We start from the raw sequence: 57671 nt of genomic DNA, 5'->3' as shown, positions 1-57671 counted from the left end.
GCTATGCGCTCGACCTGCGTCCTCACCTCAAGGACGCCGCCTATTGGGAGAAGAATTTCGGGCCGTTCCTGCCCTGGATGCGTCCGGAGGGTGACAACAGCGCCATCACCGGATTCATGACGCAGCTCACCGTCTCCGGTCCCTTCGTCAACAAGACATTGTTCGAGCAGGCCGGCATCGCCATGCCCGGCGCCAAGGCGACCTGGGAGGAGTGGGGCAAGGCGGTCAAGGATGTCGCCGCCAAGGTCCAGGCGCCGTTCCCGCTGGCGATGGACCGCTCGGGCCACCGCTTCTTCTCGGTCGCGATCTCCGAGGGCGCCAAGGTCTTCGACGCCAAGGGCGAGCCGGCGGTGATCGACGACGGTTTCAAGCGCGGCGCCAAGCTGGTCTATGACTGGCACAACAATGGCGTGATGAAGAAGGAGCTCTGGGGCTCGGTCTCCGGCACCGCCTATCGCGGCGCCAATGACGAGTTCAAGAACGCCCAGGTCGTGATGTACCAGTCGGGCTCCTGGCAGATCGCCCAGTTCGACAAGACCGTCGGCGATGCCTTCGACTGGGTCGCGGTTCCCGCGCCGTGCGGCGCCGCCGCCTGCTCGGGCATGCCGGGCGGAGCCGGCCTCGTCGCGATCAAGACGACGAAGAGCCCGGAAGCCGTAGCCAAGGTGATGGAATACCTCGCCAGCGAGCCGGTGCTGAGCGAATTCTATGCCCGCTCGCTGTTCGTGCCCGGCCATCTCGGCATCGCCGCCAAGGGCCTCGACTATCAGGGCGCCAGCGCCCCGGCCAAGGCCGCGCTCAAGGTCTTCTCCGACCAGGTCGCGCAGCTCTCGCCGGTCGCCTACCAGCTGCAGGGTTATGTCAACAACCGCGTGATCTTCAACGCGGTGATCAGCCGGCTCGGCCAGGCGATCTCGGGCGAGGGCAGCCTCGACGAGGCCTTCAAGCGGATCGAGTCGGACATCGCCCAGCAGATCGCCGAGCGCAAGAAGTAAGCCGGATGGCCTCCGACGCTCCCATCCCGGCGGCGCAGGCGGAACGCGCCGGCGCAGCGAGCCTCTTCGCTGCGCCGCTCGCGGTCCTGATGCGGCTGATCGACTGGCCGATGCAGGCGCTGCAGCGGCTGATCGGCGAGCGCCGGATGGCCTATGTCTTCCTTCTGCCCAATCTCGCCTTCTTCTCGCTCTTCGTCTTCCTGCCGCTCATCATCAACTTCATCTTCTCGGTGACGGGCGGGGCAGGGCTGTTCCCCTCCGAGCGGCCCTTCGTCGGGGCGCAGCAATACGCCTATCTCTTCGATTGCGGCTCCTTCCTCGATCCCTCCTCCTGCCGCGAGGACCATTTCTGGCGCGGCGTTTCCAATACGGCGCGCTTCACCGTCTTCCAGGTCACGGCGATGGTTCTGTTCTCGCTGCTGACCGCGGTGGTGCTGAACATGAAGATCCGGGCGCGCGGCTTCTTCCGCGCCGTCTATTTCTTCCCGGTGCTGCTCTCGCCGGTGGTGGTGGCGCTGACCTGGAAATGGATCCTGCAGCGCGACGGCCTGCTCAACGCGGCGATCACCTCGCTTGGCGGCGAGCGCATCCTTTTCCTGGTCGATCCGAGCTGGGCGATGTTCTGGATCGTCTTCGTCTCGATCTGGGCCCATATGGGCTTCTACACGCTGATCCTGCTCGCCGGCCTGCAGGCGATCCCGGCCGATCTCTATGAAGCCGCCGAGATGGATGCGACGCCGCGCTGGCGCGTGTTCTGGCGCATAACCCTGCCGCTGCTCTGGCCGAACATGATCGTCGTGATCGTGCTGGCGCTGATCCGTGGCGTGCAGACCTTCGACGAGGTCTTCGTGCTGACCGGCGGTGGCCCGGGCACCGCGACGCTGATGGTGGTGCACTACATCTACGAGACCGCCTTCGCCAACCAGGTCCAGAATTTCGGCCTGGCGGCGGCCGCCTCCGTCGTGCTCGGCGTCGTGCTGTTCGCCCTGACGCTCCTCCAGCTCGCGGCGAGCCGCCGCAAGGGGGCGGCATGAACAGGCTCGCCCGCATGGCGGTGGCCCGCCGCAATCCCGGCCGCTGGCACTGGACCGACATCGCGGCCTACGCCTATCTCGCGCTCGGCGTCGTCCTGATGTTCGGGCCGGTGCTCTGGCTCGGCCTCTCCTCGTTCAAGACGCAGGCCGGCTTGCTCGAATTCCCACCCTCGCTCCTGCCGATGTCGCAGAAGGAGGTCCGGGTCGAGGGCCATGCCCAACCGCTGCCGCTGTTCGAAGTGACTATGGAGGACGGCAGCAAGCGTGTGCTGGCGCAGGTGCGCCGCATCGGTATCCAGGCGCAGATGGTCGACCCGGCCAATCCCGGCCAGAGCATCCGCGTGCCGATCGACAAGCGCACCCCGGTGCGCGAATTCAAGCTCGCGACCGAGAACTATACCGAGCCGCTGGAGCGCTTCGCCTTCACGCGCTTCCTGTGGAACTCGGTCTTCGTCACCGCGGTCGCGACGCTGATCACCCTCGTGATCAACTCGATGGCGGCCTATGCGCTCTCGATCTACGAGTTCCGCGGCAAGACGGCGGTGATGCTGATGGTGATCGGCACGCTGATGATCCCGATCACCATCATCCTGGTGCCGGTCTATCTCGTCATCACCGAGCTCGGCCTGGTCAATTCGCTCTGGGCGGTGATCCTGCCGGGCGCGGCGACGCCGACCGGCGTCTTCCTGCTACGCCAGTACATGCTGACCCTGCCGCGCGACCTGATCGAGGCGGCGCGCATGGACAAGGCCTCAGAGTGGCAGATCTACTGGCGCATCGTCATGCCGCTCGCCATGCCGGCGCTGGCCGTGCTCGCGATCTTCTCGATCATGTGGCGCTGGAACGAGTTCCTCTGGCCGCTCGCGGTGCTGACCAAGACCGAGGCCTATACGCTGCAGATCGGCCTCAACGCCTTCCAGGGCGAATTGCAGACGCAGTGGCATTACCTGCTCGCGATGACGGTGGTGACCTTGCTTCCGGTCGCGCTGGTCTTCGTCTTCCTGCAGCGCTTCATCACTACCGGCATCGCCAATACGGGAATGAAATAATGGCGGGACTGAGCCTCTCCGGCGTCCGCAAGAGCTATGGCGCGACCACGGTGCTGCACGGCATCGACCTCGATGTCGCCGATGGCGAGTTCGTCGTCTTCGTCGGCCCGTCCGGCTGCGGGAAGTCGACGCTGCTGCGCTCCATCGCCGGGCTGGAAAGCATCACCGGCGGCACGATCGCGATCGACGGCGCCGATGTCACCGGGCTGCCGGCCTCCGAGCGCGGCCTCGCCATGGTGTTCCAGTCCTATGCGCTCTACCCGCATATGAGCGTCTACGCGAACATGGCCTTCGCGCTGGAGAATATGGGCTTCAAGCGCGACGAGATCGACAAGAGGGTGAAGCGCGCCGCCGGCATGCTGCGCCTGACCGACTATCTCGAGCGCAAGCCCAAGGCGCTCTCCGGCGGCCAGCGCCAGCGTGTCGCCATCGGCCGCGCCATCGTGCGCGACCCCAAAATCTTCCTGTTCGACGAGCCGCTCTCGAACCTCGATGCGGAACTGCGGGTCGCGACCCGCAAGGAGCTCGCCGCGCTCCATGCCGAGATCGGCGGCACGATGATCTACGTCACCCACGACCAGGTCGAGGCGATGACCTTGGCGCATCGCATCGTCGTGCTGCAGGGCGGCAAGATCGAGCAGATCGGCACGCCGCTCGAACTCTATAACCGGCCGGACAACCTGTTCGTTGCCGGCTTCATCGGCTCGCCGCGCATGAACCTGCTGCCGGGCAAGGTGGTGAGGCCAGGCGCGGTTGCGCTGGGGGAGGCCGGCCACGAGGTCGCCTGCCAGACCGGCAGCCTCGCTGCGGGTGCATCCGTCACGCTTGGCATCCGGCCGGAGCATCTGTCGCTCGCCGCGCAGGATGCCGGCGTGCCGCTGACGATCGAGCTGGTCGAGCGCCTCGGCGGCGAGAGCTATCTCTATGGCGCCTCGCCCGGCTTGCCGCAGATCACGCTCCGGCTCGACGGCCAGAGCGAGCACCAGCGCGGCTCAGGCGTCGCGCTCGCCTTCCCACAGCAGCATCTGCACCTGTTCGACGACGCGGGCAAAGCGGTCCGGGTTTGAATTTTCTCGCTGTCATCCCGGACGGAGCGAAGCGCAGATCCAGGATCCATTCCTGAGCCTTTCCGAAAAGGTTCCGGAATGGGTCCCGGGTCTCCCTTTGGTTGCCCGGGACGACAGCGCGGTTGAGATTGAGACGTTCGGAGACCACCTCATGAAAGCCCTGACGCAAGGCCGCTATCTCGGCCGCGACGGTGAAGCCGCCTTGTTCGATGTCGGCCTCGGCGCGACGATCGCCGTCCGCATCCTCGAAGGCGATATCGGCCGGGTCACGCTGAAGCCGCAGGACGGCTACCGGCTCGACCGCGGCTGGTCGATCGCGCCCGGCGGGCTCGAGCCGGCCTATGAAGGGCGTCCGCGCGACGATCTCTCCGGTTTCACCTGCCCGCAGGCGAGCGTCAGCGAGGGACAGGGCAAGGTCACGCTCTCGGCCGGCGGTCTCTCTGCCGAGGTCACGCTTTCTCCCTTTGGCATCGCCTGGCGGCGCGAGGGCGAGGCTGAGCCCTTCCTGCAGGACCGCACGACGCAGGCCTATCTGATCTCGCCGCGCACCGGCGCGGTCTCGCATTTCATGGCGCGCGACTATGCCGAGCGGCATTACGGGCTCGGCGACAAGGCCGGCCCGCTCGACCGGACCGGGCGGCGCTTTGCCATCGACGCGGTCGACCCCTGCGGCTTCGACGCCGAGCTCTCCGACCCGCTCTACAAGATGCTGCCCTTCTTCATCGTCGACGGGAAGGCGGGCGCCCATGGCGTGTTCTACGACAATCTCTCGACCGGCAGCGTCGATCTCGGCTGCACACTCGACAACTATCATGGCCTGTTCCGCTCCTGGACAGGCGATGACGGCGATCTCGACTATTACGTCATGGCCGGCCCGACCGTGCCGGATGTGGTCCGCCGCTTCTCCTGGCTGACCGGCGGGCAGGCTTTCGCGCCGCGCTGGTCGTTCGGCTTCGGCGTGACCTCGATGGCGATCGCCGACGCGCCCGATGCCGACGCAAGGATCAGCGACTTCGTCGCCAAGTGCCGCAAGCACGCCATCCCCTGCGACAGCTTCCATTTCGGTTCGGGCTATACCCAGATCGGCCAGCGCCGCTACGCTTTCAACTGGAACCGCGACAAGTTCCCGGAGCCTCTGGCGACGATGAAGCGGCTGAACGATGCCGGCATGCAGACCGTCGCCAATCTGAAGCCCTGTCTGCTCGACGACCATCCCCGCCTGAACGAGGCGCTGGAGCAGGGCTTCCTGGTCAAGGATGCCAATACCGGCGAGCCGGCCGTGGCGCAGTTCTGGGACGGGCTCGGCTTCCATATCGACTTCACCAATCCGAAGGGCCGGGCCTGGTGGCGCGCCGGCATCGAGAGCGCGCTGCTCGACCATGGCTTCACCACGGTCTGGAACGACAACAACGAATACGAGATCTGGGACGAGGACGCGGTCTGCGACGGTGACGGGCGTCCCTTCCGGCAGGCGCTGGCGCGCCCGGCCCAGCCGCTCTTGATGACCAAGCTGTCCTATGAGGCGCAGGCCGCGCGCGAGCCGGGCAAGCGGCAGTATTCGATCACGCGCGGCGGCTGCGCCGGCATCTCGCGCTATGCCCAGACCTGGTCGGGCGACAACGAGACAGCCTGGAAGACGCTGCGCTACAACCTGACCCAGGGGCTCAATATGAGCCTGTCGGGCATGTTCTCGATTGGCCACGATGTCGGCGGCTTCCATGGGCCGACGCCCGGTCCCGAGCTGTTCGTCCGCTTCAACGAGTTCTGCGCGCTCTGGCCGCGCATGGTGATGAACTCCTGGAACGATGACGGCGTCGTCAACCTGCCCTGGATGTATCCGGAGATGGTGCCGCAGGTGCGCGAGGCGATCTCGCTGCGCTACCGGCTGATGCCCTATCTCTACACGCAGATGTGGCGGGCGAGCCGCGACGGCATCCCGGCCGTGCGCCCGCTGCTCTACGACTTCCCGCAGGACGCCACGGCGGTCGCGGTCGACGACGTCTTCATGCTCGGCCCGGACGTGCTGGTCGCGCCGGTGCTGGAGGAGGGCGCGCGCGAGCGCGCCGTCTACCTGCCCCAGCATGAGGGCGGCTGGTATGACTGGCACGACGGCAAGCATTATCCTGGCGGCGTCACCGTCACGGTTCCGGCGCCGCTCGGCCGTTTGCCGCTGTTCGTGCGGGCTGGCGCGCTGATCCCGCTCGGCGATGCCAAGGGTATCAGCACTGAGCGCGAGGTCCTGGTCTGCGGCGTGGTCGAGGGCGCCTCGGGTGAGCTCTACGAGGATGACGGCGAGACGACCGACTGGCGCGGCGAGGGCGCGGCGCTGGTGCGCTTCAAGGTGCGCGCGGGCGAATTGCTGATCCAGCACGAGGGGCAGGCCCAGCCGGGCCTCACCAGGATCGCCGTTCGGCAGATCGGCGATGGCGGCCTGTCCTGAACCCCCCGATTCTGCGCAGGGCAGGTTCCTCCTAAGGAACCTGCCCCTCAGAACGGCAGGCCGACATAGTTCTCGGCCAGGGCCGTCATGGCGGCCGGCGAGGAGATGAGGTAGGCGCGCTCCGCCTGCTGGATGCGGCCGCCGAAGCCGTCATGGTCGGGGAAATGGTGCATCAGCCCGGTCAGCCACCAGGAAAAGCGCTCGGCCTTCCAGACGCGGGCGAGGGCGCGGGCCGAGTAGGCGTCGATACCGGCGGATGAGCGCTCGGCATAGTGCTCGCGCAGGGCCTCCGACAAATAGTGGACGTCGCTGGCGGCGAGGTTCAGGCCCTTGGCGCCGGTCGGCGGCACGATATGGGCGGCATCCCCGGCAAGGAACAGGCGGCCGAAACGCATCGGCTCGGCGACGAAGGAGCGCAAGGGCGCCAGCGACTTCTCGAGCGAGGGGCCGGTGACCAGCGCCTCGGCGGTTACAGGGTCGAGCCGGCGGCGCAGTTCCGCCCAGAAGCGCTCATCCGACCAGTCGTCGACGCGCTCGTTCAGGGCGCATTGCAGGTAATAGCGGCTGCGGCTGTTGGAGCGCATGGAGCAGAGCGCGAAGCCGCGCTCCTCGCCGGCATAGATCAATTCGTGCGAAACCGGCGGGACATCGGCGAGCAGGCCGAGCCAGCCGAAGGGGTAGACCCGTTCGAAGGTCTTGAGGGCGCGGCTCGGCACGCTGGCGCGCGAGACGCCGTGATAGCCGTCGCAGCCGGCGATGAAATCGCAGTCGAGGCGCTTTTGCTCGCCGCGGTCGAGATAGGTGACATAGGGCGCGTCGCCGTCGAAATCGTGCAGGGCGACCTTCTCCGCCTCGTAGACGGTGAGTGCACCCTGGCCGGCACGTAGTTCCATGAGGTCGCGGGTGACCTCGGTCTGGCCGTAGACGGTCACATGCTTGCCGCTCAGCCCGGCGAGGTCGATCCGGTGACGCGCGCCGTCGAAGAGCAGGTCGAAGCCGTCATGCGGCAGGCCTTCGGCATGCAGGCGGGCGCCGGCGCCGACCGCATCGAGCAGCCGGACCGTGCCGCTTTCGAGGACGCCGGCCCGAATGCGCGACAGCACATAGTCGCCGCTGCGCTGCTCGAGAATGACGTTGTCGATCCCGGCCGCATGCAACAACTGGCCGAGCAGCAAACCGGCCGGCCCGGCGCCGATGATCGCGACTTGCGTGCGCATTCTGGATACGTCCTCGGCCGTCCCGGCTCGGAGCTGGCCGGGTACGCGTTCCCCGCGCGCATCCTGCGCGGAGTTCCGAAGCTGCGTCCAGAGTGCCGCCCGCCGGCCTTTCGTCGTAGTTACCGGCGCGGAAAGGGCTCAGAAGCCGGCGGCGTGGCCATCCTTGCGGAAGTCGGAGCCGCCGACATAGCCGCCCTCTATGCGATGGACGAGCTGCGCGCCACCGAAGCCGAAGCTCGAATCGGGGGATTCGAGCGCAATGCGGTGGCCGAGCGCTCCGAGCTTCTGCACCACGGCAGGGTTCATCGCGCTCTCGATGGCGACATCGAGGCCCTCGATCACACGCCAGCGCGGCGCATCGGCCGCGGTCTGTGGGTCCTGCCCCCAGAGCTGGGTGCGCAGCATCATCTGCAGATGCCCTTGCGCCTGCATCGGTCCGCCCATCAAGCCGAAGGCCATGATCGGCTCGGAAGGGCCCATGACGAAGCCGGGGATGATGGTGTGGAAGGGCCGCTTGCGCGGGCCGACCTCGTTGGGATGCCCGGCCTGCGTGGTGAAGCCGAAGCCGCGGTTCTGCAGGCTGATGCCGGTGCCGGGCACGACAACGCCGGAGCCGAAGCCGGCATAGTTGGACTGGATGTAGGAGACCATCATGCCGTCGGCGTCGCCGGTGGCGAGGCAGACCGTGCCGCCCTGCTTCGGCGCGCCGACGGGGAACTCGGTCGCGCGGCTGCGGTCGATGAGCTTGGCGCGCGAGGCTAGATAGGCCGGGTCGAGCAGATGCGCTGTCGTGATCTCCTGCATGCTGCCTTCGTCGGCGACATAGGTGTCGACGTCGAGGAAGGCGAGCTTCATCGCCTCGATCTGGAGATGCAGCGCCTCGGCGCTGTCGGGTGCGAAATCTGCGATATTGGTCTCCCTGAGCATGCCGAGCGCCATCAGCGCGGCGATGCCCTGGCCGTTGGGCGGAATCTCGTGCAGCGCGGCCGTGCCGAAGCGCTGGCTGATCGTGCCGCACCAGTCGTTGCGATGCGCAGCGAGATCGTCCTCGGTGAGGGCGGCGCCGTGCTCGCGCGCGAAGGCGGCGATCTTGCCGGCGAGCTCGCCGCGATAGAAGGCCTCGCCGCGGCTTTCGGCGATCAGGCGCAGGCTGCGGGCCATGTCGGGCGTGCGGAAGATCTCGCCGGCGAGCGGGGCCCTGCCACCCGGCATGAAATGCTCGGCGAAGCCGGGCTGGGCGTGCAGGAGCTTGGCGCCGCGCTGCCAGAGCTCGCCGATGATCGGGCTGACGTGGAAGCCCTTCGACGCGTATTCGATCGCCGGCTCGAACAGCGTCTCGAAGGGCAGCTTGCCGAAGCGCTGCGACAGCTCGGCCCAGGCCGAGACGGCGCCCGGCACGGTGACGCTCTCCCAGCCCCGCTGCGGCAGGCCCGCCTGGCCGGCGAAGCGCTGCGGTGTCCAGGCGGCGGGCGAGCGGCCCGAGGCGTTCAGCCCATGCAGCTCCTTGCCGTCCCAGAGGATGCAGAAGGCATCGGAGCCGAGACCGTTGCCGGTCGGCTCGACCACAGGCAGCGTGATCGCCGCGGCGAGCGCCGCATCGAGCGCATTGCCGCCCTTGCGCAGCATCGCAAGCCCGGCCTCGGTCGCGAGGGGATGCGAGGTCGCGACGAGGTTGCGGGCGAGGACGGGGGAGCGCCGGGACGGGTAGGGCGCATCGATCGGGAACTTCATGGCAAAGCCTTCAGCGGAGTTTTTGCGCACGTACGCGCGGCAAGACGGAGAGGCGGCGAGGCCGACCGGGTGATTGGTGAAATCCGGGTGCGACCGGAAATGACAAGGGCTCCGAACCTGCCGTGAAGCCGCGCCGTCAGCAAGCCTTCGCGGCTGTGTCCGGGGCTGGCCGGCTATGCCTTGCGCGAAGCCGGGATCATGATCGCGCCCGAAGCGGCGACGACGAGCGCGAGGCCGAGCCAGTCCGTCGGCGTCGGGCGCTCGCCGAGCAGCAGCACCGAGCCGAGCACGCCGACCGCCGGCACCATCAGCGTGCCGAGGCTGGCGATACCGGCCGGCAGGCGCGCAACCACGACGAACCAGAGGAAGTAGGCGAGCGCCTGCGCGCCGAGGATGTGGAAGCTCAGCGCCGCCACGACCTTCGGCGAGAGGAGCTTGGGCACGGGCAAGCCCTCGAATACGAGCATGCCGAGGCCGGCTGCGGCGCCGCCGACCAGCAATTGCCAGGCGGCGATGGTGAGCGCCGGCGCCGCCACCGGCCAGCGCTTGGTGACGATGGTGCCGAGCGCCCAGCTCAGCGCGGCGAGCAAGGCGAGTGCGAGCCCGGGCGAGAGCTGGCCGCTGCGGATCAAGGGCAGGCCGAGGCAGACGAGGCCGGAGATGCCGAGGCCGAGGCCGAGAAGGCGGCGTCGATCGAAGCGCTCGCCGAGGATCGGCAAGGCGAGGAGCGTCGCCCAGATCGGCATGGTGAAGGTCAGGATCGCGGCGCGCGAGGTCGGCGCCATCAACTGGGCGAAGGCGAGCAGAATGTTGAAGGCGGCGATCGAGAGGAAGCCGGCGATGATCAGCCGCGGCCATTGCTCCCTTGGCACGGCGAGCGGGATGCCGCGGGCGAGCGCCACGGCGACCAGCACCAGCCCGGCGAAGGTCATGCCGGCGGCGCGCAGCGTCCAGGGTGCGATCTCAGTGAGCGATATTCGCACCGCCGGCCAGTTGAAGCCCCAGAGCAGGCCGAGCAGCGGGACGAGCAGGAGCGAGCGGGAGGGCGCGGGCGGCATGGCGGGACTATGCGGGATGGCGAGCCGCGGGCGTCATGTCATTTCGATGGAGGCTCGATGCACGAACGATGCGCGCTCGTCGTCACCAACTGCGGCGTCATCCCGGCCGAAGCGAAGCGTAGAGCCGGGATCCATGCCGGAGCCTTTCCGAAAGTGGTTCAGGCATGGGGCCCGGGTCTCCCTCCGGTCGCCCGGGACGACATCGACGTATTAGCCGGCCACTGGCTCGACCCCGCACCATTCGGCGACGAACAGCGCCATGGTGCCGGTGATGCGCTTCAGCGAGGCGAGGCTGACGCGCTCGTCGAAGGCGTGGATGTTCTCCGAGATCGGCCCATAGCAGAGCGCCGGGATCTTGTCGTAGAGCGCGTAGACGCGGGTATCGAGATAGCCGGGGGTCATGAAGCTCTTGAGCGGCTTGCCGGTCGAGGCCTGGTGGGCGCGGCCGAGCACGGCCTCGGCCTCGCTGCCGGGCTCCAGCACATAGCCTTCGGAATAGAAGCCGTTGAAGGTCAGTTTCGGCGGGTTGTTGGCGAGGAACTTGTCGCCGCGCGCATAGGCGAGGACAGCCGCCTCGATCCGACGCGCCAGTTCCTCGGCGCCGACGCCCGGGTAAAGCCCGATGCGGCAATCGATCCGGCACCAGCACGGCACTGAGGAAGCCCAGTCGCCGCCCTCGATCTTGCCGATGTTGAGGTTGATCGGGTGGGCGATCTCCTCGAAATGCTCGCGGCCGGCCTTTTCGCGGTTGAGTTCCTCCTCGAGCCCGCGCAGCGCGCCGATGACGCGGTAGGCGGCGTCGATCGCATTGGCGCCGGCCGCCATCTCGCGGACATGCATCGGCACGCCGCGGACCTCGACCTGGAACCAGAGCACGCCGGTGTTGGCGCGGACCAGCATCTCCTCTTCCGGCTCCGGGATCAGCACCGCATCGGCCTTGTAGCCACGCAGATGGGCCATCAGCGCGCCGTTGCCGGTCGATTCCTCCTCGACCACCGACTGCACATAGACGGTCGCCGCCGGCTGCAGGCCGATACGCCGAAGCGCGTCGAGGCAGAAGAGATTGGCGGTGCCGCCGGCCTTCATGTCGGCGCCGCCGCGGCCATAGAGCCAGTCGCCGTCGATCGCCGGCTCGAAGGGCGGATGCGTCCAGGAATCGGCCGGGCCGGCCGGAACCACGTCGACATGGGATTGCAGGATCAGCGAGCGGCCCTTCTCCTCGCGCGGATGGTGGATGCCGACGACGATCGGGGCTTCGGAGTGCGTATCCGAGAAGGGCGCGCCGCCGGGATGGGCCGCGATCGCCTCACGGTCCATGGCGAAGCGGTCCATGGTGAAACCGCGTCCCTTGAGCGCCCGGAAGACGAAGTCCTGCACGGTGTGCTCTTCGCCGCGCACCGAGCCGAAGCGGATCATCTCCTGGGTGAAGGCGACCTGCTCGGCAAAGCCCGCCTCGACGGAGGTGAGGATGCGGTCACGAAGGGCGGGGTCGAGCGGCATGGGCATCTCCGGCAGATCGTAGGGCTATGCCGTCATGCTCGCCCTTGTGGCGAGCATCCACGTCTTGAACACCGCCTGTGAGCAGCGAAGACGTGGATGGTCGGGACAAGCCCGACCATGACGAGTTTGATCACCGCCCGAACCATTTACCGCCGGGGACGGCGGCGAGGAGCTGGCGGGTATAGTCGTGCTGGGGCGCGGCGAAGAGCGCGGCCGTCGGGCCGCTCTCGACGATCTTGCCGCTCTGCATCACCGCGATCTTGTCGCAGATCTGCGCGGCGACGCGCAGGTCATGGGTGACGAACAGGATGGCGAGGCCGAGCCGCTGCTGGATGTCCTTGATCAGGGTCAGGATCTGCGCCTGAACGGAGACGTCGAGCGCCGACACCGCCTCGTCGGCGACCAGCACGTCGGGTTCCAGTGCGAGCGCCCGGGCAATGCCGATGCGCTGGCGCTGGCCGCCGGAGAACTCGTGCGGATAGCGGTCGATCGCATTGGCCGACAGACCGACCAGCTCGAGCAGCTCCTTCGCCCGCACCAGCGCCTGGGAGCGCGGCGTGCCATGCGCGACAGGCCCGTCCGAAATGATGCGGCCGACCGTCTGGCGCGGATTGAGCGAGGCGAACGGGTCCTGGAAGACCATCTGGATGCGCTTGCGGTGCTGGCGCAGAGCGGCGGCGCCGAGATCGCTGAGCACGAGATCGCCGAGCGTGATCCTGCCGCCATCGGGCTCGATCAGGCGCAGGCAGCAGCGCCCGACCGTCGACTTGCCCGAGCCGGATTCGCCGACGAGCCCGAGCGTCTCGCCGCGGGCGAGGGTGAAGCTGACATCGTCGGCCGCTTTCACCTCTCGTCCGGGACGGAAGAGGGAGCGCTTGCGATAGACCTTGCCAAGCTTCTCGACGGTCAGCACCGGCTTCGTGTCGGGCAGCGCCGGCCGTTCCGGCGGCGTCAGCGAGGGCACGGCCGCGAGCAGCTTCCGGGTATAGGGATGGCGGGCTGCGCCGAGCACCTCGTCGACCGTGCCTTCCTCGACCAGCACGCCCTTTTCGAGCACGGCGATGCGGTCGGCGATCTCGGCGACCACGCCCATGTCGTGGGTGATGAACAGCACCGCCGTGCCGTGCTTGTGGCGGAGATTGTCGATCAGCTTGAGGATCTGGGCCTGGGTCGTCACGTCGAGCGCCGTGGTCGGCTCGTCGGCGATCAGCAGCTTGGGTTCGAGCGCCAGCGCCATCGCGATCATCACGCGCTGGCGCTGGCCGCCGGACAACTCGTGCGGGTAGGCGCGCGCCAGCCGCTCGGGCTCGGGCAGGCCGACCTCGGTCAGCAGTGCGACGGCTCTGGCGTAACGCTCGGGTTTGGCGAGGAGGCGATGCGCCTCGAAGGTCTCGACGATCTGGTCGGCAACCCGCATCACCGGGTTGAGCGAGGTCATCGGCTCCTGGAAGATCATGCCGACCTCGCGGCCGCGCACGCCTTCCATCGCCGCCTCGTCGAGCGAGAGCAGGTCGCGCCCGGCGAGCCGGATCGCGCCGCCGGCCGGCTTCACCGCCTTCGGCAGAAGCCCCATCACGGCATGGGCGAGCATCGACTTGCCGGAGCCGGATTCTCCGACGACGCAGAGAGTCTCGCCCGGTGCGATCGAAAGCGTGACGTCCTCGACCGCATAGGGGCGGTCGGCGAGGGCGGGGAGGGCGAGCCGCAGCCCTTCAACGGCGAGAGCCGGAGCCACCATCATTCCCTCTCCCGGGCAAGACGCGGGTTGAGGGCATCGTTCAGCCCTTCGCCGGCGAGGTTGAGCGCGAGCACGGTGAGGAAGATCGCCAGGCCCGGGAAGAAGCTGATCCACCAGGCGTCGAGCAGCCGGGTCCGCCCCGCGCCGACCATGTAGCCCCAGCTCATCAGATTGGGGTCGCCAAGCCCAAGGAAGGAGAGCGAGGATTCGAGCAGGATCGCGGAGCCGATCATCAGCGAGCCCATGACGATGATCGGCGCCAGCGTGTTGGGCAGGACCTGGCTGAAGATGATGCGCGGCGTCGACTGGCCGATGGTGACGGCGGCCTGGACATATTCCCGCGTCCGCAGCGAAAGCACCTCGCCGCGCACCAGCCTAGCCACCGGCGGCCAGGAGACGACGCCGATGGCGAGCACGATCGAGCCGAGCTGCGGCTGCAGGATCGCGACCAGCACGATGGCGAGCGCGAAGGAGGGGATGGTCTGGAAGAACTCGGTGAAGCGCATCAGCGCATCGTCGACGAAGCCGCCGGCATAGCCGGCGACGGCGCCGAGCGGGACGCCGATCAGCAGCGCGACGAGCGTCGAGACCACGCCGATCATCAGCGAGACGCGGGCGCCGTGGACGAGGCCTGAGGCGAGGTTGCGCCCGAGCGTGTCGGTGCCGAGCGGGAATCGCTCCATGACGAACGGCGCAAGGAAGGGGCGGCCGACGGTGCGCCAGGGCGATTGCGGGTAAAGCCAGGTCGCGAGCAGCGCGAACGCGATCACGACGAGCAGGATCAGGACGCCGATCAGGGCGCCGCGATTGCGGGCGAAGCGCTTGAGGAAGCTCATGAGGTCGCCTCGATGCGCGGGTCGACCAGGCGGTAGACGAGGTCGGTCAGGATATTGAAGCCGACGACCATGGCCGAGGAGATGAAGAAGACGCCGAGCAGCACCGAATAATCACGCTGCACCAGCGCATCGAACATCAGCCGGCCGATGCCCGGCCAGGCGAAGACGGTCTCGGTCAGAACGGCGCCGCCGACAAGCTGTCCCGCTTGGAGGCCGGCCAGCGTCACCACCGGCAGGATCGCGTTGCGCGCGACATGGCGGCGCGAGACGACCGCTGGCGAAAGCCCCTTGGCGCGCGCGGTCTTGACGAAGTCGGCGCCCGCCACTTCCAGCATCGAGGCGCGCATCATGCGGGCGTAGAGCGCGGTGAAGAACAGGCCGAGCGTCAGAGCCGGCAGGATAAGGTGGCGGCCGATGTCGAGCGCGCGGGCAAGGCCGGTATAGTTCGCGCCGATGGTCTCGTAGCCGACATTGGGGACGAGGCCGAGCTTCAGCGCGAAGGCGATCTGGCTCAGAAGCGCGACCCAGAACAGCGGCGTCGCGTAGAAGACGAGCGCCAGCGTCGTGATCAGGCTGTCCTGCCAGCGCCCGGCTCGGCGGGCGGCGAGGGCGCCCATCAGGGTGCCCAGTGCCAGCGAGACGATGAAGGCGGCGCCGGTCAGGAGCAGCGTCGCGGGCAGGCGCTCGAGGATCAGGTCGAGGACTGGGCGCTGCTGGCGATAGCTGAAGCCGAGATCGAGCGAGGCATAGCCCTTGAGATAGATCCAGAGCTGCTGGAGCAGCGGCTGGTCGAGGCCGAAGCGTTCGCGCAGCTGCTGCAGCAGCACCTCGTCGGCGGCGCCGGCCTCACCCGCCAGCACCTGCGCCGGGTCGCCCGGCGCGGCCCGGATCAGGAAGAAATTGAGCACCGCGATGGCGAAGAGGACAATGATCCCCTTCGCGAGGCGGCCGGCGAGGAACTGGGGCAGGTTCATTCAGACGATCCGAAGAGACTGGCGATCTGCCGATCGATCGCAGGCCGCCGGGGCCTCACCCGTCATGGTCGGGCTTGTCCCGACCATCCACGTCTTCATTGGTCCAGGGCGGAGTTCAAGACGTGGATGCTCGGCACAAGGCCGAGCATGACGGTACGGTGCGACGGTCGAAGCCATCACTCCTTCCAGGCATCCCGGAAGCCGTCGTTGACGCCGACGCCCGTGGTGACGAGGTTCTTGACGTTGCAGCGATAGATGGTCGGGAAATCCATCTCGAGCAGCCAGAGAACCGGCAGTTCGTCGGCGAGCAGCTTCTGCACCTTGGTGTACAGCTCCTGGCGCTGCGCGTCGGTCGGCGCGATCGCGGCCTCGGCAAAGAGCTTGTCGACCTCCGGATTGGAGTAGCCGCCGACATTGGCGAACGGGTTGCCCTTGGCGATATTGGACGAGATGTAGCTGCGGGCCACGCCCATTGCGGGGTCGCCGAGCTGGTAGAGGAAGTTGAAGTTGAGATCGAAGTCCCAGTTGCTGGCCTTCTGGGTCCAGCCGGGGACGTCGGTGTTCTCGATCTGGACCTTGACGCCGACATCCTCGAGGTTCTGCTTGATCGCCTCGGACCAGCGGCTCCAGGTCTCGCCATAGGGCAGGTTGAGCAGCTTGATCGTCTCGCCCTTGTAGCCGGAGGCCTTGATCAGCTCCTTCGCCTTCTTCGGGTCGAAGTCATATTTCGGCACGTCGGCGGAATAGAAGCGGGTCTTCGACGAGATCGGCCCTGTCGGCAGCTTGCCGAGGCCGCCCCAGACCACCTCGCGGCCGAATTCGCGGTCGATCGCGTGCATCAGGCCCTGGCGGAACTGCTTGTTGCCGAGGATGCCGTTGCGGACGTTCGGCGTCAGCCAGGCATGGGGGGCGAACATCTCCCAGCCCTTCGTGGTCATGCAGGTATTGGGCAGCTTGGAGAGGCGGGCGACGTCGTAGACATCGACCGAGCCGCCGGTCAGCACGTCGACCTTGCCGGTCTCGTAGGCGACGGCGCGGGCCGCCGCGTCGGGGATGATCTGCCAGTAGATCTCGTCGATGTTCGGCTTGCCCTTCAGCCAGTAGTTCTCGTTCTTGACGAGGTGGATATAGGAGCCCTTCTTCCACTCCTTGAACTTGAACGGGCCGGTGCCGATCGGCGTGTTGTTGGCCGGGTTGGCGCGGTAGTCGGTGCCGTCATAGATGTGCTTCGGGATCATCGGCGCCGAAGCGACTTCCTGCGTCATGATCAGCGGCCCGAAGGGCTGCTTCAGCGTGATCCTGACGGTGAGGTCGTCGACCTTCTCGATCTTGTCGACCTGGGCGTTGACGATCGGGCGCCAGCGCGGATGGACCTCGCGCAGGAACTTGTCGAGCGTGAAGACGACATCGTCGGCGGTGAAGGGCTTGCCGTCATGCCAGGTCACGCCCTCCTGCAGCTTGAAGGTGTAGACCTTGGCGTCGGGCGAGATCTCCCAGCTCTTGGCGAGCGAGGGCTGCGGCTCGAGCTTCTCATTGTAGCGCAGCAGCGATTCGTAGATGTTGCCGGCGACCATGTTGGTCGGGCCGTTCTGGTTCAGCCCCTGCATCAGCATTGGCGGCTCGGGCTGGACCACGACATGGACGGTGCCGCCCTTCTTCGGTTCCTGCGCGGTCGCGGCGCCGAGCGCCAGCACCGACACGGCGAGGGCGAGTCCCAATCTCGATACCGTCATCGTCGTTCTCCGTTCCCCGTGGCCTGCTCTCGGCTGCGACTGAAGCCCTGCCGAGGCGACCTTGTTTCGACCTGTTCTCTCAGCCTGACGGGATCGCACCCGATCATGCGCCGATTGGCAAGCTCCATGCCATTGAAAGCGAGAGTCAAAATTCGTGTCAATGATTGACATGCCGTGTTGTCAGGCGACACGATGAGGCTGTGATGGTGGACCGGTCGTGAGCACAGCCGACAGGGTGAAGGAGGGCCGGGCTGCCCGCCTGCCGCCAGGTGTCCCGATCGTCCGGGCGGTCGACCGTGCGATCGCGCTGCTGCGCGCCTTTCGTCCCGACCAGTCGCGGCTGGGCCTCAGCGAGCTTGCGCGGCAGGTGGGGCTCGACAAGGGCACGACGAGGCGGCTGCTGCAGACGCTGCAGCTCAACGAGCTGGTCGAGCATGACGAGCGCACGCAGACCTATGCGCTCGCGGTCGGTCTCGCAGAGCTCGGCAGCGCCGTCACGACCGGGCGTGAATTGCGCGACATTGCCGGCCCCTATCTGACCGAGATCGCCGAGAAGACCGGCGCGACCTCGTTCCTCTGGGTCCATGTTGCGGGGCGCGGGCTCTGTGTCGACCGCGTGCGTGCCTCGCTGCCGCATGTCGATGCGACCTGGTTCGCCGTCGGGGCGCAGGCGCCTTTGAATTGCGGCGGCGGCCCGCGCGTGCTGCTCGCCTATCTCGATGACGAGCAGCGCAGGCTCGCGCTGTCGATCGAAATGCCCAGGCGCGCGCCGGCGAGCCAGACCGATCCCGAACTGCTCCGGCGCGAGGCCGAACGGATCCGCACGCAGGGCTGGGAGCTGGCGGCCGATGATTTCTTCATCGGCCTGACCGGGGTGGGCGTGCCGATCTTCGACCGCTCGGGCGCGCTGGCAGGCGCGCTCAGCATCTCGTCGCTGACCTCGATCGTCGCGCCCGACGGCCATCCGGTGCATCTCGAAACTCTGTTCGATGCGGCCAGGCGTATCGGCAGCAAGCTCCTGCCGGCCTGAACGGGCTTGGCGGTTCCGGCTCCGGGCTGTATCAGCCAGCCATGGAACTGAGGCATCTGCGCTATTTCGTCGTGCTGGCCGAGCAGCGCCATTTCGGCCGCGCGGCCGAGATCCTGCACATGGCGCAGCCACCGCTGTCGCAGCAGATCAAGGCGATGGAGGAGGAGCTCCAGGTCACGCTGTTCGATCGCAGCGTGCGCCCGATCGAGCTCACCCCAGCCGGCAAGACGCTGCTGCGCGAGGCCCGCCAGATCCTGCAGCAGATGTCGCGCGCCCAGGCGATGACCAAGCGCGTCGGCCGCGGCCAGGAAGGCAGCCTCGTCATCGGCGTCACCGGCTCGGCGGCGGCGGAGTTCCTGCCGCCGATCCTGGAAGCCTTCTACGAACGCTGGCCGGATGTGACGCTGTCGCTGCGCGAGATGTCCTCTCCGGCCCAGCTCTTGGCGCTGGAGAAGGGCGAGGTCCATCTCGGCTTCGTCCGCCCGCCGATCCTCGACGACAGCCTCGGCATCCGCCTCGTCCATCAGGAGCCCTTCCTGGTGGCGCTGCCCGACAGCCACCCGCTGGCTGCCTCGCCTGCGGTCCGCCTCGCCGATCTCAACGGGGCGGCGCTGGTGATCTTCGACCGCGACGAGGCGCCGGGCTTCCGCGACCTGATCATGCATCTGTGCCAGAGCGCCGGCTTCTTTCCCGGGCGCGTCCAGGAGGCGCACCAGATGGTGACGATCCTCGCTCTGGTCGCGGCGCGGGTCGGGGTCGCGCTGGTGCCGCGCTCTGCCAGGCATCTTACCCCGGAGCGCGTCGTGCTGCGCCCGATCCTCGACGATACGCCGCTGATCGAACTCTACGCCGCCTGGCCGCGCGACCGGCACTCGGTGCTGATCGAGGAATTGCTTGCGGTGATCGACGAAGCGCGCATCACCCAGGCAGTCGATCTCGACCCGACGCCGGTATAGCGGCCGGCCAGCGCGATATGCGCAGCACTATAATAGGATAGAAACTCGATATTGGACCGTGGTCCGAGCCGCCAACTAGCCTCATCCAGTCGGTGTTGCCTCGATAATCATATCGATCCCAGCGCCTTCAGCGATGAGAGGCCGAGGCGTGAGCAATTCCGTAGATCCGATCACCCGATCCGTCGTCCAGCACCGGCTGATTTCGATCGTCGAGGAAATGGGCGAGGCGATGCTTCGCACCTCCTACTCGCAGATCCTCAACGCCAGCCGCGATTTCTCGATCGGCATCTGCGATCCCCAGAGCCGGCTGATCGCGCAGGCCGACCATATCCCGATCCATGTCGGCGCCCTGACCTGGGCGGTACGCGCGGTCGAGGAGAAGTTCGGCGACGCGGTGCAGCCGGGCGATGTCTACCTGCTCAACGACCCCTATTGCGGCGGCAGCCATCTGCCTGACGTCACCGCCTTCGTGCCGGTCTATGGCGACGGCAAGCGCCTGCTCTGGAGCGTGGTGCGGGCCCATATGGGCGATATCGGCGGCGCGACCCACGGCGCCTACAACCCGCAGGCGACGGAGATCTGGCAGGAAGGCCTGCGCATCCCGCCGATCCGCCTCGCGGAGGCGGGCCGCATGCGGGAGGACATCCTCGACATGCTGGCGCTGAACGTGCGTTTTCCCCGCGATTTCCGCGGCGATCTCGCGGCGATGATCGGGGCGGCCCATCTCGGCGAGAAGCGGATCGGACGGCTGTTCGCCGATGTCGGCACCGAGACCGTCTCTAATGCGATCGAGGCGATCCTCGACGGCGCCGAGCGCCAGTCCCGCGCCATCGTCGAGAGCTGGAAGGACGGGGTCTATCACGGCGAGGCGCTGCTCGACGATGACGGGCGCGGCCGCACCGACATCAAGGTGGTGGCCAAGGTCACCAAGCGCGGCAGCGATCTCGAGATCGACCTGACCGGCAGCGATCCGCAGTCGAAGAGTTTTGCCAACTCGCCCCATGCCAACACACAGGCGGCGGTGGCGATGGCCTTCGCCTATCTCGTCGATGCCGAGATCCCGAAGAACGATGGCTGCTTCCGGCCACTCTCGGTGAAGCTGAAGCCGGGCACGATCGTCTGCGCCGATAACAACGTGCCGGTGACGCTGTGCACCACCCATCCCGCCAACGAGATCGTCGAGGCGGTGATCCGCGCGCTGAGCCAGGCCTGCCCCGACCGGGCGATGGGCGGCTGGGGACGGCGCTTCCGGATCTCGATCACCGGAGACAATCCGCGCACCGGCAAGCGCTTCATCTGGCACATGTTCCACGCAAGGCCGGGTGGCGGCGGCTCGCCGCGCGGCGATGGCTGGTCGGCGGCCGGCGAATGGCATTCGGTCGGCGGTATCAAGTTCGGCAGCATCGAGGTCGCCGAGGCGCGCTTCCCGCTGCGCTTCGAGAGCCATGAGTTCCGTCCCGGCTCGGGCGGCGATGGCGAGCATCGCGGCGGGCTCGGCACGAGCATGGACCTCGTGGTCGAGGTTCCGGCCTATGCCCATACTGCGGGCGAGGGCGCCAAGCACGGCTCGGCCGGCATGCTCGGAGGGCAGGATGGCGCGCCGCATGACTACCGGATCGTCTCCGGGGACAGCAGCCGTGCCTTGAAGACCAAGGAGTTCGGCATCGGCATCGCGGCGGGCGACCGGCTCGAGATCCGCTCCTCCGGCGGCGGTGGCTGGGGGGCGCCGGAACGGCGCTCCGCCGAAGCGCGCCAGCGCGACATTGACACCGAATTCACGAGCGCCTGAGCGGAGCCCACGCGTCATGACCAAGCTTTTCCGCGTCGGCATCGATGTCGGCGGAACCTTCACCGATCTCGTCGCGATCGACGAGGCCGGCGTCACCACCTTCACCAAGTCGCCCTCGACGCCGCAGGACCAGTCGATCGGCGTGCTCAACGGCCTCGCTGATCTGGCGACACGGGTCGGGCTCGAGCTGCCGGGCTTCCTGGCGGCGATCGAGCGTATCGTCCACGGCACCACGGTCGCGACAAACGCGCTGCTCGAAGGCAAGGGCGCCAAGGTCGGCCTGCTGACGACGCAGGGCCATCGCGACGTGCTGGAAATGCGCGAGGGGCTGAAGCCCGAGCGCTACAACCTCCTGCTGCCGCCGCCCGATCCGCTGGTGCCGCGTCAGCTGCGGCGCGGCGTCAAGGAGCGCGTCGCCTTCGACGGCAGCGTCTCCGTGCCGCTCGACAAGGATTCGCTCGATGTGGAAATTGCGCGCCTCAAGCAGGAGGGCGTGACTTCGGTCGCTGTCTGCTACCTGCATTCCTACCGCAACGCTGCGCATGAGCGCGAGACGGCGCTGGCCTTGGCGGAAGCCCTGCCGGAGGCCTTCATCTCGCTGTCGAGCGAGGTGCTGCCGCAGATCAAGGAATACGAGCGCGTCTCGACGACCGTGGTGAACGCCTATGTCGGTCCGGCCGTGCGCAAATATCTGCAGAGCCTCGAGACGCGGCTGGAGCAGGCGGGCTTTGCCGGCTCGCTCTTCATCATCCTCTCGCATGGCGGCATGGCGCCGCTGCAGGAGGCCGCGCGGCTCGCCGCGGCGACGGTGCTTTCCGGCCCGGCCGGTGGCATTGCCGGCTCGCGCCGCGTCGCCGAACTGATCGAGACCCGCAATCTCGTGCCCTTCGACATGGGCGGCACCAGCACCGACATCTCGCTGATCGAGGATGGCGAGATCGCGCTTTCAGCCGAGCGCGGTCTCGCCGGCCAGCGGATCGCGCTGCGCAGCCTCGACATCGCCAGCATCGGCGCCGGCGGCGGCTCGATCGCCTATGCCGATGCCGGCGGCACCTTCCATGTCGGCCCACGTAGCGCCGGCTCGGTCCCGGGCCCGGCCTGCTATGGCAATGGCGGGGAGGAGCCGACCGTCACCGATGCGAACGTGCTGCTGGGCTATCTCGGCGCCGAGACCTTCATGGGCGGGCGTCGCAAGCTCGACACTGCCGCGGCTGAAGCTGCGGTCGACCGACTCGCAGCCCGCCTCGGCATCGACCGGATGCACTGCGCCGCCGGCATCTACCGGCTGATCAACCTGAAGATGGCCGACGGCATCCGGCTGATGACGCTGCGCCGCGGCGTCGATCCGCGCGGCTACACCCTGCTCAGCTTCGGCGGGGCGGCGGGCCTGCACGCCGTCGAGGTGGCGCGCGAGATGGAGATGCGCCGGGTCGTGGTGCCGACCGTCGCCTCGGTGCTCTCGGCTTGGGGCATGCTCGCCAGCGACCTGCGTTACGAGGTGACGCGCAGCCATCTCGGCGACATGGCGCAGCTCGACGGCAAGACGCTGCGGGCCGCGTTCGAGGCGCTCGAGCGCGAGGCGTCGGAGCATCTGACGGCCTGGTTCAAGGGACCGCTGCGGATCGAGCGCTCGGCCGAGATGCGCTATGGCGAGCAGATCTTCGAGGTCGACGTGCCGCTGGAAGGGCTCGACCTCGACGACGAAGGCGCGATGACCGAGCTGGTCGAGCGTTTCCACCGCCGCCATGAGGAGCTCTACACCTATTGCTCGCCCGGCCAGGAAGTGGTGCTGGTCAATGCCCGCGTCGCAGTGGTCGGCCTGGTCGAGCCGCCGCGTGACGAGCCGCGCGTCGCCGCGGCCGGCGGGGCACCGGACCCGGCAAGGATGCGGCGTGCCTTCTTCGGCGAATGGCGCGAGGTCCCGGTCTTCCGTTTCGAGACCCTGGGCCCCGGCAACGAGGTCGAGGGCCCGGCGATCGTCGAGGCGGAGACGACAACCGTGGTGCTGAATGATGGGGACAGATTGAGCGTCAACGGGCTCGGCTGGCTCGATATCGCGCTGAAGCCGCGGCCGGGTGCTTGAAACCCGGCCAGTTCGCCGCTTTCGGCGGCATCATATGCACAGGCTAATAATCGCATACGAACTGGGTATTTGACGGGCAAACTGTCGAAATTTCAGGGTATTCCGCCAAGAACTCGGAAGACTTCAACCAAGAAGAGGGGTCGTGTCATGTCCGTCCTGAACTGGCTCGGGGGAGCCTTAATCACTGCGGCCGTGGCCGTAAGCGGCCAGGCCGCCGCGCAGACCAGCCTCAAGGTCGTGGCGCCCTGGTCGAACCTCAACGCCTATGGCAAGGTCGAGCAGCCCTTCTGGTCGAAGAAGTTCGGCGAGCTCACTGGCGGCCAGGTCACGGCACAGGTGACTTCCTATTCGGAGCTCGGACTGTCCGGCGTCGAGTTGCTGCGCCTCGCCAAGCTCGGCGTCTTCGACATTGCCCATATCGTCGTCGGCTACTCGGTGGCGGACGACCCGGTGATCGAAGGTCTCGAGCTCTCGACCCTGATCCAGGACATTCCGACCGGCCAGAAGGCGCTCGACGCCTACCGTCCGGCCGTCGCCGAGACGCTGCTGAAGAAGCACAATCTCGTTCTGCTCGGTGCCTATCCCAATCCGAGCCAGGTGCTCTACTGCCGCGAGCCGGTGAAGAGCCTCGCCGATCTGAAGGGCCGCAAGGTCCGCTTCTACGGCGCCAGCATGAACGACTTCATTTCGGCCGCAGGCGCGGTCGGCGTCAGCGTGCCGCTGGCCGAGGTCGTGCCCTCGCTGCAGCGCGGCGTCGTCGATTGCGGCATCACGGGCACGCTGACCGGCTATTCGTTCAAATGGCCGGAAGTGACCAAGAACCTCTACACCATGCGCTTCGGCTGGGGCCTGACCCTGATCGCCGCCAGCAAGGCGAAGTGGGACGCGCTGCCGAAGGATCGGCAGGAGGCGACCCGCAAGGCCGTCGGCACGCTCGAGCAGGAACTCTGGGCCCTGGCGGCCTCGGACGACAAGGCCGGCGTCGACTGCAACACCGGCCGCGCCGCCTGCGCATACGGTGCGCCGGCCGCGATGGCTCTGACCGAGCCCTCGGCGGCCGACGAAGCTGAGCGCAAGCGCATCCTCCAGGATGTCGTCCTGAAGAAGTGGGCGGCGCGCTGCGACAAGGCCTGCGTCGAGCAGTGGAACGCCACGGTCGGCAAGGTCGCTGGCGTCACCGCGGCTCCCTGATGGTTTCCTCGCCCGGCGCGTCATGCGCCGGGCGAGATCGCTTGTGGGCGCTGGCAAGCGGGCATTGCCAGACGGGCCGCGATCCGGTCTTTCGCCCTGGTGCCAGCCGGATGGCTGGCGCGGCCCCACCAATCGCATCGCAGTGCTGCTGACCCGATGCGAGCGCAATCAGCACGAGGGAAGAGATTGATGGATCCGGTGACGCGCCCGCAAGGGCGAGAGAGCGGCGCGCTGGGCCGGCTGGACGATGCCCTGCGCCGCCTCGCGCGGGGAATGTTGCTGGTCGCCGGTTGGGGGCTGCTGCTGCTCGGCATGCTGGTCGCGGTCGATGTCGCGGCGCGCAACACGATCGGCCGCAATATCGGCGGCGTCGACGAGATCGCCGGCTACATCTTCGCGATCGGGATTTCCTGGTCGCTGGCCGAGGCCTTCTATGCCCGCAGCCATGTCCGGATCGACTTCCTCTACCAGAAGGCGCCGCTGCGCCTGCGCTCCCTGCTCGACGTTCTCTCGATCCTGGCGCTGGGCTTTGCCGCCGCCTTCCTCGCCTTCAGCGGCTGGCTGGTGGTGTCCGGCTCCTGGGGCATGGGCTCGCGTTCGGCGAGCGTGCTGCAAGTGCCGCTGGTGATCCCTCAGGCGCTCTGGTTCGCCGGGATGGTCGTCTTCCTGGCGGCGCTGCTGGTTTCCTCGCTTCAGGCCTGCCTTGCCCTTGCCGCCGGGCGGCATCCGCAGCTGGCGGCGCGCTTCGGCATCATGTCGGCCTCGGAAGAGGCCCAGGAAGCGCTCGGCGCTCGTGAGGAGAAGGCCTGATGCTCGCCAATGCCTCGCTTCTGCTGGCCGTCCTGATCGGCGCGAGCCTGCCGATCGCCGCGACGCTGATCATCTGCGCGCTGCTGCTCAGTTCGATCTATTCGCCGCTGCCGCTCTTCCTCGCGGCTTCCGAGATCTTCTGGAAAGTCTCGACCGAATTCACCCTCACCAGCGTGCCGCTGTTCATCCTGCTCGGCGAGATCCTGCTGCGGGCCGGCATTGCCGAGCGCATGTACGGCGCCGTCGCGCTCTGGCTCAACCGCCTGCCCGGCGGCCTGCTGCATGCCAATATCGGCGCCTCGACCCTGTTCGCCGCGACGTCCGGCTCCAGCGTCGCGACGGCCGCGACGATCGGCACGGTGGCGCTGCCCGAGGTGCGCCGGCGCGGCTACAACGAGCGGCTCTTCCTCGGCAGCCTCGCTGCCGGCGGCACGCTCGGCATCCTGATCCCGCCCTCCATCCACCTGATCATCTACGGGATGATCACCAATACCTCAGTGCCGAAGCTCTATCTCGCCGCGGCCATTCCGGGCCTGCTGCTGGCGGTGCTGTTCTCGCTGATCATCGTCGTGATCTGCATGGTCAAGCCCGGCTTCGGCGGCGAGCCGATCAAGGCGACCTGGCGCCAGCGCTTCGTCAGCCTCGTCGATCTCGTCCCGATCCTGCTGCTCTTCGTCGTCGTCATCGGCTCGATCTATGCCGGCTTCGCGACCCCGACCGAGGCGGCCTCGCTCGGCCTCGTCTTCGCGGTCGTGCTCGCCTGGTGGTATGGCAAGCTCTCGCTGGCGCTGCTGCACGAGAGCTTCATCGGCGCGATGAAGGCGACGGCGATGATCATGCTGATCGTGCTCGCCTCCTATTTCCTCAACTTCGTGCTCTCGGTGATCGGGCTGTCGCAGCAGCTGACCAGCTTCATCTCGGGGCTCGGCCTGTCGCCGCTGCAGACCATGCTGGTGATCATCGCCTTCTTCGTGGTGCTCGGCTGCTTCCTGGAATCGCTGTCGATGCTGGTGACGATCACGCCGCTGGTCGCGCCGATCGTCATCGGCCTCGGTTATGATCCGATCTGGTTCGGCGTGATCCTGACGATCCTGCTCGAGCTGGCGCTGATCACCCCGCCGGTAGGCATCAATCTCTATGTCGTCCAGGCGATCCGCGGCCGCGGCAGCATCCAGGACGTCATCGCGGGCTCGGCGATCTTCGTGGTCAGCATGTTCGCGCTGATCGGGCTGCTTCTCGCCTTCCCGGACATCGCGATGTGGCTGCCGACGCATTTCGGCGAGTGACGGGCAGCGCCCCGCCGCCCTGCATGATGAGACGTCGTCATCCCCGCCCGGTTTCCGGGCGGGGATTTTTCATGCCAACGGACTGCGCGTTGAGCCCAGCGCCGGCCGCGCCTGCCTTCGCGCAGGCCCGGGCTGACAGGCCGCTGAGCATGGTCCGCCGGCCCATGGCCGCGGGCGGCATGCGCCGCCGCCTCCGCTGCGGCCTCCTCAGCGCCGCACGTCAGCAAGGTGTAGCGCAACCGGCCGCGCGCGGCGGAAGGCACCCGCTTGGGCGGTGGCGTGCTGCACCATCACCAGTGCCGTGGGGCTCTGCGGTCGGCAGCGCGCGGAGGGCGCCGCCCGGCGGCGGCCGGCGACGCGACGTGCAAAGGAAAAGCCCGCGCAACTTGCGTCGCGCGGGCCTTGGTTCTGTCGGCCGTGATGGCTTGCGACCGCAGTCAGATGACGCGGGCCCGGATCACCGAGGTCACGAGCTCGGTCACGACGACGACGGCGAAGATCACCACGAGGACGAGGCCGACCTGGTCCCAGTAGAGATTATCCATCGCCGCCTGCAGCGCGACGCCGAGGCCGCCGGCGCCGACGAGGCCGAGCACGGCGCTCTCGCGGACATTGATGTCCCAGCGGAACAGGCTGACGGCGAGGAAGGCCGGCTTCACCTGGGGCCAGAAGCCCTTGAGCAGCACGGCGCGGCGGGGTGCGCCCGCGGCGCGCAGCGCCTCGATCGGGCCGGGCTTGGCCTCTTCGATCGCCTCGGCCAGGAACTTTCCTGTGAAGCCGATCGAGTGGACCGCGACCGCCATGACGCCGGCGAGCGCGCCGGGGCCGAAGACCGCGACGAAGAGCAGCGCCCAGACCAGGGTGTGCACCGAGCGGGTCGCGACCAGGATGAAGCGGCCGAGCGTGTTGACCCAGATCGAGGTCGAGACGTTGCGGGCGCACATCAGAGCGACCGGCGTCGCCAAAAGGATCGCGAGGATCGTGCCGAGCGTCGCGGTGTGCAGCGTCTCGACCAGCGCGGTCTGCACCGTGCTGGCATAGTAGCTCCAGTCGATCGGCCACATCCTCGCGAAGAGATCCACCGTCTGCTGCGGCGCGTCGTAGAGGAACTCGGGGATGATCTCGATGGTCTGGAAGGACCAGCCGAGCGCGAGTGCTGCGATGCCCCAGAAGGCGAGCCGCAGCGTCCGCTCCGTCGTGGTGAAGCGGTGCCAGATCGGGCCGGCGGGGCCGCGCTTGACCTCGCCGGTCGGCGCCTCGTCCTGGTAGATCCGGCGCATGAAGGCCGAGAGCACCTCGCCCGCCATCACGGCCGCGATGATCGCGATGATGATGGTCAGCACGAAGTCGTAGTCGAAGCGCTGGAAGGCGGTGAACAGGGTCGCGCCGATGCCGCCGCCGCCGACGAGGCCGACCAGCGCCGAGTTCCTCAGATTGGAATCGAGCTGATAGGCGGCGAAGCCGATGAAACGCGGCAAGACCTGCGGCACCACGCCCATGATCACCACGGAGAGGAACGGAGCGCCCGCGGCGCGCAGCGCCTCGATCGGCTTCATCGACATTTCCTCGATCGCCTCGGCGATCAGCTTGGCGATGAAGCCGAGCGTCGCGACGATGAGGGCGAGGATGCCGGCGAGGGCGCCGAAGCCGACGGCCTTGACGAACAGGATCGCGACGATGACCGGGTGGAAGGTCCGGCAGAGGGCAATCAGCCCGCGCGCCGCCACGGTGACCGGCAGCGGCATCAAATTGCGGGCAGCGAACAGGCCGAGCGGCAAGGCGAGCAGTACGCCCGCGCCGGTCGCGATGATCGCGATCTGCAGCGATTCCAGCATGCCGTCGAGCAGGAGTTGCATCTTGTCGGCGGCGGTATTGGGCGGGAACATCCGCCCGAGGAAGCGCGCGCCGTTGTCGAGGCCCTGGACGAAGCGCTCCCAACGGATGTCGAGGATCTGGGCGGCGTAGGCGACATAGGCCAGGAACAGCACCGCGGCGATGCGCAGGGGCCAGTTCGGCGGAAAGGCGCGGCTACGCAGGCTGCCGGTGGCGGGAAGGGCGCTCATTCCATCCAGCCTTCGCCGCCATAGATCTCGGCGAGATGGGAATCCTGCAGCCCGGCAGGCGGACCGTCATAGACGATCAGGCCCTTCGACATGCCGATGATGCGGCGTGCGTAGCGCTTGGCCAGCGCGACATTGTGGATGTTGACGAGGACCGGGATGCCGCGGTCGCGGCCGACCTCGGCGAGCAGCTCCATGATCTCGACCGAGGTCTTGGGGTCGAGCGAGGAAGTCGGCTCGTCGGCGAGGACGAGGTCCGGCTCCTGCATCACGGCGCGGGCGATGCCGACGCGCTGGCGCTGTCCGCCGGAGAGCTGGTCGGCCCGGCGGGTCGCGAAATCGCCGAGACCGACGGATTCGAGCAGGGCGAAGGCACGGGCGATGTCGGCTTCCGGGAAGCGCCGGGTCCAGCTGCGCCAGACCGGGACATAGCCGAGCCGGCCGCAGAGCACGTTCTCGATTACGGTGAGCCGCTCGACGAGATTGTACTCCTGGAAGACCATGCCGAGGCGGCGCCGCGCCTGGCGCAGCGCATCGCCCTGGAGCTTCGCCAGATCGACGCCGTCGAGCATGATCGAGCCGGAGGTCGGGTCGACCAGCCGGTTGATGCAGCGGATCAGCGTCGACTTGCCGGTGCCGGACGGGCCGATGATGGCGACCGTGCCGGGCTCGTCGATGGTCAGGGAGATATCACGCAGGACGGGCTGGCCGGCCCGGTATTCCTTGACGAGATTGCGGATGATCAGCGTCCGGCAAGTGCCGGACGCTTCGTTTGGCAGGGCGCTCATGAGATGCGGCTGCTTTCCGATCAGGGAGCCTTGGCCGGCGCGGGCTGCGCCTTCTTCTTGGCGGCGGCATCGGCCTCGCGCTTCGACTCGGCGTCGTAGGCCGCCTTGTTGTAGGGCGTGCCCGACTTCTCGGCGACGTCGCGCACGATCGCCCAGTCCTTCTGGTAGGTGATCGGCAGGAAGCGGTCGTCGCCGTTGAACTCCTTGGTCATTTCCGGCGTGAAGCGGAAGGAGAAGAAGCAGTCGGTGAGCTTCTTGGCGAGCTCGGGCTTCAGATCGTGGGCATAGGCAAAGGACGAGGTCGGGAAGACAGCGCTGCGATAGATCTCGCGCGTGTCGTCCTTCTTGATCGTGCCGCGCACGATCATGCGCTCATAGACGTCGCCGGCGACGGCGCCCATGTCGTAGTCGCCCGAGACGACGCCGAGAATCGACTTGTCGTGCCCGCCGGACATCAGCGGCTTGTAGTCCTTCTCGGCTTCCAGCCCATGCTCGGGGAAGAGCACGCGCGGCGCGAGATTGCCCGAGTTCGACGAGGGCGAGGTGTGGGCGACCTTCTTGCCCTTGAGGTCGGCGAGCTTCTGGTAGGGGCTGTCTTTCTTGACGACGGCGACGAGGTTGTAGCCGCGCACGCCCTCGGCAGAGCCCTTGGCGGCGAAGGGGATCGCGCCGGCGAGGTTGACGGCGAAGCCGGTCGGGCCGGTCGAGAAGCCGGCGAAATGCAGGCGGCCCGAACGCATGGCCTCGATCTCGGCCGAGTTGGACTGGACCGGGTAATAGACGATGCGCTTGCCGGTGCAGGTCGCGAGATGGTCGGTCAGCGGCTTGAAGATGTTGGCGTAGACGGCCGGGTCCTCGACCGGGGTGTAGGCCCAGACCAGCGCCGACGGGTCCTTCAGCTTGGAGGCGTCGGTCGGGACGTCGGCGACGAGATCGTTGTTCGCATCGCAGTAATTGGTGTCGAGCTGGCCGCGGTTGGTGCAGCTGTCCTGCGCCTGGGCAGGGATCGCGGTCGACGCCATGAAGGCGAAGGCGAGCGGGGCGGCCGCGGCGAGGCGGACAAATTTCAGATCGAACAAGGCGTCTTCTCCCGTTGGACAGGCTCCTCGCGGAGCCGTGTTGATAACATGTGACACAAAATCGTCATAATCCAGCCGTGGCCGGTAGCTCAGGCGGCCAGCCACATCAAGGCGTGCCGGGGCAGCGTCAGCGTCGCATCCGTGCCGATCTCGTGGAGATCGCTGCCCGACTGGAAAGGCAGATCGACCGAGACTTCCGAATTGCCGATGCGGGCGCCGTAGCGGACGCTCGCGCCGAGGAACTCGCGATGGACGACGCGGCAGGGCAGGGCGATCAGGCCGGGTGCGGCGGCGCCGGCCGCGACGAGGCCGGCATGCTGCGGCCGGAAGACCAGGCGGGCGCCTTCGGGCACAGTCCGGTCGGCCGGAACCGGGACGGAGAAACCGCCCTCGATCTCGAAGATGCGGGTCTCGCCGTAGCCGGTAACCTTGCCTTCGAGGATGTTCGCCGTCCCCAGGAAATTCGCGACGAAGAGGTTGGCGGGCCGCTCATAGAGCTCCATCGGCGTGCCGACCTGCTGGACCACGCCATCGCTCATCACGGCGATGCGGTCGCAGATCGTGTTCGCCTCCTCCTGATCGTGGGTGACGAAGATCGTCGTCAGGCCGAGGCGCTGCTGCAGGTCGCGCAGCTCGCGGCGAACCTGCACGCGCATCTTGGCGTCGAGATTGGAGAGCGGCTCGTCGAGCAGCAGCACCTTGGGCTCGACCGCGACGGTTCGTGCCACGGCGACGCGCTGCTGCTGGCCGCCCGAGAGCTGCGAGGGGCGCCGGTCGGCGAGATGGGCGAGGCCGACGAGGCCGAGCGCGGCCTCGACGCGGCGCTCGACCTCGGCCCGTTTCACGCCACGCTCCTCGAGACCGAAGGCGACGTTGCGGCGCACCGTCATATGCGGCCAGAGCGCATAGGACTGGAAGACCATGCCGACATCGCGCTTCCAGGGCGGCAGGTCGGTGATCTCCTTGCCGCCGATGCGGATATGGCCGGTATCGGCCTGGTTGAAGCCGGCGATCAGCCGCAGCAGCGTGGTCTTGCCGCAGCCGGACGGGCCGAGGAAGGCGAAGAACTCGCCCGGCCGGATCGCGAGGCTGACATCCTTGAGCACATGGTTGGTGCCGTAGGACAGGTTGACGCCTTCGATGTCGACGGAGACAGCCGGCGTGGTCAGGGAGACGTTTGCGTTCATGGTCAGTGGCCCATTCCCTTGGCCTTCTGGCTGCGTTCGATGATGAGATGCGAGAGGAAGGTGCAGGCGGCGACGAGGATGACCGCGACGACGCCGAGCGCGGCGCCGGGCCCCCGGCCGGCGGCCGACTGCATGAAGACGTAGAGCCCGTAGGCGAGCGGCGCGTCGGAGTTCGACTGCACCAGCATCAGCGTCGCCGAGAGCTCGACCGCCGCGGTCGAGAACGAGGTGACGAAGCCGGCGAGGATGCCGCCCGCCATCAGCGGGACGACGACCCGGCGTACCGTGCGCGCCTTGGTGGCGCCGAGGTTTTCCGCCGCCTCCTCGAGCGAGACCGAGATCTGCTGGAGCGCCGCATAGCAGGCGCGCAGCGCATAGGGCAGGCGCCGGATGGCGAGCGCCAGCACGATGGTGATCCAGAGCGAGGCCAGCGGCGTGCCGTCGGGCAGGGTGACGCCGTAGAAGGTCCTGAGATAGCCGATGCCAAGCACGACGCCGGGGATGGCGAGCGCCGCCGAGGCCATCCAGTCGAGCCATTCGCGGCCGATCAGCTTGGTGCGCAGCACGAGATAGGCGATCGCGACGCCGAGCACGATGTCGATGCCGCCGGCGAGGGTGGCATAGATCAGCGTGTTCTTGATGTAGACCGAGCTCTCGCCGAAGACGCGGCCGTAATGGGCGAGCGTGAAGGCGTCGGGCAGCGGCGAGTACGACCAGATCGTCGCGAAGGAGAGCAGCAGCAGGCCCATATGCGGGGCCAGCACCAGCGCCAGGATCAGGAAGACGGTGCCGTAGCCGAGCACGGCCTCCCAGCGCGTCATCTCGCGCTTGGCGAGGCCGCCGCCGCCGCGCTGGGTGGTGGCGTAGTCGCGACCCTTCAGCGCCCGCGCCGAGAGCCACATGGCGGTGACCGAGGCGACGATCAGCACGACCGAAATGACGTAGCCCATCGGGTCGGCGATGCCGATCGAGGTGACGCGCAAGTACGCCTGCGGCGCCAGCATGTCCTTGACGTTGAGCAGGAGCGGCGTCGCAAGATCGTCGAAGACCTTGACGAAGACCAACGAGGCGCCGGCGAGATAGCCCGGCATGGCGAGCGGGAAGACGATCCGCCGGAACAGCCGGAAACCCGAGGAGCCGAGATTCTGCGCGGCCTCCTCCATGGCGCGGTCGATATTGCGCAGCGCCGCCGAGAGATTGATCAGGATGAACGGGAAATAATGGACCGATTGGACGAAGATGACGCCGTTCAGCCCCTCCATGAAATCGATCTTGAAGCCGAACCAGTCATCGAGCAGCAGATTGATCGAGCCGTTGCGGCCGAAGAAGAGCTGCATTGCCACCGCGCCGACGAAGGGCGGCATGATCAGCGGCAGGAAGCCCAGCGTCTGGACGATGGCGGCGCCGCGGAAGACGAAGCGCGTCGTCAGATAGGCGAGCGGCAGGGCGAAGACCGAGGCCCAGACCACCGACATCGCCGAGACGTAGAAGGAGTTCCACAGCGAGCGCATGAACAGCTCGGTGCGGAAGAAGTCGTAGAAATTGACCAGGGTGAAGGTCGAGGTGCCCTTCTCGGTGAAGGCGACGTAGATCACCGTCGCCACCGGCAGCACCAGGAACATCAGGAGGAAGGCGGCGATGGCGAGCGCCAGCGCGATCTGGCCGGGCGTGGCCGACAGCGTCTTCCGGCGCGGGAGTGCCTTGGCAGGTATGGCGGTCATGGTGGTCCTGAGCGTCGGCCGAAGGGCGGGCCGTCATCCCGGCCGCAGCGAAGCGGAGCGCCGGGATCCATCGGAGGGAACTGCGTTCGACGATGGATCCCGGAGCTGCGCTGCTACGCCGCCCGTCCGGGATGACGGTGGAGGTCGTGCGAGTTACTTCGCCGCCTTGAGGGCTTCCTCGGCCTTGACCTTGGCCTTGGCGTAGTTGTCGCGGGCGAAGCTCGCCCACTGCGCTTCGAGTTCGGCCTGGCGCGCGCCCTTCTCCTTGCCGCCGGTGAAGGCGCCGCGCAGCTCGGGGCTCGCCGCCTGGATCTGGGTGACCGGCAACGCGGCGACCAGCTTGCGGGCTTCGTCGGCGAGGGCCTTGGCCTGCGGGTTGGGCTTCTTGGCGAGCGCCGCATCGACCTCGTGCAGCGTCTTGGTGACGCCCTTCAGCGCGTCGAGCTGGAAGGAGATCAGCTGGTCGAACAGCGTGTCGACGACGGCGGTGCGGGCCTCCGACTTGTCGACGTCGAAGCCGATCATCTTCTGGAAGCGCGGATCGGTGAAGGGGTTGGGGTAATCGGCGCCGGCCTTGGCGTAGACCGCCGGGTTGACCGGCAGGCGGCGGATGCCGGGCTCGAGCAGCACCTCCTGGCCGGTCGGCGAGAGCAGGAACTCGATGAAGGCCTCGGCCGCGGCCTTGTTCGGCGGGTTGGCGATGATGCCGACATTGGCCGGAACCACGGTGGTCACGCTCGGATAGACGAACTTGACCGGGAAGCCCGAGGCCTGGGCCGAGAAGGCAAAGAAGTCGATGACGATGCCGACGCCGACCTGGCCGGAATTGACCGCCTCCGGAACGCCGAAGGAGCGCTCGGTGATCGAGCGGAAATTGCCGGCCATCTCCTTGATCGTGCGCCAGCCATTTTCCCAACCCTCGCCCTGGAGGATGGTCTCGATGGTCAGGTGCGTCGTGCCCGAGCGGGCAGGCGAGGCGATCGAGACATGGTCGTAGAAGACCGGCTTGGCGAGATCCTGCCAGTCTTTCGGCTCGGGCAGCTTGTTGGCCTTGGCATAGCGGTCGTTCCACATGATGCCGTAGCCGGAGGCCGCGAAGCCGAAATAGAAGCCCTGCGGGTCGTTGATCGGATAGGAGCCGATCTTCTCGGGGATGCCGGCCGCCTTGGGCTTGTAGGCGGTGAGCAGCTTCTTGCCCTTCAGCACCTCGAAGGCGTCGGGCGCCGAGGCCCAGAACAGGTCGACCTGGTTGTTGGCCTTGGTTTCCTCGACGTATTTCACGCCGGCGTTGGTGTTGCGGTTCTGGACCTCGAGGGTGACGCCGGGAACCGCCTTCTCGAAGGCCTTCTTGATGGGGTCGGTGACGTCCTTGGAGAAGGAAGTGACGACGGTGACCTTGCCGGCGGGTGCCTGTGCGACGGCAATAGTCGCGAACGATGCGCTCAGCGACAGACCGAGGGTGGCCGCCAGCGCGGCCCTGCGATTGAGCATGGTTTCCTCCAGGACAGTTTCTTCAGCTCGACGTCGAGGCCGATGCGTCCTGGACAGCAACTGCGATGCCAACCATGGGCATCGTTGAATCCATTCGGGAATCCGACGGGATGTTACCGGATGGGCCCAATTCCGGGGTTAGTTCGGTAACCTGCCGGTGGGGCCGATGGGTCAGCTCGGTAACATGGGCGCGGTGGCCCAAGCCCGGTAATCTGGCTGCTCAATCGGCGAGCGCGGCGGAGCTGCCGAGCCCGTAGCGCCGCATTTTCAGGTAGAGCGTCTTGCGGGTGATGCCGAGGGCTGCGGCGGTGATGCCGATGCGCCCGCCATGACGCTTCAGCGCGGCGCCGATCGCCTCGGCCTCCGCCAGCGCGACCTCCTCCTCCAGCGTCCGCTCGACACCGCCGGGCGCGGAGACAGTGGCATCCTCGAACTCCTCGTCCATGCCGAGCAGGCTGCGTTCGGCGGCATTGCGCAATTCGCGGACATTGCCGGGCCAGTCCTGCCGCGAAAGGCGCTGCAGGAGATCGCGCCCGAGCGGCGGCGCGGAGCGGCCGACGCGCGCTGCCGCCAGCGCCAGAAAGTGCCGGAACAGCATGGAAATGTCCTCGCGCCGGTCGCGCAGCGGCGGCAGGCGCAAGGTCACGACATTGAGCCGGTAGACCAGATCCTCGCGGAAACCGCCGGCCTTGGCGAGGGCAGCGAGGTCGGCCTTGGTCGCGGCGACGATGCGGATGTCGACGGCGATCTCGCGGTTCGAACCGAGCCGCTCGATGCGGCGCTCCTGCAGGGCCCGCAGCAGGCGAACCTGCGCCGCCATCGGCATGGATTCGATCTCGTCGAGGAAGAGCGTGCCGCCGCTGGCATGCTCGATCTTGCCGATCCGGCGCTCGCGGGCGCCGGTGAAGGCGCCGGCCTCGTGGCCGAAGAGCTCGCTCTCGATCATGGTCTCGGGGATGGCGCCGCAGTTCACGGCGACGAAGCGGCCGGCGCCGCGCTTGCCGAGATCGTGGAGGGCGCGCGCAGCGACCTCCTTGCCGGTTCCGGTCTCGCCGAAGAGCAGCACGTCCGTGTCGGCATCGGCGAGAAGCGCAAGCCGCCCGCGCAGCTTGGCGATGGCCGGTGAATTACCGACCAGCCGGGCGGCCCAGGGGTCTTCCGGCGTGACGCCGGCGCGCAGCGAGCGGTTCTCGATGATCAGCCGGCGATACTCGCTGGCGCGCCTCACCGTCTCGATCAGCAGGACGGGGTCGGCCGGCTTCTCGACGAAATCCCAGGCGCCGTCGCGGATCGCCTTCACCGCCATCGGTACGTCCGCATGGCCGGTGATCAGCACGACCGGAATTTCGGCGTCGATCGCGGTCACCGCCGCCAGCAGCCCGAAGCCGTCGCGGCCGGGCATGCGGACATCGCTGACGAGGACGGCTGCGCTGTCGCGGTTGAGCAGTGCGAGTGCAGCATCGCCGGAGCGCTTGGCGACGACCTCGAAACCATCGAGCTCCAGCGTCAGACGCCAGGCTTCGAGAACCTCGGCGTCGTCATCGACGAGGATGACCTTCGGGGGGCTCATGCGTTCGTATCCAATGGGGCCATGACATGGGTGGTCGTGCCCTCGAGTGTGATCAGGAAACGCGTGCCTTTCGGCCCTGTTTCCGCCACGGCGAGGGTGCCGCCCAGATCCTTGATGATGTTGTAGGAAAGCGAGAGACCGAGGCCGAGGCCGGAGCCGACCGGCTTGGTCGTGAAGAACGGGTCGAAGATCCGCTCCAGATGCGGGCGGTCGATGCCGGGGCCGCTATCCTCGACCCAGAGCTCGACGCTGCGGCCGCGCCGCCGCGCGCCGATCGTCAGCGTCGCGCCAGGGCGGCCGGCGACGGCGTCGAGCGCGTTGGCGACGAGGTTGACCAGCACCTGCTCCAGCCGGATTTCCTCGGCGTGGACGTAGAGCCGGCTCGACGGCAGTTCGCGCTTCAGCGTCACGCCTTCGGCCTCGAGCCGTGGTTCGAACAGTGAGAGCGCGGTTTCGACGACGTCGCCGACCTCCACCGGGGCGAGCACGACGCCGGGCTTGCGCGCGAAGCGGCGGAGATGCGCGATCAGCTCGGCAGCGCGGGTCGTCAGCGCCTGGATCCGGGCGAGGGCCTGGCGGGCATCGTCCGGCCGGTCGCGTTCGAGCAGCAGCGCACCGTTATGGGCATGCGAGCGGATCGCGGCGAGCGGCTGGTTGAGCTCATGGCTGAGCCCCGCCGCCATCTGGCCGAGGGCCGCGAGCTTGGCGGCCTGGATCAGGTCGTCGCGCGTCTGGCGGAAGACCGCGAGCGCACGGGCGAGATCGCCGAGCTCGTCATTGCCGGCCTTGGGCAGGACGGCGGAGGACTGGCCGCTGGCGATGCTGGTCGCGGCCTCGGTCAAGACGCGCAGCCGCGCCACGAGATGGCGCCGAACATAGAACCAGCCGATCAGCAGCGCCCCGAGCAGCGAGGCGGCGGCGATCGCCAGCAGCAGATTGCGCCCGAGCAGGATCGCTTCGGCCGAGCGCTCGGCGGCGGCCTTCGCCACGGCCTCGGTGCGCTGCACTTCCTGCGAGACAAGCGTGCCGAGCTCGGTGACGAGGCGCCGGCTCTCGAAGATCAGCCGCTGCGCGTCGGCCAGCGCGGCCAGTTCGGCCCGCTTGATCCCGGGCAGTCCGGTCGTCGTGTCGGCGAGGCCGATCAGGCGCTGGGTGATCTGCCGGACGGTGATGGTGTCGGCCCAGCCGGCGAGGGCCTTGGCTTCGACTTCGAGCTGGTCGACGGCTTCTCCGATGACATGGCCGGTCTGCTCCATGTCTTCGCGGGTCCGTACCGCGCCGAGGCGGCCGAAGAGGCCGACGATCAGGTTGGCCTGGGCATTCAGCGTCATCAGGGCCTCGCTCTTGCGCGTCTCCTCGCGGATGGCGTTGGGACGGCCGGCTTCTACTGCGGCCGTATTGGCCTGGCCCAGGGCGGTCTCGATGTTGAAACGGGCGTCGTCGGTCAGCGGCTCGATCTCGTCGAGCAAATCGGCCTGGAGCCAGCGCAACTCCTCGCCGATGCCCCGGTTGCGTTCGCCCAGCGGAAAACGGCGCTCGGAGACGGCGTCGATCGCCGCCAGATTGCCGCGGATCGCGGCCGCCACCGCCGACAAGGCCGGCACGTCGAAGCCGCCCTGCTTGCGCTCGGAGAGGACGCGGTCGAGCTCGTCCAGGCGCTCGCCGACCGCGCGCCGGCTGCGCTCATAGACGTCGCGTCGCTCGGCATTGGCGAGCTCCGGCACGGCCGAGATCACGCGCGCACTGGCTTCGGCGAGCCGGGCCGCGGAGGCGAGGCCCGGTAGGTGGTCGCGGGCGATGGCGGCGAGTTCCTTGCTCAGCCGCTCATAGGAGATGACGCCGACGATGCCGGCGCCGACGGCGAACAGCCCGACCCCGAGGAAAGCGGCGATCAGGCGGCCGCCTATGCCGAAGCGCCTGCCGGACCAGAAGCGTCTCACGGCCGCCCTCCGGAGAGACCGTCCTCGCCGCCGGTCCAGCCGACGGCGGCAAGCCGCTCGGTCGCCCGGCGCAGCGCATCGGCAGCCTCCGCGGCATGGCTGGCGATGGCGCCGCGGATCTGCGCCTCGATCCGGGCCTGCGCTTCGGGTGCGGCGATGCCGCGCGGGACGCGCACGAGATTGCGGAAGCGCTCCGGCTGCTCCAGCTCGGCGGCGGTGACGGGCGGGCGGGTCAGGGCGGCGCGGGCCTGGGTCAGGAGCCGGGCGGTCTGCTCATCGGGATGGCTGAGCAGGGCAGCCTCCATCGCCTGGAGGCTGCGCCAGAGCCTTGCATGCTCGGCGCGGCGGAAGGTGATCCACTCGTCGAAGATGATGTTGACGAGCTCGTAGCGGCTGGCCGACAGGCCGGCATCGAAGCGGGTCTTACTGAACAGGCCTGCAGTGTCCGAGAGATGCGGCGGCGTCTCGTCCGGCCCATAGGCGGCCGGGGAGACGGCGAGGCGGCCGATCTTCGGCTCGCGCAGCAGCCTCTGGCCTTCCGGTGAGAGGACAAAGTCGACGAAGAGCTCGGCCTCCTTGGGATTGGGCGAGGTTGCGAGGCGTGCGATGCTGGCCGGCGCGAACAGGGTTTCCTCGGGCAGTACGAAACGGTTGGCCTCGCCTTCGGCGGCGCCGGAATCCGTCAGGAAATCGATGGAGATGCCGATGCCGAAGCGGCCGCGCGCGACGCCGGCGGTGACGCCGAAGCTGCGCGCGGTGAGCGTCGCGAGATTGCCGCCGATCGCCGACCAGAGCGCCCAGCCGCGCTCCCAGCCGAGCGATTGCAGCAATGCCTCGACCATCAGATGGGTGGTGCCGGACCGGGCCGGCGAGGTCAGGCCGATATGGCCGGCATAGGCGGGGGCGGCTAGATCGGACCAGTTGCGCGGCACCGGCAGATTGCGGGCTGCGAGATAACCGGGGTTGTAGACCAGCCCGTAGCCGGAAATGGCGAAGCCGAGATAGCGGCCGGCGGGGTCGTTGACCGGGTAGCCGGCGATGGTCTCGGGCGCGCCGGTCGCGCGCGGCTGCAGCTGCGCCAGCAGCCCGGCCTGCTTCAGAAGCTCGAAGGCATCGGGCGCGGAGGCCCAGAACAGATCGGTCTCCGGCCGCTTCTGGGCGTGGATGTCGGCGAGCGCTGCGGTCGTCTTGCGCTGGACGATCTCGACGGCGATGTCGGGATGGCGGGTGCGGAAGGCGGTGCGGAACGGCTCGAAGAAGGACGGTGGGAACGAGGTGATGACCTGGACGCGGCGCGCCTCCGCCGGCCCGGCGGCGAGCCAGCCGAAGACGGAAAGGGCAAGCCAGAGAGAAAGGGCGCGGCGGCTCATCGAACCGTCATATAGCCGGGAAATCGGCCCGCATAGATCGGCAACGCGACCGCTCGGCGAGAGAAAGGGCCGCCGGCGGCGGCCCCTCGGTCGTCTGGCGCCGCCTCACTTCACGTGCAGGAGGACCGCGCCTTCCAGGACGGTGGGAGCGCCGACGCCGGTATTGGCGGCGTGCTCCTTGATCCACTCCTTCGCCTTCTTGAGGCTTTCATCGGTGCCGGCCTTATCCTTGCAGACAGTGACGGAAACCCCGCCATCTGCGGTTCGGATCAGTGCGTAGTTCGAGAAGCCCGTCACCGCCCGCATCAACTGCTCGACCTCGGCCTTGCGCTTTTCAAGCAGGTCGAACAGCTCCTTGGCGCCCTTGCCGGAATAGGCTCTGACGATCGCGTGCATGGCCAGTCCTCCCTTCAAGGCCCCGCCAGCCGCGACAGCTATGCGCCTTCGCGCAAAGCTTGCCAATTCAAGATGACGCAAGGGAGGGTGCTTTGGCCCCTGCGGGCCTTGCTCCGGCGAGGTAGCCCATTCGCTCCACACAGGGCGGCAAGGCGAAAGAACCGGTGAGACAGCGCAGCATGCAGTTGCGGCAGTCACGAAACTGTCACACAAGCTGCCGGCAATTCGGCTTGTTTTTCGCTGCGACGAGGGCGGCGAGGCTGGCCGTGCGATCACGACGAGGTGCGCGGTGCTCGGCTGGTTCCAGAAGCTGCTTCCGAAAGAACCCAAGTTCTTCGATCTGTTCGAGGCGCATGCGGTCCCGCTGGTGGCCGGGGCGAAGGCGCTGGATGCGCTGCTCTCCGGGCGGATGCCGGTCGAGGCTGGCTGTGCCGAGATCTTCAAGCAGGAGGATCTGGCCGACGAGGTCGCCGGCGAGGTCATGCTGGAGACGGGGCGCAGCTTCATCACCCCGTTCGACCGCGGCGACATCGAAGAGCTGATCGGCTCGATGGACGATGCCATCGACCAGATGAAGAAGACCGCCAAGGCGATCGCGCTCTACGAGGTCGAGGCTTTCGAGCCCGGCATGGCAGAGCTCGGCGCGGTGATCGTGCAGGCTTCGGAGCGTGTCGCCGTCCTGCTGCCGATGCTGCGGGACATCAAGAAGCATGCGATCGCGATCGGAGCCCTCTCCAAAGAGATCGGCGCGATCGAGGAGCATTCCGACGAAATCCATGGCGACGGCCTGAAGGCGCTATTTCGGGCGCATCGGAGCGGCGACGCCATGGGCTTCATCGTCGGTGCCGAGATCTACGACCATCTTGAGAAGGTGGTCGACCGGCTCGAGGACGTCGCCAAGCGGGTCAGCCGCATCGTGCTCGAACATCTCTAGGCGGCACGCGCCGTGGACCTTTCGAGCGTCGCCACCGCCCTGATCTTCCTGATCGCCGTCGCGCTGCTGTTCGACTTCCTGAACGGCCTGCACGACGCAGCGAATTCGATCGCCACCATCGTCTCGACGCGGGTGCTGGCGCCGCAATGGGCGGTGTTCTGGGCCGCCTTCTTCAACTTCATCGCCTTCATGTTCTTCGGGCTGCATGTCGCCCAGACCGTCGGCTCGGGCATCATCCAGGCGGCGATCGTCGACGACCGGGTGATCTTCGGGGCGCTGACCGGCGCGATCGCCTGGAACGTGCTGACCTGGATCGCCGGCATTCCGTCGAGCTCCTCGCATGCGCTGATCGGCGGTCTCGTCGGGGCGGGTCTCGCCAAGGCGGGCTTCTCCTCGATCGTCTGGTGGGGGCTGGGCAAGACCTTCGTCGCGATCTTCATGTCGCCGGCGATCGGCTTCGCGCTGGCGCTGCTGCTCGTCCTGATCGTCTCCTGGAGCTTCCTCAAAGTCGCGCCGATCAAGGCCGACAGCACCTTCCGGGCCCTGCAATTCGTCTCCGCCTCGCTGTACTCGCTCGGCCATGGCGCCAATGACGCGCAGAAGACGATGGGCATCATCGCCGTGCTGCTGTTTTCGCACGGAATGATGGGCGACACCTTCTCGGTGCCGTTCTGGGTGGTGATCTCCTGCCAGGCGGCGATGGCGCTCGGCACGCTCTGCGGCGGCTGGCGCATCGTCCACACCATGGGCTCGAAGATCACCAGGCTGACGCCGCAGCAGGGCTTCTGCGCCGAGACCGGCGGGGCGATCACCCTGTTCATGGCAACCTATCTCGGCATCCCCGTCTCGACGACGCACACCATCACCGGCGCGATCATCGGCGTCGGCGCCGCTCGCCGGATGGCGGCGGTGCGCTGGGGCGTGGCGCGCGGCATCGTCTTCGCCTGGATCGTCACGATGCCGGCGGCCGGCGCGATCTCGGCCGCGGCCTATTTCCTGTCCGGCTACTTCCTGACCGGGCGCTGAGGGCGGCGAGGCACCGCGAGCCTCAGGGCAGGTTCTCGCGGAGCACGATCTCGGTGCTCGGCCGGCTCGTGCCCTCGGTCGCTGGGCGCCTGGCGCGGAGATTGGCGAAGATCGAGACGCAGGTCATCAGCGTCGCCTGCGGGTGCTGGGTGATCACCGCATCCATGGTGCCGTCTATCAGCAGCGCCCGGGTGTCGGGCGTCAGGCCGTGGCCGACGAAGACGACATCATGCTGGCGCCCGGCCTCCTTCAGGGCCCGGCCGATGCCCTCGGCGGCGCCGCCGATATTGTAGATGCCGGCGAGGTCCGGATGTTGCGCCAGCAGGGTCTTGGTCTGCCGGTAGTTCTGGCCCTCGTCGTCATGGCCCTCGCGCAGGCCGACGACCTCGATCGCCGGATAAAGCTCCTGGAACAGGTGCAGGAAGCCCATCTCGCGCTCCTCATGGGCGCGATAGCTCAGGCTGCCGGCGATCATCGCGACCTTGGCCGGGCGGCGGCCGATGAAGCGGGCGACAAGATATCCGGCAGTGCGCCCTGCCGAGCGGTTGTCGAGCCCGACATAGGCGACGCGGCGGCTGTTGGCGATGTCGGAAATCAGCGTCACAGTCGGCACACCGCGTTCGGCGAGGCCGTCGACCGCCTCGCGCACGGAAGGGTGCTCCAGCGCCATGAAGGCGATGCCGTCGACGTCGCGCGCCGACTGGCGCAGATGCTGGGCGAGGAGCTCAGGCTTGAAGCTCTCGATGTATTCGACGCGGGCGCGCATGTTGAAGGAAGCGAGCTGATCTTGTGCGCCGGCGATCTGTCGGCCGAGCAGGGTCAGGAAGCGATTGCTGCCGGCGGGCAGCAGGAAGGCGAGTTTAAGCGGCCGCAGCGCGCTGGCGGGGAGGGCGCCCTCCATGACGTAGCCGAGCTCGCCGGCGGCCTTGAGCACGCGCTGTACCGTCACCGCACGGACGCCGGGCCGCTGGTTCAGCACCCGGTCTACGGTCGCGGTCGAGACGCCGGCGAGTTTCGCGACATCCTCGACACGGGCCATCTGGCGCCGCCGCGGGGCGACATCCAGACCGGTGTCCTGGGCTTCCGCGAGCTTTGAGGTCGCGATGTTCATTCAATCAAAAACCATCACAGAATGAGCTTGATGACCATCAGACGTGATTTCTATCCTGAGTGCAAGACGCTCAAGAGCAATCAAATCGCATCAAGCGAATCTGGGAGGACATCATGACCGGACTGACCCGCCGCGCTGCGTTGCAAAGCCTTGCCGCCGTTCCCGCAGCTTCGCTGATCGGCATGCCGATGATCGCGCGGGCCGCCGAGATCGAGCTGAAATACGGCAACAACCTGCCGCTCAGCCACCCCCTCAACATCCGCGCCCAGCAGGCGGCCGAGCGTGTCGCCAAGGAGACCAACGGCCGGGTCGAGATCAAGATCTTCCCGAACAACCAGCTCGGCGGCGACACCGACATGCTGAGCCAGGTCCGCAATGGCGGCATCACCTTCTTCACCCCGTCGGCGCTGGTGATCGCGACGCTGGTCCCGGTCGCGGCGATCAATGCGGTCGGCTTCGCCTTCGCCGATTACGACCAGGTCTGGAAGGCGATGGACGGGCCTGTCGGCGCGCATGTCCGCGCCGCGATCGAGAAGGTGAACCTCTATGCCTTCGAGAAGATGTGGGACAACGGCTTCCGCCAGATGACGACCTCGGGCAAGCCGATCGAGCAGGCCGCCGACATGGCTTCGCTGAAGATTCGCGTGCCGGTTTCGCCGCTCTCGATCTCGATGTTCAAGGCGCTCGGCGCCGCCCCCGCCAGCCTGCAGTTCTCCGAGGTCTACTCGGCGCTGCAGACCAGGGTGGTCGACGCGCAGGAGAACCCGCTGCCGATCATCCAGGTCGCCAAGCTGTTCGAGGTGCAGAAGCACTGCGCGATCTCGAACCATATCTGGGACGGGTTCTGGTTCATCGCCAATGGCCGCGCCTGGCGCGGCCTGCCGCCCGACATCCAGAAGATCGTCGCCTCAGCCATCAACGATGCCGGTGTCGCGCAGCGCGGCGACATCAAGAGCCTGAACGAAACCGTGCAGGCCGATCTGCAGTCGAAGGGGCTTTCCTTCAACAAGACCAATCCGGACAGCTTCCGGGCCAAGCTGCGCGAAGGCGGGTTCTACAAGGAATGGCAGGAGCGCTTCGGCGCCGAGGCCTGGGGTCTGCTCGAAGGCGCGGTCGGCAAGCTCGCTTGAGCAAAACCGTCGTGTCATCCCGGGCGACCGCAGGGAGACCCGGGATCCATTCCGGAACGCTTCAGGCATGGATCCCGGCTCTGCGCTACGCTCCGGCCGGGATGACGATGAGAAAAGATGAGGAAATCGCTATGGCCGGGCACATCGCCTTGATGCCGACGCAGGCCATGCCTGCGACGGGCCTCGGACGCTTCGTCGGCCGGCTCGACCATGCGGTCGGCTCGCTGGTCGAGGCGATCGCGGCCGTGCTCGTCCTTGCCGAGATCGTGATCCTCGGCGCTGGCGTCACCGCCCGCTACGCCTTCCACGCCCCGCTGGTCTGGTCGGATGAACTGGCGTCGATCCTGTTCCTCTGGCTTTCCATGCTCGGCGCGGTCGTCGCGCTCAGGCGCGGCGAGCACATGCGGATGACCGGCCTCGTCTCCCGCGTCGGGCCGCAGGCGCGCATCCTGCTCGAAGCGCTCGCGATCACTGCCGCGATCGCGTTCCTGGTGATGATCCTGCCGGATGCGCTGGACTATGCCGAGGAGGAGCGCTTCATCGTCACCCCGGCGCTGGAGATCGCCAATAGCTGGCGCGCCGCGGCGCTGCCGATCGGCATAGTGCTGATGCTGTTCGCCGCCTTCTGCCGGCTGCTGCGCTTCGGCTCCTGGAAGACCGTCGTGCTGGCGGCCGGGATAACCGTGGCGCTGGTCGCCCTGCTCTATGTTGCGGGCCCGGCCCTCAAGCCGCTCGGCAAGCTCAACCTCCTGATCTTCTTCGTCGGCATCGTCGCGGCGAACGTCTTCGCCGGCGTGCCGATCGCCTTCTCCTTCGCGCTCGCCACATTCGGCTATCTCTCGCTGACGACCTCGACCCCGATGATCGTGATGGTCGGCCGGCTCGACGAGGGCATGAGCCATCTGATCCTGCTCGCCGTGCCCTTGTTCATCTTCCTCGGCGCGCTGATCGAGATGACCGGCATGGCCCGCGCCATGATCCAGTTCCTCGCCTCGCTGCTCGGCCATGTCCGGGGCGGGCTCTCCTATGTGCTGGTCGGCGCGATGTATCTGGTCTCCGGCATCTCCGGCTCGAAGATCGCCGACATGGCGGCGATCGCGCCGGTGCTCTTCCCGGAGATGCAGAAGCGCGGCGCCAAGCCGGGCGATCTCGTCGCGCTGCTCTCGGCGACGGGTGCGCAGACCGAGACGATCCCTCCATCGATCGTCTTGATCACCATCGGCTCGGTCACCGGCGTCTCGATCGCTGCCTTGTTCACCGGCGGCATGCTGCCGGCGGTCGTGCTCGGCATCGCGCTCTGCTTCGTCGTCTGGCGGCGCAATAGGGCTGAGGACCTCAGCCACGTCACCAAATATTCGAAGCGCGAGATCGGCCGGCTCTGCCTGATCGCGGCGCCCGCCATCGCGCTGCCCTTCGTGATCCGCGCTGCAGTGGTCGAAGGCGTCGCCACCGCGACCGAGGTCTCGACCATCGGCATCGCCTATGCCGTGCTGGCCGGCATCCTGATCTACCGCCAGTTCGACTGGCGCCGGCTCAAGGGCATGCTGGTCGACACCGCCTCGCTCACCGGCGCGATCATCTTCATCATCGGCTGCGCCACGGCGATGGCCTGGGGACTGACGCAGTCGGGCTTCTCGCAGGACCTTGCCAAGGTCATGGCGGCGGTACCCGGCGGCACCTGGGGCTTCCTCGCCATCTCGATCGTCGCCTTCGTCATCCTCGGCAGCGTGCTCGAGGGCATCCCGGCGATCGTGCTGTTCGGCCCGCTGCTCTTCCCGATCGCCAAGCAGATCGGCGTGCACGAGGTGCACTATGCCATGGTCGTGATCTTCGCGATGGGCATCGGGCTTTTCGCGCCGCCCTTCGGCGTCGGCTATTACGGCGCCTGCGCGATCTCGAAGATCAATCCCGACGAGGGGCTGAAATACATCTGGGGCTATGTGCTCGCCCTGCTGGTCGGCCTCGTCATCGTCGCCGCCGTGCCGTGGATCTCCATCGGCTTCCTCTAATTCCCCTCTCGAAAGCGAAAGACCAAAACCATGAGCCGCTTCTTCGGCCAGATCCGCCAGGCCGGCTATGTCGTCCCCGATATCGAGGCGGCGATGGATTACTGGAGCCGGGTGCTCGGCGTCGGGCCGTTCTTCTACAATCCCAAGGTTCCGATCAGGAACTACCGCTACAAGGGCGAGGAGTACGAGCCGCATAATTCGGTGGCGCTCGCCAATTCCGGGCCGCTGCAGATCGAGCTGATCCAGTGCCGCAACGCCGTGCCGTCCATGTACAAGGACTTCACCGATGCCGGGCATACCGGCCTGCAGCATGTGGCCTACTGGACCTCGGACTACGACGCCGACATGGAGCGGCTGCTGGCCGAGGGCTTCAAGCCGGTGATGTCGGGCGAGGTCGGGGAACGCGGCCGCTTCGTCTATTTCGACACCCACTACCATCCCGGCACGGTGATCGAGCTTTCCGAGGTCGCCGGTCCCAAGGGCGAGATGTTCCGCCTGATCCGTGACGCCGCGGACAACTGGGACGGCAAGGACCCGGTGCGGCCTTTCCCGGATCTGAGCAGGCTCTGAAGTCTTCGCCCTGGCTCTGCTGTCGTCCCGGGCGACCGCAGGGAGACCCGGGATTCATGCCTGAGCCTCACCGATAGACGCTCAGCATGGGTCCCGGATCGGCGCCGCCAAAGGCGGCTTGTCCGGGACGACCGCCATGGTGAGTATAGCGACATGTCCGCAGCCGACCGCTTCGAAGCCTCCTATCTGATCGAGACGCCGCTCGACCCGCGCAAGGTTGCGGAAGTGATGGCGGGCGAGCAGTCCTGCGGCACCTTCACCCGCGTCGCCGGGGAGACCGACGCGTTGCGCGAGCGGGCGCGGGCGGTCGTCAGCCATGTCGCGGTTCTGGAGACCGCGGACGAGCCGAGCCTTCCCAATGCCTGGCTGGCGCGCAAGGGCGTCGACGGACCCTGGCGGCGGGCGCGCGTGACCATCTCCTTCCCGGTCGACAATGTCGGCGCCAATCTCGCGACGCTGGCCTCGATCGTCGCCGGCAATCTTTACGATCTCGGCGAGGTCACCGGTCTGCGGCTCGACACGATCACGCTGCCCTGGTCCTTCCGCCGACGCTTCGCCATGCCGGCGCAGGGCATTGCCGGAACGCGCCGGCTCGCCGGAGTCACCAGCGGGCCGCTGGTCGGCTCGATCATCAAACCCAATGTCGGGCTCAGTGCCAGCGAGACGGCCGAGCTGGTCGCGGGGCTCTGCGCGGCCGGGCTCGACTTCATCAAGGACGACGAGATCTGCGCCAACCCTGTGCATGCGCCGCTCGTAGAGCGCGTGCCGGCGGTGATGGCGGCGGTGCGGCGCCATCAGGACCGGACCGGCAAGGCAGTGATGATCGCCTTCAACATCACCGACGAGACCGATGCGATGCGCCGCCATGCCGATCTGGTGGCGCGCGAGGGCGGCTCCTGCGTGATGGCGAGCCTGAACTGGTGCGGCTTCTCCGCCATCGAGACGCTGCGGCGCTCGACCGATCTCGCTTTGCACGGGCACCGCAACGGCTATGGCGCGATCTCCCGCCATCCGCTGCTCGGCATCTCCTTCCAGGCCTATCAGACGCTCTGGCGCCTCGCCGGTGTCGACCACATGCATGTCCACGGCGTGCAGGGGAAATTCGCGCAGGAGGACGAGGAGGTCGTCTCCTCGGCGCGGGACTGCGTGACGCCGCTGACCGACGGCGCCGATGACCGCGTCATGCCGGCCTTCTCCTCGGGGCAATGGGCCGGTACCGCCGAGCCGACCTTCGACGCGATCGGCCATGCCGACCTGCTCTTCATGGCGGGCGGCGGTATCCTCGCCCATCCCGGCGGGCCGGCGGCCGGCGTCGCCAGCATCCGCCAGGCCTGGGAGGCAGTGGCCGGCGGCGTGCCGGTCGCGGAGGCCGCGCAGCGGCACCCGGAACTGAAGCAGGCGCTCGACTTCTTCGGCGCGGCGGCGGGCTGAGCTGTCATGGCCGGAACGCTGCCTCGCTACGCCTGGTATGGCGACGATTTCACCGGCTCGACCGATACGCTCTCGGTGCTTGCCGAGGGCGGGCAGAAGGCGCTGCTCTTCCTGCGCATTCCGACGCGGGAGCAGCTCGCCCGAGCCGGCGATCTCGACGCGCTCGGCATCGCCGGCGCGACGCGCGCGATGGCGCCCGAGGCGATGGCGGCCGAACTCGACCCGGCCGGGCGCTTCTTCGCCGGGCTCGGAATCGCGCTGCTTCATTACAAATGCTGCTCGACCTTCGACAGCGCGCCGCATCTCGGCAGCATCGGCGCGGCGGTGCGGGCGCTGCAGCCGCATTTTCCCAACAGCCTCCTGCCGATCATTGGCGGCCAGCCCAATCTCGGGCGCTATTGCCTGTTCGGCAACCTGTTCGCCGCCGCGGGCACTGGCGGCACCGTGCACCGGATCGACCGGCATCCGACGATGAGCGTCCATCCGGCAACGCCCATGGGCGAGGCCGATCTGCGCCTGCATCTCGCGGCGCAGGGGATCGGCGTGGTCGGGCTGGTCGATTACCGCAGCTATGGCGATCCCGGTGGCCTCGCGGCACGTCTCGCCAACGGCGCCGGCCCTCTGCTCTTCGATATTGCGCGCGTCGAGGATCTCGCCGTGGCTGGCCGGGCGATCGCCGCACGGGCGGCGCTTGCGCCCATGCTCGTGGTCGGCCCGAGTTCGGTGGCGCATGCGCTGGCGGGAACGCCGCTGCTCGGTCGCATTGGGGAGGCGAGGGCCGCTGCGGCGACGCCGAAAGCGGGCGGGCCGGTGCTGGCTTTGGTCGGCAGCCTCTCGCCGGTCACGAGGGCGCAGGTCGAGGCGGCTTCGGGCTATGCCCGGATCGCCGTCGATCCCGCCCGCCTGCTCGGGGAGCGGGGCTATGCTGTGGTGCTGCGCGACGAGGCGCGGCGGTTGCTGGGGGAAGGCGATGTCATGCTGGTCACCGACCGGCCGGCCGGCGCGCCGGGCGATACCGCTAGCGTCGCCAGTGCGACGGGTGAACTCTTGCGCGCCATCGTGGCGGAGGCCGCGATCGGGCGGCTGGTGGTGGCGGGCGGCGATACCTCGACGCTCGCCGTGCGCATGCTCGACATCTGGGGGCTGTCGCATCGCGCAGCCCTGGTCCCAGGCGCGCCGCTCTGCCGCGCCCATAGCGACGATCCCCGGCTCGACGGGATCGAGATGGTGCTGAAGGGCGGCCAGATGGGGCCGCCCGACTTTTTCAGGTTGGTGGCCGGGCGCTGACGCACCCGGACCGGAGGCTTAGAACGCGACCTTGTCGGCGCCCTTGAGCTGGAGCTGCTCGCGGGCATCGTCCGGGGTTGCGATCTCGAGGCCGAGGCCCTCGACGATCTGGCGGGCGGCGCGGACCTGATCGGCGTTCGACTTGGCGAGCTGGCCCGGTCCAAGCCAGAGCGAGTCTTCCAGGCCGACGCGCAGATTGCCGCCCATCGCCACCGCCATCGCGGCGATCGGCAGCTGGTGGCGACCGGCGCCGAGCACCGACCAGTGATAGTCGTCGCCGAAGAGCCGGTCGGCCGTGCGCTTCATGTGCATGACGTCTTCCGGGTGCGGGCCGATGCCGCCGAGCAGGCCGAAGACCGACTGGACGAAGAAGGGCGGTTTCACCAGCCCGCGGTCGACGAAATGGGCCAGCGTGTAGAGATGGCCGATATCGTAGCACTCGATCTCGAAGCGCGTGCCGTTCTCGGCGCAGGTGGTCAGGATGTTGGCGATGTCCTTGAAGGTGTTCTTGAAGACGCGGTCGTCGGAGCCTTCGAGATAGGGGCGCTCCCAGTCGTGCTTGAACTCCTTGAAACGGTTCAGCATCGGGTAGAGCCCGAAGTTCATCGAGCCCATGTTGAGCGAGGCGACCTCCGGCTTGAAGTGGGCGCAGGGCTTCAGGCGTTCCTCGACCAGCATGGTCGGCGCGCCGCCGGTGGTGATGTTGATGACGCAGTTCGAGCGCTGCTTGATCACCTTGAGGAAGGGCTCGAAGGCCTCGGGCGACTGGTCGGGCTGGCCGGTTTTCGGATTGCGGGCATGGACGTGGACGAGCGCCGCGCCGGCCTCGGCCGCGCCGACGGCGGCGTCGATGATCTCATCGGGCGTCACCGGCAGATAGGGCGACATGGAGGGGGTGTGGATCGCGCCGGTGACGGCGCAGGTGATGATGACTTTGCGGTTCTTCGCCATGGTCGGGGCTCCGGTCGAGGCAGATGGGATCAGTATGGCGTCAGGTCGTCATTGCGAGGAGGCGTGAGCCGACGAAGCAATCCAGGGGCGGCAGGGCGTAGCGGCAAGTCCTCCTGGATTGCTTCGCTGCGCTCGCAATGACGGAAGCCTTTCAGTCCGGCTTGCGCTGCGAGGCGCGCTTGTGCGCCTGCAGCGCGGCGAGGCGGCTGTCGCGCCAGTCGCTCAGGCGCTTGACGCGCTCGGCTTCCTGCGCGCCGCGCCATTCGCGCATGACTTCGGCGACCGTCTCCGGCTTGAACGGGTTGCCGAGCCCTTCCGAGGATTTGACCATGCGGTCGAGCGACTCCGAATAGCGGGCGCAGTAATCGGGAATGCCGCCCGGCGCGTTGAGCTCGATGGTCTCGAACGGGCCCATGAAGGACCAGCGCAGGCCGAGCCCGTCGCGGATCGTCTTGTCGACATCCTCGGCGCTGACGACACCTTCGCCGACGAGGCGGAAGGCCTCGGCCAGCAGAACCGCCTGGAGCCGGTTGAGCACGAAGCCGGCCTTCTCCTTGCGCAGGGTGATCGGCACCTGGCCCGCCTGCTCGTAGATCCGCTTGGCTTCGGCGACGACAGCCGGATCGGTCCAGGGCGCCGGGGCGAGCTCGACGATCGGCACCAGATGCGGCGGGTTGACCGGATGGGCGACGAGGCAGCGGGAGCGTCCCGGCAGCGCTTCGGAAAAGGCCGAGGCCATGATGAAGGAGGTCGAGGAGGCGAGAATAGCGCCCGCCGGTGCGAGCCGGTCCATCTCCGCGAACAGCTCGCGCTTCGCCTCGACCGTTTCGGGACCGTTCTCCTGGGCGAGGGCGATGTCCTTCAGCGCATCAGCGAGGTCGGCCGCGACACGGATGCGGGCGAGGGCCCCCTTGGGATCGTCGACAAGGCCATGGCCGGCGAGTTCCTCGAGATTGGTGCCGATATGGGCGCGCGCCGCCTGCGCCGCCTCGTGCTTGAGATCATAGAGCGCGACCTCGAAGCCATGGCTGGCGAAGACGGTGGCCCAGGCGCGGCCGATCAGGCCCGAGCCGACAATGGCGATCTTGGTCATAAGGCGATGTCTCGATTGGTGTGGTCGGACGCGGGGAACCCCTCTCCTGGAAGCAGAGGGACAGGGGTGAGGTGTGCGGGAGAGAAGTCATTGGCTTGAACAGGGCCGTGCGGTGAGCGCTCGTGTAGCTGGTCGAACCGCCTACACCTCACCCCGCCCTCTCCTTCTAGGAGAGGGTTCCCCGCGCCTTTGCCGTCTATCGGACAGCTCATCACAGCCAAAGCACCTGCCGGCGCAGCGCCAGATCCTGGCTCAGCGCCCGCGAGGGGCCGGTATGGGTGACCTGGCCGCGTTCGAGCACGACGGTGCGGTCCGAGAGCGCGAGCGCGAGATCGAGATGGTGGTCGACGATCACGATGGCGATCTCCCGGCGCAGCTTGTCGAAGGCCTCGAACAGCTCCTCGACGACGGCGGGGGCCAGACCCTCGAACGGCTCGTCGAGCAGCAGCACCCTGGTATCGCCGGACAGTGCCCGGGCCACGGCCACCATCTGCTGTTCGCCGCCGGAGAGGTAGTCCGCAGGGGAATGCCAGCGCTGCTTGATGCGCGGGAAGAAGGAGAAGATCTTCTCGTCCTCCCAGCGCACGCCATTGCCGGTGATGCGGCGCAGGCGGCCGAGCTCCATATTGTCCTTGACGCTCATGCCGGCGAACAGGCCGCGCCCCTGCGGGACATAGGCGATGCCGGCGCGGGCGATCCTGGCCGGCGGCAGGCGGGCGATGTCGCCGCCGGCGAGCGTGATCGAGCCCTGCGCCGGCGGGGCGATGCCGGTGATCGTCTTGAGCAGGGTCGACTTGCCGGCGCCGTTGCGGCCGAGCAGGGCTACGATCTCGTTCTCGTGCACGTCGAGCGAGACCTGCCGCAGGATGTGGCTCTTGCCGTAGAAGGTGTCGACCTTGTCGAGGCCGAGCAGGACCTTGGAGCCGGCGGCGCTCTCGCGCGGCTTCTCGGCGAGCGCATGCGCGCCGGAGCCGATATAGACTTCCTGCACCTTGGGCGAAGAGCGGGCGTCCTCGACCGTACCGTCGACCAGCACCGAGCCCTCGTTCATCACCGTGACATGGTCGGCGATGGCGAAGACGCGGTCGATGTCGTGCTCGACGAGCAGCACCGGCAGGTCGCGCGAGATCGACTTGATGAGGTTGCCGACGCGCTCGCGCTCGGCCGCGGCGAGGCCGGCGAGCGGCTCGTCGAGCAGGAGCACGCGCGGGCTCGTCGCCAGTGCCAGGCTCATGTCGAGCAAGCGCTGGCCGCCATAGCTCAGCGAACCGGCTTCCGCCGCCTCGATGCCGGAGAGGCCCATGGTCGAAATGACCTGGCGGGACTCGTCGTTGATTTTTTCCAGGTCTCCCGCCGCGCGCCAGAAGCCGAAGCGTTCGGGCGCCCGCGCCTGCACGGCGAGGCGGACGTTTTCGGCGACGGAGAGCGTCGGGAACAGGTTGGTGATCTGGAAGGCGCGGCCGATGCCGGCCTGGGTGATCGCTTCGGGCGAGAGCCCGGCAATGTCGCGCTGGCGCAGGCGGACCTCGCCGCGATCGGGCGGGAACAGGCCGGAGATCAGGTTGAAGGCCGTGGTCTTGCCGGCGCCGTTCGGGCCGATCAGCGCATGCAGCTTGCGGTCGCGCATGGTGATGTCGACATTCTCGACCGCCTTGATGCCGCCGAAGCTCTTGGCGAGGCCCTTCGCGGCGAGGATCGTGCCGTCGCCGGCATCGGCCGGCTTCATGAAGGCCGGCAGCTCGACCGCGCCGGCCTTGCGGGCCGACATCGCGGCATCCTCGGCCGGGACCTTGCGGAAGGGTTTGAGCAGGCGCTGGCCGACGCCGACGAGGCCATCCGGCGAGAAGACGATGAAGGCGACGAAGAGCAGGCCGAACCAGAACAACCAGTTCTCGGTGACACTGGAGAGATAGTCGCGGAAGACGACGAAGAAGAGCGCGCCGAGCGCGGGCCCGAGGAAGGAGCGCATGCCGCCGATCACGACCATCGCCAGCAATTCGCCGGAGAAGGCGACCGAGATCGGCTCGGCCGAGGTCATGCGGTTGTTGAACAGCAGAAGCGTGCCAGCGAGACCGGTCAGCACCGCAGAAAGCGTGAAGGCGACGAGCTTGTAGCGGGTGGTGGCGTAGCCGAGGAAGCGGGCGCGCTGTTCGTTCTCGCGGATCGCGACCAGGACCGTACCGACCGGCGAGCGGTGGAAGCGCCAGAGACAGTAGACCACGCCGAAGCCGATCGTCGCGACCAGCGTGTAGAAGGGCAGGGCGGTCTCGAAGTCGATGCCGGCGAAGAGCGGGCGCTTGATGCCGCCGAGCCCGTCCTCGCCGCCGGTGACCGAGGTCCAGCGGAAGGCGACCGAATAGATCATCGCGGTCAGCGCCAGCGTCAGCAGCGAGAAGTAGACGCCCCTGCGGCGCAGGATCAGTGCGCCGAAGGTGACGGCGACGAGACCGACGAAGACAAGCGCCAGCAGGATCGGCAGCGCGAACTGGCCGGGCAGCCAGTTGCGCTGGATCAGGCCGGCTGCATAGGCGGCGAGGCCGAACCAGGCGCCATGGCCGAAGGAGACCAGGCCGGTCGTGCCGACGAGGATGTTCAGCGCCATGCAGGCGATGGCGAAGACGACGACCTCGGTGGCCGAGGTCGTGCCGAGGCCGATGGCATGCATCAGCGAGGGCAGGGCGGCCAGGCCGATGGCGGCGATGGCGAGCGGGAGATAGTCGCGTGCGGTCGGGTTCATCGCGGCCTCACTCGAAGCGCTGGATGCGCTCGCCGAACAGGCCGCGCGGACGGAAGAGGAGGACGAGCAGCATCATCAGGTAGATCACGGCCGTCGACCATTGCGTGAAGCCGAGCCCGATGGTGATGCCCTTGACGAGGCCGACCATGATGGCCGCGACGACGACGCCCCAGAAGGAGCCGAGCCCGCCGATGACGACGACGACGAAGGCCGGGGTGATGATCTCCTGCCCCATGGCGGGATGGATCGAGTAGATCGGCGCCAGGAGCACGCCGGCGAGGCCGGCCAGGCCGATGCCGATGCCGGCGATCGCCATCATGTAGGGCTGCAGGGAGATGCCGAGCGCGCCGACCATGTCGGGGTTCTGGACGCCGGCCCGCACGACGCGGCCGAAGGCGGTGCGCTGCAGCAGGAACCAGAGGCCGATCACGCAGGCCGCCGCGATCAGCAGCAGCAGGGCGCGGTAGCGAGAATAGATGAAGTCGCCGATGAAGATCTGGCCGCGCAGCTCCGGCGGAATCGAGAAGGAGAGCGGCGGCGCACCGAAGATCATGCGCAGGGTCTGCTCGGCGACCATGGCGAGGCCGAAGGTCAAAAGCAGGGACAGGATCGGGTCCGAGCGGTAGAAGCGCTGGAACAGCCCGCGCTCGATGACGATGCCGAGCAAGGCGACGAGCACTGGCGAGGCGATGATCGCGCCGCCGAAGCCGATATGCGGCGCCAGCACGATCGTGAGATAGGCGCCGATCGCATAGAAGGCGCCGTGCGCGAGGTTGACGATGCCGCCGAGCGAGAAGATCAGCGACAGGCCGAGCGCGATCAGGAGGTAATAGACCCCGTCGAGCAGCCCGTTCAGCACCTGCTGGATGAAAAGGGTGAGCAAGGGAATGCCTTTGCAGTTTCGATCCGTCTACCGCGCGGTCATCCCGGGCGACCGAAGGGAGACCCGGGATCCATGCCTGAACGGTTCAGGCATGGATCCCGGATCGGCGCCGCTGCCGCGGCTTGTCCGGGATGACCCCGCAGAGAAGCGCGGGCTGCTCAGCTCATCTTGCAGACGGCTTCGTCGCCCTGGGTCGCGATGACCTCCATGCTCTCGTTCGGGCCGGGGATCGGCGGCGAGGAGGTGAAGAGGTCCCACTGGTTCTTGACCTTGGCGGCCGGCAGCGCGGTGATCGCGTACATCTCGCTGATCAGCTGATGGTCGGAGGCGCGGAAATAGCCTTCGCGCGTCTTCAGCACATCGAACTTGGCGCCCTTCTCGAGATGCTCGAGGATCTTGGCGGTCTCGGCGCTCTTCAGCTCGTTCATCGACTGGGCCATCATCTTCACGGCCATGTAGTCGCCCCAGGCCTGGTTCTCCGGGGGCTTGCCGTATTTCTTGGTGAAGGCGGCGACGAAGGTCTTGGTGCCGGGGGTCTCGATCAGATGGTGCCAGACGCAGGGCCAGATGCCGCCGAAATTGTCCTTGCCGGCGGCCCAGGCGAGCGCGGTGTCGAAGCCGAAGCCGGCGACCGGGAAGGTCAGACCGAATTCGGAATACTGCTTGAGGAAGTTGGTGATCTGGTTGCCGGCGAGGTTCGAGATCACGAGGTCGGGCTTGGCGGCGCGGATTTCGAGCAGCAGGGCGGAGAAGTCGGTCGCGTCGGTCGGGACCAGCTTGTCGGCGGCGAACTGGCCGCCATTGGCCTCCATGAAGCGCTTGGCGACCTTGAGAAGGTCATGGCCGAAGGCGTAGTCGGCGGTGAGCGAGAACCACTTCTTGCCCTTGACCAGGCCCTGCTCCATCAGCGCCCGGCCGCAGCTCTTCACATACATCGAGTTCTGATGCTCGACATGGAACATGTAGCGGTTGCAGTTCTCGCCGCGCAGCGCGTCCGAATTGGCGCCGGTGTTGACGAACAGCGTCTTGGTCCGGCCGGCGACCTGCGCGATCGTCAGCGCCGAGGCGGAGGAAATCTCACCGATGATACAGGCGACCTTGTCGCGCTCGACCATGCGCTCGGCCTTGGTCGAGGCGGTCTGGGGATTGACCGAGTCTTCCTTCAGCAGCTCGAGCTTGCGGCCGTTGATGCCGCCGGCGGCATTGATCTCCTCGGCGGCGAGGTCGGCCGCCATGACGCCGTACTCGCCGAGCGGGCCAAGGAAGCCGGTGCGCGGCGTCAGGTGTCCGAAGCGGATCGCATCGGGCGTCTGCGCCAGGATGATCGACGGGCTCGCGATCAGCCCCGTCGCGGTCACGCCGATGCCGGCCAGTGCCTGACGGCGCGAAAGGCCGGTTTTCTTTTGATCTGACATTTGGTTCCTCCCAGAACGCATGCCGCGCCTCTTGGCGTCGGCGTTTCGCTGTCGTTCGTCTCGTTTGCGGTCTTCGTGCCGCTTGTCGTGATCTGTGATCACAGTTAGGTTGGCAGACATGACCGCCCCTGTCCAGTCCTCGCGCCGTTCGCCCACATCGGGCTTGGCCGCCGCTGCCCCCGCGGCGCCGGAGGGCGGCGCTCTCGACGAGATCGGCTCGCTCGCCCGCGAGACGCTGGGCGAAAGGGTGACCGAGGAATTGCGCGCGCTGCTGGTCTCGGGGCGCCTCGCACCGGGCGAAAAGCTCTCGCTTCGCCGCGTCGCCGAGGCACTCGGGGTCTCGATGATGCCGGTGCGCGAGGCGGTGAACCGGCTCGTCGCCGACAAGGCGCTCGAGGTCCTGCCGGGCCGGGCGGTGCGGGTACCGGTGCTGACCCTGGCGCAGTTCCGCGAGCTGACCCGGGTTCGCCTCGTCGTCGAGGGTTTCGCCGCCGAGGAGGCGACGAAGATCGCGACGCCGAACCAGATCGCCGTTATCGCCAGCCATGAGCAGGCCTTTCGCAAGGCCGCGAGCGCCGACCCACCGGACCTCGCGGGCGCGGTCGCTGCCAACCGAAATCTGCATTTCGCGCTCTACGAGGCTGCCGGGATGCCGCTTCTGGTCGAGACGATCGAGCGCCTCTGGCTCAAGGCCGGGCCGATCCTCAATCTCGACATGCGCGCCGAGGCCCGCCGGCTCGACCGCGGCAGCGCGGTGCTGATGCATGCGGCGCTGGTCGTGGCGCTGCGCGAACGCGACCCGGCGGCGGCCCGCAAGGCCCTGGCGGAGGATATCCAGCAGGCGGCGGACCATATCGAGGGCACGGGAAGGCTCGCCTCAGGCTAGGGCCGGCAAGCGATCGCAATCACGGCCGGCAATGACCGGCAAACGACAAAAGGCAAAGGGACGGAAACGATGGATTTGACGATCAAGGG

At 67.7% G+C, this 57671-nt stretch carries 45 protein-coding genes (2 of these 45 cut by a window edge); 21 read left to right on the top strand and 24 right to left on the bottom strand.

The features are described from left to right. The 5 genes from AC1REK_RS09710 to AC1REK_RS09690 all read left to right on the top strand — a co-directional run. Nucleotides 1–995: the 3' portion of an ABC transporter substrate-binding protein gene (locus AC1REK_RS09710; protein ID WP_316016938.1), read on the top strand. 283 nt of this gene lie to the left of the window's left edge; 995 of the gene's 1278 nt are visible here — the last part of the coding sequence; its start codon lies beyond the left edge, outside the window; the stop codon is at nt 993–995. A 5-nt stretch (nt 996–1000) separates the two neighbouring features. After that, entirely contained in the window at nt 1001–2029 is a 1029-nt protein-coding gene (locus tag AC1REK_RS09705) for a carbohydrate ABC transporter permease (protein ID WP_492268224.1), read from the top strand. Continuing rightward, a complete protein-coding gene (locus AC1REK_RS09700) occupies nt 2026–3078 on the top strand; it encodes a carbohydrate ABC transporter permease (protein WP_492268225.1) in 1053 nt (350 codons plus the stop codon). Before AC1REK_RS09705 ends, AC1REK_RS09700 begins: the two co-directional genes overlap by 4 nt. Further along, nucleotides 3078–4145: an ABC transporter ATP-binding protein gene (locus AC1REK_RS09695; RefSeq protein ID WP_492268226.1), complete on the top strand. Its 1068-nt coding sequence runs from the start codon at nt 3078–3080 to the stop codon at nt 4143–4145. The genes AC1REK_RS09700 and AC1REK_RS09695 overlap by 1 nt, the downstream gene beginning before the upstream one ends. 151 nt (nt 4146–4296) lie before the next feature. Beyond that, nucleotides 4297–6585, top strand: coding sequence for a glycoside hydrolase family 31 protein (locus AC1REK_RS09690; protein ID WP_492268227.1), 2289 nt, complete (start codon nt 4297–4299; stop codon nt 6583–6585). 47 nt (nt 6586–6632) lie between these two features. Here the strand turns inward: AC1REK_RS09690 and pobA are convergent, their stop codons facing one another. The 8 genes from pobA to AC1REK_RS09650 form a co-directional block, all read right to left on the bottom strand. Next, nucleotides 6633–7802 carry a 4-hydroxybenzoate 3-monooxygenase gene (pobA, locus tag AC1REK_RS09685; RefSeq protein WP_492268228.1) on the bottom strand — a complete coding sequence of 390 codons (1170 nt, stop codon included), beginning with the start codon at nt 7800–7802 and terminating at the stop codon, nt 6633–6635. A 138-nt stretch (nt 7803–7940) separates the two neighbouring features. Continuing rightward, entirely contained in the window at nt 7941–9533 is a 1593-nt protein-coding gene (locus AC1REK_RS09680) for a gamma-glutamyltransferase family protein (RefSeq protein ID WP_492268229.1), read from the bottom strand. A gap of 173 nt (nt 9534–9706) precedes the next feature. After that, the gene (locus AC1REK_RS09675) at nt 9707–10591 is read right to left on the bottom strand and encodes a DMT family transporter (protein ID WP_492268230.1); all 885 of its coding nucleotides are present in this window, start codon (nt 10589–10591) and stop codon (nt 9707–9709) included. 210 nt (nt 10592–10801) lie between these two features. Continuing rightward, nucleotides 10802–12091 (bottom strand): ArgE/DapE family deacylase, encoded by a 1290-nt coding sequence (locus AC1REK_RS09670; RefSeq protein ID WP_492268231.1) that lies wholly within the window; start codon nt 12089–12091, stop codon nt 10802–10804. 130 nt (nt 12092–12221) lie between these two features. Continuing rightward, on the bottom strand, nt 12222–13829 hold the full coding sequence (locus AC1REK_RS09665; RefSeq protein ID WP_492268232.1) for an ABC transporter ATP-binding protein: 1608 nt from the start codon (nt 13827–13829) through the stop codon (nt 12222–12224). Continuing rightward, nucleotides 13829–14665, bottom strand: a complete 837-nt coding sequence (locus AC1REK_RS09660; RefSeq protein WP_066476234.1) for an ABC transporter permease — start codon at nt 14663–14665, stop codon at nt 13829–13831. Before AC1REK_RS09660 ends, AC1REK_RS09665 begins: the two co-directional genes overlap by 1 nt. Then, nucleotides 14662–15639, bottom strand: a complete 978-nt coding sequence (locus tag AC1REK_RS09655; RefSeq protein WP_492268233.1) for an ABC transporter permease — start codon at nt 15637–15639, stop codon at nt 14662–14664. The genes AC1REK_RS09660 and AC1REK_RS09655 overlap by 4 nt, the downstream gene beginning before the upstream one ends. Before the next feature lie 176 nt (nt 15640–15815). Further along, nucleotides 15816–17372 carry an ABC transporter substrate-binding protein gene (locus tag AC1REK_RS09650; RefSeq protein WP_316016930.1) on the bottom strand — a complete coding sequence of 519 codons (1557 nt, stop codon included), beginning with the start codon at nt 17370–17372 and terminating at the stop codon, nt 15816–15818. 217 nt (nt 17373–17589) lie between these two features. Between AC1REK_RS09650 and AC1REK_RS09645 the strand changes: the two genes are divergently transcribed. The 7 genes from AC1REK_RS09645 to AC1REK_RS09615 all read left to right on the top strand — a co-directional run bounded on the left by AC1REK_RS09645 (nt 17590) and on the right by AC1REK_RS09615 (nt 26517). Then, a complete protein-coding gene (locus AC1REK_RS09645) occupies nt 17590–18402 on the top strand; it encodes an IclR family transcriptional regulator (RefSeq protein WP_492268234.1) in 813 nt (270 codons plus the stop codon). 41 nt (nt 18403–18443) lie between these two features. Next, nucleotides 18444–19358 carry a LysR family transcriptional regulator gene (locus tag AC1REK_RS09640; protein ID WP_492268235.1) on the top strand — a complete coding sequence of 305 codons (915 nt, stop codon included), beginning with the start codon at nt 18444–18446 and terminating at the stop codon, nt 19356–19358. 148 nt (nt 19359–19506) lie between these two features. Continuing rightward, nucleotides 19507–21147, top strand: a complete 1641-nt coding sequence (locus AC1REK_RS09635; RefSeq protein ID WP_492268236.1) for a hydantoinase B/oxoprolinase family protein — start codon at nt 19507–19509, stop codon at nt 21145–21147. A gap of 16 nt (nt 21148–21163) precedes the next feature. Continuing rightward, nucleotides 21164–23230: a hydantoinase/oxoprolinase family protein gene (locus AC1REK_RS09630; protein ID WP_492268237.1), complete on the top strand. Its 2067-nt coding sequence runs from the start codon at nt 21164–21166 to the stop codon at nt 23228–23230. Between the two features lie 147 nt (nt 23231–23377). Beyond that, a complete protein-coding gene (locus AC1REK_RS09625) occupies nt 23378–24421 on the top strand; it encodes a TRAP transporter substrate-binding protein (RefSeq protein WP_492268238.1) in 1044 nt (347 codons plus the stop codon). A gap of 189 nt (nt 24422–24610) precedes the next feature. Further along, nucleotides 24611–25231: a TRAP transporter small permease subunit gene (locus tag AC1REK_RS09620; protein ID WP_492268239.1), complete on the top strand. Its 621-nt coding sequence runs from the start codon at nt 24611–24613 to the stop codon at nt 25229–25231. Continuing rightward, nucleotides 25231–26517, top strand: a complete 1287-nt coding sequence (locus AC1REK_RS09615) for a TRAP transporter large permease (RefSeq protein WP_316016923.1) — start codon at nt 25231–25233, stop codon at nt 26515–26517. Before AC1REK_RS09620 ends, AC1REK_RS09615 begins: the two co-directional genes overlap by 1 nt. A 437-nt stretch (nt 26518–26954) precedes the next feature. Here AC1REK_RS09615 and phnE read toward each other — a convergent pair whose 3' ends face one another. The 10 genes from phnE to AC1REK_RS09565 form a co-directional block, all read right to left on the bottom strand. Then, nucleotides 26955–28580 (bottom strand): phosphonate ABC transporter, permease protein PhnE, encoded by a 1626-nt coding sequence (gene phnE, locus AC1REK_RS09610; protein ID WP_327523957.1) that lies wholly within the window; start codon nt 28578–28580, stop codon nt 26955–26957. Next, nucleotides 28577–29365: a phosphonate ABC transporter ATP-binding protein gene (gene phnC, locus AC1REK_RS09605; protein WP_066476257.1), complete on the bottom strand. Its 789-nt coding sequence runs from the start codon at nt 29363–29365 to the stop codon at nt 28577–28579. Before phnC ends, phnE begins: the two co-directional genes overlap by 4 nt. A gap of 20 nt (nt 29366–29385) precedes the next feature. Beyond that, nucleotides 29386–30387: a phosphate/phosphite/phosphonate ABC transporter substrate-binding protein gene (phnD, locus tag AC1REK_RS09600; RefSeq protein WP_390893220.1), complete on the bottom strand. Its 1002-nt coding sequence runs from the start codon at nt 30385–30387 to the stop codon at nt 29386–29388. Nucleotides 30388–30533: 146 nt separating this feature from the next. Further along, nucleotides 30534–31631 (bottom strand): ABC transporter ATP-binding protein, encoded by a 1098-nt coding sequence (locus tag AC1REK_RS09595; RefSeq protein WP_492268240.1) that lies wholly within the window; start codon nt 31629–31631, stop codon nt 30534–30536. 2 nt (nt 31632–31633) lie between these two features. Continuing rightward, nucleotides 31634–33352, bottom strand: a complete 1719-nt coding sequence (locus AC1REK_RS09590) for an ABC transporter permease (protein WP_492268241.1) — start codon at nt 33350–33352, stop codon at nt 31634–31636. 153 nt (nt 33353–33505) lie between these two features. Continuing rightward, entirely contained in the window at nt 33506–34843 is a 1338-nt protein-coding gene (locus AC1REK_RS09585) for an ABC transporter substrate-binding protein (protein WP_327523961.1), read from the bottom strand. A 220-nt stretch (nt 34844–35063) separates the two neighbouring features. After that, complete coding sequence (locus tag AC1REK_RS09580) at nt 35064–36413, bottom strand: sigma-54-dependent transcriptional regulator (RefSeq protein ID WP_492268242.1); 1350 nt, start codon at nt 36411–36413, stop codon at nt 35064–35066. After that, on the bottom strand, nt 36410–38353 hold the full coding sequence (locus tag AC1REK_RS09575) for an ATP-binding protein (RefSeq protein ID WP_492268243.1): 1944 nt from the start codon (nt 38351–38353) through the stop codon (nt 36410–36412). The genes AC1REK_RS09580 and AC1REK_RS09575 overlap by 4 nt, the downstream gene beginning before the upstream one ends. Further along, nucleotides 38350–39723, bottom strand: a complete 1374-nt coding sequence (locus tag AC1REK_RS09570; RefSeq protein ID WP_492268244.1) for an ABC transporter substrate-binding protein — start codon at nt 39721–39723, stop codon at nt 38350–38352. The genes AC1REK_RS09575 and AC1REK_RS09570 overlap by 4 nt, the downstream gene beginning before the upstream one ends. 105 nt (nt 39724–39828) lie before the next feature. Further along, nucleotides 39829–40119, bottom strand: coding sequence for a hypothetical protein (locus AC1REK_RS09565; protein ID WP_492268245.1), 291 nt, complete (start codon nt 40117–40119; stop codon nt 39829–39831). Between the two features lie 289 nt (nt 40120–40408). Between AC1REK_RS09565 and AC1REK_RS09560 the strand changes: the two genes are divergently transcribed. Both AC1REK_RS09560 and AC1REK_RS09555 read left to right on the top strand, forming a co-directional pair. Then, entirely contained in the window at nt 40409–41053 is a 645-nt protein-coding gene (locus AC1REK_RS09560; protein ID WP_492268246.1) for a DUF47 domain-containing protein, read from the top strand. 12 nt (nt 41054–41065) lie between these two features. Further along, on the top strand, nt 41066–42079 hold the full coding sequence (locus AC1REK_RS09555; RefSeq protein ID WP_316016909.1) for an inorganic phosphate transporter: 1014 nt from the start codon (nt 41066–41068) through the stop codon (nt 42077–42079). 22 nt (nt 42080–42101) lie between these two features. Here the strand turns inward: AC1REK_RS09555 and AC1REK_RS09550 are convergent, their stop codons facing one another. Then, on the bottom strand, nt 42102–43190 hold the full coding sequence (locus tag AC1REK_RS09550) for a LacI family DNA-binding transcriptional regulator (protein ID WP_492268247.1): 1089 nt from the start codon (nt 43188–43190) through the stop codon (nt 42102–42104). A gap of 113 nt (nt 43191–43303) precedes the next feature. On the opposite strand from AC1REK_RS09550, the gene AC1REK_RS09545 reads away from it, so the two are divergent. The 5 genes from AC1REK_RS09545 to AC1REK_RS09525 all read left to right on the top strand — a co-directional run bounded on the left by AC1REK_RS09545 (nt 43304) and on the right by AC1REK_RS09525 (nt 49617). Next, nucleotides 43304–44320 carry a TRAP transporter substrate-binding protein gene (locus tag AC1REK_RS09545; protein WP_066476270.1) on the top strand — a complete coding sequence of 339 codons (1017 nt, stop codon included), beginning with the start codon at nt 43304–43306 and terminating at the stop codon, nt 44318–44320. A 131-nt stretch (nt 44321–44451) separates the two neighbouring features. After that, complete coding sequence (locus tag AC1REK_RS09540) at nt 44452–46329, top strand: TRAP transporter large permease (protein ID WP_414645012.1); 1878 nt, start codon at nt 44452–44454, stop codon at nt 46327–46329. Between the two features lie 30 nt (nt 46330–46359). Further along, a complete protein-coding gene (locus AC1REK_RS09535) occupies nt 46360–46899 on the top strand; it encodes a VOC family protein (RefSeq protein ID WP_492268248.1) in 540 nt (179 codons plus the stop codon). A gap of 153 nt (nt 46900–47052) precedes the next feature. After that, nucleotides 47053–48330 carry a ribulose-bisphosphate carboxylase large subunit family protein gene (locus tag AC1REK_RS09530; RefSeq protein ID WP_492268249.1) on the top strand — a complete coding sequence of 426 codons (1278 nt, stop codon included), beginning with the start codon at nt 47053–47055 and terminating at the stop codon, nt 48328–48330. A gap of 6 nt (nt 48331–48336) precedes the next feature. Beyond that, nucleotides 48337–49617, top strand: coding sequence for a four-carbon acid sugar kinase family protein (locus AC1REK_RS09525; protein ID WP_492268250.1), 1281 nt, complete (start codon nt 48337–48339; stop codon nt 49615–49617). 18 nt (nt 49618–49635) lie between these two features. Here the strand turns inward: AC1REK_RS09525 and kce are convergent, their stop codons facing one another. The 5 genes from kce to AC1REK_RS09500 form a co-directional block, all read right to left on the bottom strand. Continuing rightward, nucleotides 49636–50568, bottom strand: a complete 933-nt coding sequence (gene kce, locus AC1REK_RS09520) for a 3,5-dioxohexanoate:acetyl-CoA acetone transferase (RefSeq protein ID WP_316016905.1) — start codon at nt 50566–50568, stop codon at nt 49636–49638. 151 nt (nt 50569–50719) lie between these two features. Then, the gene (locus AC1REK_RS09515; protein ID WP_327523972.1) at nt 50720–51661 is read right to left on the bottom strand and encodes a 3-hydroxyacyl-CoA dehydrogenase; all 942 of its coding nucleotides are present in this window, start codon (nt 51659–51661) and stop codon (nt 50720–50722) included. Between the two features lie 211 nt (nt 51662–51872). Then, nucleotides 51873–54398 (bottom strand): branched-chain amino acid ABC transporter ATP-binding protein/permease, encoded by a 2526-nt coding sequence (locus AC1REK_RS09510; protein ID WP_492268251.1) that lies wholly within the window; start codon nt 54396–54398, stop codon nt 51873–51875. Between the two features lie 7 nt (nt 54399–54405). Next, the gene (locus AC1REK_RS09505) at nt 54406–55287 is read right to left on the bottom strand and encodes a branched-chain amino acid ABC transporter permease (protein ID WP_327524043.1); all 882 of its coding nucleotides are present in this window, start codon (nt 55285–55287) and stop codon (nt 54406–54408) included. 152 nt (nt 55288–55439) lie between these two features. After that, nucleotides 55440–56696: an ABC transporter substrate-binding protein gene (locus AC1REK_RS09500; RefSeq protein WP_327523974.1), complete on the bottom strand. Its 1257-nt coding sequence runs from the start codon at nt 56694–56696 to the stop codon at nt 55440–55442. 118 nt (nt 56697–56814) lie between these two features. Between AC1REK_RS09500 and AC1REK_RS09495 the strand changes: the two genes are divergently transcribed. Together AC1REK_RS09495 and AC1REK_RS09490 are read left to right on the top strand one after the other, a co-directional pair. Then, entirely contained in the window at nt 56815–57582 is a 768-nt protein-coding gene (locus tag AC1REK_RS09495; protein ID WP_492268252.1) for a GntR family transcriptional regulator, read from the top strand. Between the two features lie 69 nt (nt 57583–57651). Further along, on the top strand, nt 57652–57671 hold the start of the coding sequence (locus AC1REK_RS09490) for an SDR family oxidoreductase (RefSeq protein WP_492268253.1). The gene runs 757 nt beyond the window's last position; 20 of the gene's 777 nt are visible here — the first part of the coding sequence; its start codon is at nt 57652–57654; its stop codon lies beyond the right edge, outside the window.

The sequence above is a fragment of the Allobosea sp. GW823-FHT02B03 genome, from assembly GCF_058797755.1.
This window is presented reverse-complemented; position numbering and strand designations above follow the sequence as displayed.

Coding starts and splice junctions, on each gene's coding strand:
- AC1REK_RS09550 (WP_492268247.1), bottom strand. CDS start 43,190: ATGAACATCGCGACCTCAAAGCTCGCGGAAGCCCAGGACACCGGTCTG.
- AC1REK_RS09675 (WP_492268230.1), bottom strand. CDS start 10,591: ATGCCGCCCGCGCCCTCCCGCTCGCTCCTGCTCGTCCCGCTGCTCGGC.
- AC1REK_RS09500 (WP_327523974.1), bottom strand. CDS start 56,696: ATGTCAGATCAAAAGAAAACCGGCCTTTCGCGCCGTCAGGCACTGGCC.
- AC1REK_RS09615 (WP_316016923.1), top strand. CDS start 25,231: ATGCTCGCCAATGCCTCGCTTCTGCTGGCCGTCCTGATCGGCGCGAGC.
- AC1REK_RS09705 (WP_492268224.1), top strand. CDS start 1,001: ATGGCCTCCGACGCTCCCATCCCGGCGGCGCAGGCGGAACGCGCCGGC.
- AC1REK_RS09630 (WP_492268237.1), top strand. CDS start 21,164: ATGACCAAGCTTTTCCGCGTCGGCATCGATGTCGGCGGAACCTTCACC.
- AC1REK_RS09670 (WP_492268231.1), bottom strand. CDS start 12,091: ATGCCGCTCGACCCCGCCCTTCGTGACCGCATCCTCACCTCCGTCGAG.
- phnC (WP_066476257.1), bottom strand. CDS start 29,365: ATGAGCGCCCTGCCAAACGAAGCGTCCGGCACTTGCCGGACGCTGATC.
- AC1REK_RS09625 (WP_492268238.1), top strand. CDS start 23,378: ATGTCCGTCCTGAACTGGCTCGGGGGAGCCTTAATCACTGCGGCCGTG.
- AC1REK_RS09540 (WP_414645012.1), top strand. CDS start 44,452: ATGGCCGGGCACATCGCCTTGATGCCGACGCAGGCCATGCCTGCGACG.
- phnD (WP_390893220.1), bottom strand. CDS start 30,387: ATGGCGTCGACCGCGATCCCTGCCCAGGCGCAGGACAGCTGCACCAAC.
- AC1REK_RS09700 (WP_492268225.1), top strand. CDS start 2,026: ATGAACAGGCTCGCCCGCATGGCGGTGGCCCGCCGCAATCCCGGCCGC.
- AC1REK_RS09640 (WP_492268235.1), top strand. CDS start 18,444: ATGGAACTGAGGCATCTGCGCTATTTCGTCGTGCTGGCCGAGCAGCGC.
- AC1REK_RS09585 (WP_327523961.1), bottom strand. CDS start 34,843: ATGCTCAATCGCAGGGCCGCGCTGGCGGCCACCCTCGGTCTGTCGCTG.
- AC1REK_RS09495 (WP_492268252.1), top strand. CDS start 56,815: ATGACCGCCCCTGTCCAGTCCTCGCGCCGTTCGCCCACATCGGGCTTG.
- pobA (WP_492268228.1), bottom strand. CDS start 7,802: ATGCGCACGCAAGTCGCGATCATCGGCGCCGGGCCGGCCGGTTTGCTG.
- AC1REK_RS09695 (WP_492268226.1), top strand. CDS start 3,078: ATGGCGGGACTGAGCCTCTCCGGCGTCCGCAAGAGCTATGGCGCGACC.
- AC1REK_RS09620 (WP_492268239.1), top strand. CDS start 24,611: ATGGATCCGGTGACGCGCCCGCAAGGGCGAGAGAGCGGCGCGCTGGGC.
- AC1REK_RS09665 (WP_492268232.1), bottom strand. CDS start 13,829: ATGGTGGCTCCGGCTCTCGCCGTTGAAGGGCTGCGGCTCGCCCTCCCC.
- AC1REK_RS09545 (WP_066476270.1), top strand. CDS start 43,304: ATGACCGGACTGACCCGCCGCGCTGCGTTGCAAAGCCTTGCCGCCGTT.
- kce (WP_316016905.1), bottom strand. CDS start 50,568: ATGGCGAAGAACCGCAAAGTCATCATCACCTGCGCCGTCACCGGCGCG.
- AC1REK_RS09510 (WP_492268251.1), bottom strand. CDS start 54,398: ATGAACCCGACCGCACGCGACTATCTCCCGCTCGCCATCGCCGCCATC.
- AC1REK_RS09595 (WP_492268240.1), bottom strand. CDS start 31,631: ATGAACGCAAACGTCTCCCTGACCACGCCGGCTGTCTCCGTCGACATC.
- phnE (WP_327523957.1), bottom strand. CDS start 28,580: ATGAGCGCCCTTCCCGCCACCGGCAGCCTGCGTAGCCGCGCCTTTCCG.
- AC1REK_RS09655 (WP_492268233.1), bottom strand. CDS start 15,639: ATGAACCTGCCCCAGTTCCTCGCCGGCCGCCTCGCGAAGGGGATCATT.
- AC1REK_RS09570 (WP_492268244.1), bottom strand. CDS start 39,723: ATGAGCCGCCGCGCCCTTTCTCTCTGGCTTGCCCTTTCCGTCTTCGGC.
- AC1REK_RS09680 (WP_492268229.1), bottom strand. CDS start 9,533: ATGAAGTTCCCGATCGATGCGCCCTACCCGTCCCGGCGCTCCCCCGTC.
- AC1REK_RS09525 (WP_492268250.1), top strand. CDS start 48,337: ATGGCCGGAACGCTGCCTCGCTACGCCTGGTATGGCGACGATTTCACC.
- AC1REK_RS09580 (WP_492268242.1), bottom strand. CDS start 36,413: ATGAGCCCCCCGAAGGTCATCCTCGTCGATGACGACGCCGAGGTTCTC.
- AC1REK_RS09515 (WP_327523972.1), bottom strand. CDS start 51,661: ATGACCAAGATCGCCATTGTCGGCTCGGGCCTGATCGGCCGCGCCTGG.
- AC1REK_RS09535 (WP_492268248.1), top strand. CDS start 46,360: ATGAGCCGCTTCTTCGGCCAGATCCGCCAGGCCGGCTATGTCGTCCCC.
- AC1REK_RS09650 (WP_316016930.1), bottom strand. CDS start 17,372: ATGACGGTATCGAGATTGGGACTCGCCCTCGCCGTGTCGGTGCTGGCG.
- AC1REK_RS09565 (WP_492268245.1), bottom strand. CDS start 40,119: ATGCACGCGATCGTCAGAGCCTATTCCGGCAAGGGCGCCAAGGAGCTG.
- AC1REK_RS09690 (WP_492268227.1), top strand. CDS start 4,297: ATGAAAGCCCTGACGCAAGGCCGCTATCTCGGCCGCGACGGTGAAGCC.
- AC1REK_RS09590 (WP_492268241.1), bottom strand. CDS start 33,352: ATGACCGCCATACCTGCCAAGGCACTCCCGCGCCGGAAGACGCTGTCG.
- AC1REK_RS09530 (WP_492268249.1), top strand. CDS start 47,053: ATGTCCGCAGCCGACCGCTTCGAAGCCTCCTATCTGATCGAGACGCCG.
- AC1REK_RS09660 (WP_066476234.1), bottom strand. CDS start 14,665: ATGAGCTTCCTCAAGCGCTTCGCCCGCAATCGCGGCGCCCTGATCGGC.